46 protein-coding genes and 1 tRNA gene (1 of these 47 running past the window's edge) are annotated in these 57671 nt (G+C 67.7%); 26 read left to right on the top strand and 21 right to left on the bottom strand.

Going from position 1 to position 57671, the window contains the following annotated elements:
- Positions 1-62 precede the first annotated feature (62 nt).
- The 6 genes from NQ706_RS07520 to pglW form a co-directional block, all read right to left on the bottom strand.
- Positions 63-1136, bottom strand: a complete 1074-nt coding sequence (locus tag NQ706_RS07520) for a DEAD/DEAH box helicase (RefSeq protein ID WP_404360675.1) — start codon at positions 1134-1136, stop codon at positions 63-65.
- Positions 1133-2464 (bottom strand): BREX system ATP-binding protein BrxD, encoded by a 1332-nt coding sequence (gene brxD / locus NQ706_RS07525; protein ID WP_038566396.1) that lies wholly within the window; start codon positions 2462-2464, stop codon positions 1133-1135. The genes NQ706_RS07520 and brxD overlap by 4 nt, the downstream gene beginning before the upstream one ends.
- Positions 2461-5295 (bottom strand): BREX-2 system phosphatase PglZ, encoded by a 2835-nt coding sequence (gene pglZ, locus NQ706_RS07530; RefSeq protein WP_404360677.1) that lies wholly within the window; start codon positions 5293-5295, stop codon positions 2461-2463. The genes brxD and pglZ overlap by 4 nt, the downstream gene beginning before the upstream one ends.
- Positions 5292-9113, bottom strand: coding sequence for a DUF6079 family protein (locus tag NQ706_RS07535; RefSeq protein ID WP_038566393.1), 3822 nt, complete (start codon positions 9111-9113; stop codon positions 5292-5294). Before NQ706_RS07535 ends, pglZ begins: the two co-directional genes overlap by 4 nt.
- 82 nt (positions 9114-9195) lie before the next feature.
- Positions 9196-12837 carry a BREX-2 system adenine-specific DNA-methyltransferase PglX gene (pglX, locus tag NQ706_RS07540; RefSeq protein WP_404360679.1) on the bottom strand — a complete coding sequence of 1214 codons (3642 nt, stop codon included), beginning with the start codon at positions 12835-12837 and terminating at the stop codon, positions 9196-9198.
- 1 nt (position 12838) lies between these two features.
- Positions 12839-17170 carry a BREX system serine/threonine kinase PglW gene (gene pglW, locus NQ706_RS07545; RefSeq protein WP_081873529.1) on the bottom strand — a complete coding sequence of 1444 codons (4332 nt, stop codon included), beginning with the start codon at positions 17168-17170 and terminating at the stop codon, positions 12839-12841.
- A 333-nt stretch (positions 17171-17503) separates the two neighbouring features.
- Between pglW and NQ706_RS07550 the strand changes: the two genes are divergently transcribed.
- The 3 genes from NQ706_RS07550 to NQ706_RS07560 are packed head-to-tail and all read left to right on the top strand — an operon-like array spanning position 17504 to position 19177.
- Complete coding sequence (locus NQ706_RS07550) at positions 17504-17737, top strand: hypothetical protein (protein WP_404360681.1); 234 nt, start codon at positions 17504-17506, stop codon at positions 17735-17737.
- On the top strand, positions 17734-18189 hold the full coding sequence (locus tag NQ706_RS07555) for a very short patch repair endonuclease (protein WP_081873528.1): 456 nt from the start codon (positions 17734-17736) through the stop codon (positions 18187-18189). Before NQ706_RS07550 ends, NQ706_RS07555 begins: the two co-directional genes overlap by 4 nt.
- A 10-nt stretch (positions 18190-18199) precedes the next feature.
- Positions 18200-19177 carry a hypothetical protein gene (locus tag NQ706_RS07560; RefSeq protein WP_038566389.1) on the top strand — a complete coding sequence of 326 codons (978 nt, stop codon included), beginning with the start codon at positions 18200-18202 and terminating at the stop codon, positions 19175-19177.
- 10 nt (positions 19178-19187) lie between these two features.
- On the opposite strand, the gene NQ706_RS07565 is transcribed toward NQ706_RS07560, so the two are convergent.
- The 3 genes from NQ706_RS07565 to NQ706_RS07575 all read right to left on the bottom strand — a co-directional run bounded on the left by NQ706_RS07565 (position 19188) and on the right by NQ706_RS07575 (position 22615).
- Positions 19188-19880, bottom strand: a complete 693-nt coding sequence (locus NQ706_RS07565; RefSeq protein ID WP_150112690.1) for a hypothetical protein — start codon at positions 19878-19880, stop codon at positions 19188-19190.
- A gap of 40 nt (positions 19881-19920) precedes the next feature.
- Positions 19921-21594: a plasmid pRiA4b ORF-3 family protein gene (locus NQ706_RS07570; RefSeq protein WP_038566385.1), complete on the bottom strand. Its 1674-nt coding sequence runs from the start codon at positions 21592-21594 to the stop codon at positions 19921-19923.
- An 823-nt stretch (positions 21595-22417) separates the two neighbouring features.
- The gene (locus NQ706_RS07575) at positions 22418-22615 is read right to left on the bottom strand and encodes a hypothetical protein (protein ID WP_038566383.1); all 198 of its coding nucleotides are present in this window, start codon (positions 22613-22615) and stop codon (positions 22418-22420) included.
- A 10-nt stretch (positions 22616-22625) separates the two neighbouring features.
- Between NQ706_RS07575 and NQ706_RS07580 the strand changes: the two genes are divergently transcribed.
- Positions 22626-22799 (top strand): excalibur calcium-binding domain-containing protein, encoded by a 174-nt coding sequence (locus NQ706_RS07580; RefSeq protein WP_231729393.1) that lies wholly within the window; start codon positions 22626-22628, stop codon positions 22797-22799.
- Positions 22800-22879: 80 nt separating this feature from the next.
- Here the strand turns inward: NQ706_RS07580 and NQ706_RS07585 are convergent, their stop codons facing one another.
- Positions 22880-23155 (bottom strand): hypothetical protein, encoded by a 276-nt coding sequence (locus NQ706_RS07585; RefSeq protein WP_006944769.1) that lies wholly within the window; start codon positions 23153-23155, stop codon positions 22880-22882.
- Positions 23152-24297, bottom strand: coding sequence for a hypothetical protein (locus NQ706_RS07590; RefSeq protein WP_150112689.1), 1146 nt, complete (start codon positions 24295-24297; stop codon positions 23152-23154). The genes NQ706_RS07585 and NQ706_RS07590 overlap by 4 nt, the downstream gene beginning before the upstream one ends.
- Before the next feature lie 141 nt (positions 24298-24438).
- Here NQ706_RS07590 and NQ706_RS07595 point away from each other — a divergent pair, with 141 nt between their 5' ends.
- On the top strand, positions 24439-27507 hold the full coding sequence (locus NQ706_RS07595) for a DUF3427 domain-containing protein (RefSeq protein WP_038566378.1): 3069 nt from the start codon (positions 24439-24441) through the stop codon (positions 27505-27507).
- A gap of 19 nt (positions 27508-27526) precedes the next feature.
- On the opposite strand, the gene NQ706_RS07600 is transcribed toward NQ706_RS07595, so the two are convergent.
- Positions 27527-28153, bottom strand: coding sequence for a hypothetical protein (locus tag NQ706_RS07600; RefSeq protein WP_235181979.1), 627 nt, complete (start codon positions 28151-28153; stop codon positions 27527-27529).
- A gap of 180 nt (positions 28154-28333) precedes the next feature.
- Here NQ706_RS07600 and NQ706_RS07605 point away from each other — a divergent pair, with 180 nt between their 5' ends.
- Positions 28334-28942 (top strand): hypothetical protein, encoded by a 609-nt coding sequence (locus NQ706_RS07605; protein WP_006944651.1) that lies wholly within the window; start codon positions 28334-28336, stop codon positions 28940-28942.
- A gap of 98 nt (positions 28943-29040) precedes the next feature.
- Here the strand turns inward: NQ706_RS07605 and NQ706_RS07610 are convergent, their stop codons facing one another.
- Positions 29041-29652: a DedA family protein gene (locus NQ706_RS07610; protein WP_038569984.1), complete on the bottom strand. Its 612-nt coding sequence runs from the start codon at positions 29650-29652 to the stop codon at positions 29041-29043.
- 200 nt (positions 29653-29852) lie between these two features.
- Between NQ706_RS07610 and NQ706_RS07615 the strand changes: the two genes are divergently transcribed.
- Positions 29853-30620 (top strand): SDR family NAD(P)-dependent oxidoreductase, encoded by a 768-nt coding sequence (locus tag NQ706_RS07615; RefSeq protein ID WP_038569982.1) that lies wholly within the window; start codon positions 29853-29855, stop codon positions 30618-30620.
- A gap of 251 nt (positions 30621-30871) precedes the next feature.
- Here the strand turns inward: NQ706_RS07615 and NQ706_RS07620 are convergent, their stop codons facing one another.
- Entirely contained in the window at positions 30872-31333 is a 462-nt protein-coding gene (locus NQ706_RS07620) for a hypothetical protein (RefSeq protein WP_038566372.1), read from the bottom strand.
- On the opposite strand from NQ706_RS07620, the gene NQ706_RS07625 reads away from it, so the two are divergent.
- The 3 genes from NQ706_RS07625 to NQ706_RS07635 all read left to right on the top strand — a co-directional run bounded on the left by NQ706_RS07625 (position 31332) and on the right by NQ706_RS07635 (position 33844).
- Positions 31332-31817, top strand: a complete 486-nt coding sequence (locus tag NQ706_RS07625) for a hypothetical protein (protein ID WP_038566368.1) — start codon at positions 31332-31334, stop codon at positions 31815-31817. The genes NQ706_RS07620 and NQ706_RS07625 overlap by 2 nt on opposite strands.
- 291 nt (positions 31818-32108) lie before the next feature.
- On the top strand, positions 32109-32336 hold the full coding sequence (locus NQ706_RS07630) for a Rho termination factor N-terminal domain-containing protein (protein ID WP_050786487.1): 228 nt from the start codon (positions 32109-32111) through the stop codon (positions 32334-32336).
- A gap of 200 nt (positions 32337-32536) precedes the next feature.
- A complete protein-coding gene (locus tag NQ706_RS07635) occupies positions 32537-33844 on the top strand; it encodes a cytochrome P450 (RefSeq protein WP_038566363.1) in 1308 nt (435 codons plus the stop codon).
- Positions 33845-33959: 115 nt separating this feature from the next.
- On the opposite strand, the gene NQ706_RS07640 is transcribed toward NQ706_RS07635, so the two are convergent.
- A complete protein-coding gene (locus tag NQ706_RS07640) occupies positions 33960-34475 on the bottom strand; it encodes a hypothetical protein (RefSeq protein ID WP_038566358.1) in 516 nt (171 codons plus the stop codon).
- 154 nt (positions 34476-34629) lie between these two features.
- Between NQ706_RS07640 and NQ706_RS07645 the strand changes: the two genes are divergently transcribed.
- The 4 genes from NQ706_RS07645 (at position 34630) to NQ706_RS07660 (ending at position 38171) form a co-directional block, all read left to right on the top strand.
- Positions 34630-35544 carry a DNA-formamidopyrimidine glycosylase family protein gene (locus NQ706_RS07645; protein ID WP_038566355.1) on the top strand — a complete coding sequence of 305 codons (915 nt, stop codon included), beginning with the start codon at positions 34630-34632 and terminating at the stop codon, positions 35542-35544.
- Positions 35545-35685: 141 nt separating this feature from the next.
- The gene (locus NQ706_RS07650) at positions 35686-36591 is read left to right on the top strand and encodes a glucose 1-dehydrogenase (RefSeq protein ID WP_038566352.1); all 906 of its coding nucleotides are present in this window, start codon (positions 35686-35688) and stop codon (positions 36589-36591) included.
- Between the two features lie 187 nt (positions 36592-36778).
- The gene (locus tag NQ706_RS07655; protein ID WP_051805448.1) at positions 36779-37444 is read left to right on the top strand and encodes an exonuclease domain-containing protein; all 666 of its coding nucleotides are present in this window, start codon (positions 36779-36781) and stop codon (positions 37442-37444) included.
- A 13-nt stretch (positions 37445-37457) separates the two neighbouring features.
- The gene (locus tag NQ706_RS07660) at positions 37458-38171 is read left to right on the top strand and encodes an NUDIX domain-containing protein (RefSeq protein ID WP_051805446.1); all 714 of its coding nucleotides are present in this window, start codon (positions 37458-37460) and stop codon (positions 38169-38171) included.
- Between the two features lie 28 nt (positions 38172-38199).
- Here the strand turns inward: NQ706_RS07660 and NQ706_RS07665 are convergent, their stop codons facing one another.
- Positions 38200-38865 carry a bifunctional 2-polyprenyl-6-hydroxyphenol methylase/3-demethylubiquinol 3-O-methyltransferase UbiG gene (locus NQ706_RS07665; RefSeq protein ID WP_038566349.1) on the bottom strand — a complete coding sequence of 222 codons (666 nt, stop codon included), beginning with the start codon at positions 38863-38865 and terminating at the stop codon, positions 38200-38202.
- 194 nt (positions 38866-39059) lie between these two features.
- Here NQ706_RS07665 and NQ706_RS07670 point away from each other — a divergent pair, with 194 nt between their 5' ends.
- The 3 genes from NQ706_RS07670 (at position 39060) to NQ706_RS07680 (ending at position 42811) form a co-directional block, all read left to right on the top strand.
- Positions 39060-40385, top strand: a complete 1326-nt coding sequence (locus tag NQ706_RS07670) for a glutaminase (protein WP_081873526.1) — start codon at positions 39060-39062, stop codon at positions 40383-40385.
- 156 nt (positions 40386-40541) lie between these two features.
- Positions 40542-41030 carry a PH domain-containing protein gene (locus NQ706_RS07675; protein WP_038566346.1) on the top strand — a complete coding sequence of 163 codons (489 nt, stop codon included), beginning with the start codon at positions 40542-40544 and terminating at the stop codon, positions 41028-41030.
- A 2-nt stretch (positions 41031-41032) separates the two neighbouring features.
- Entirely contained in the window at positions 41033-42811 is a 1779-nt protein-coding gene (locus NQ706_RS07680) for a PH domain-containing protein (protein WP_051805439.1), read from the top strand.
- A 381-nt stretch (positions 42812-43192) separates the two neighbouring features.
- Here NQ706_RS07680 and NQ706_RS07685 read toward each other — a convergent pair.
- Positions 43193-43275, bottom strand: a tRNA-Leu gene (locus tag NQ706_RS07685).
- Between the two features lie 211 nt (positions 43276-43486).
- Here NQ706_RS07685 and NQ706_RS07690 point away from each other — a divergent pair.
- The 6 genes from NQ706_RS07690 (at position 43487) to pknB (ending at position 51394) form a co-directional block, all read left to right on the top strand.
- Positions 43487-44818 (top strand): DUF3662 and FHA domain-containing protein, encoded by a 1332-nt coding sequence (locus NQ706_RS07690; protein WP_338032964.1) that lies wholly within the window; start codon positions 43487-43489, stop codon positions 44816-44818.
- Positions 44815-45285, top strand: a complete 471-nt coding sequence (locus tag NQ706_RS07695) for an FHA domain-containing protein (RefSeq protein ID WP_006944783.1) — start codon at positions 44815-44817, stop codon at positions 45283-45285. Before NQ706_RS07690 ends, NQ706_RS07695 begins: the two co-directional genes overlap by 4 nt.
- Positions 45286-45287: 2 nt before the next feature.
- Positions 45288-46562: a PP2C family serine/threonine-protein phosphatase gene (locus NQ706_RS07700; RefSeq protein ID WP_038566302.1), complete on the top strand. Its 1275-nt coding sequence runs from the start codon at positions 45288-45290 to the stop codon at positions 46560-46562.
- On the top strand, positions 46559-47938 hold the full coding sequence (locus tag NQ706_RS07705; protein WP_038566299.1) for an FtsW/RodA/SpoVE family cell cycle protein: 1380 nt from the start codon (positions 46559-46561) through the stop codon (positions 47936-47938). Before NQ706_RS07700 ends, NQ706_RS07705 begins: the two co-directional genes overlap by 4 nt.
- On the top strand, positions 47935-49389 hold the full coding sequence (locus tag NQ706_RS07710; RefSeq protein ID WP_038566296.1) for a penicillin-binding protein 2: 1455 nt from the start codon (positions 47935-47937) through the stop codon (positions 49387-49389). The genes NQ706_RS07705 and NQ706_RS07710 overlap by 4 nt, the downstream gene beginning before the upstream one ends.
- Positions 49390-49489: 100 nt before the next feature.
- On the top strand, positions 49490-51394 hold the full coding sequence (pknB, locus tag NQ706_RS07715; RefSeq protein ID WP_038566293.1) for a Stk1 family PASTA domain-containing Ser/Thr kinase: 1905 nt from the start codon (positions 49490-49492) through the stop codon (positions 51392-51394).
- A gap of 90 nt (positions 51395-51484) precedes the next feature.
- Here pknB and NQ706_RS07720 read toward each other — a convergent pair whose 3' ends face one another.
- Entirely contained in the window at positions 51485-52120 is a 636-nt protein-coding gene (locus NQ706_RS07720) for an aminodeoxychorismate/anthranilate synthase component II (RefSeq protein ID WP_038566290.1), read from the bottom strand.
- Between the two features lie 149 nt (positions 52121-52269).
- Positions 52270-53121, bottom strand: coding sequence for a DUF881 domain-containing protein (locus tag NQ706_RS07725; protein ID WP_235181976.1), 852 nt, complete (start codon positions 53119-53121; stop codon positions 52270-52272).
- A gap of 92 nt (positions 53122-53213) precedes the next feature.
- Here NQ706_RS07725 and NQ706_RS07730 point away from each other — a divergent pair, with 92 nt between their 5' ends.
- A complete protein-coding gene (locus tag NQ706_RS07730; protein WP_006944615.1) occupies positions 53214-53450 on the top strand; it encodes a cell division protein CrgA in 237 nt (78 codons plus the stop codon).
- Between the two features lie 595 nt (positions 53451-54045).
- Here NQ706_RS07730 and NQ706_RS07735 read toward each other — a convergent pair.
- Together NQ706_RS07735 and NQ706_RS07740 are read right to left on the bottom strand one after the other, a co-directional pair.
- The gene (locus NQ706_RS07735) at positions 54046-54981 is read right to left on the bottom strand and encodes a rhomboid family intramembrane serine protease (protein ID WP_006944690.1); all 936 of its coding nucleotides are present in this window, start codon (positions 54979-54981) and stop codon (positions 54046-54048) included.
- Between the two features lie 143 nt (positions 54982-55124).
- Positions 55125-55643, bottom strand: a complete 519-nt coding sequence (locus NQ706_RS07740; protein ID WP_006944662.1) for a peptidylprolyl isomerase — start codon at positions 55641-55643, stop codon at positions 55125-55127.
- A gap of 171 nt (positions 55644-55814) precedes the next feature.
- On the opposite strand from NQ706_RS07740, the gene NQ706_RS07745 reads away from it, so the two are divergent.
- Both NQ706_RS07745 and NQ706_RS07750 read left to right on the top strand, forming a co-directional pair.
- Positions 55815-56972 (top strand): hypothetical protein, encoded by a 1158-nt coding sequence (locus NQ706_RS07745; RefSeq protein ID WP_404360693.1) that lies wholly within the window; start codon positions 55815-55817, stop codon positions 56970-56972.
- A 310-nt stretch (positions 56973-57282) separates the two neighbouring features.
- Positions 57283-57671 carry the 5' portion of an SDR family oxidoreductase gene (locus tag NQ706_RS07750; RefSeq protein ID WP_038566287.1) on the top strand. The gene runs 259 nt beyond the window's last position, so 389 of the gene's 648 nt are visible here — the first part of the coding sequence; the start codon lies at positions 57283-57285; its stop codon lies off the right edge, out of view.

Below are 57671 nucleotides of genomic sequence, written 5' to 3' on the forward strand. Positions count from 1 at the left end.
TCCTCAACTTAATCCGTGCTGATTTGGTTCACTTTGGATGGTGCCTGGCGGCCGCCGGGCTGTCATCCAAAGTGAACCAGGCCCCTTATTCCGCGAGTCAGTGGTTCACCTTGGATGGCGAATGACAGTCGTTGAAGAAGCGACGCGACGGTCCCCGGAGCACCAATCTGAATGACGTGATCGAGGTCTCCGACATCGATGCCCAGTTCCAGCGTGGATGTCGACACGATGACGCAGTCACGGGCCTGAGCGAATGCCTCTTCCGCCCGGCGGCGCTCATCGATCGACAGCGACGAATGCGAGACGAACGTCTGGACGTCGAGATCACGCAGGCGCACCGCGACGTCCTCCACCGTCTTCCGCGAATCGCAGAAGACAAGGCGTTTACTGCCCCGATGCAACGCCGCAATCACCTTGGCTGCGTTCATGGGCGAGCCGACATAGTCGAGCGTCAGTTCAGGCGATGACGCCGCGAGCGCCGCGGGTGCCACAACGCGGGCAGGCCGATGACCGGCACTGCGCCCCTGAAGCCAATGGAGCAGTCGCTCGGGGTTTCCGACTGTCGCACTCAAACCCACCCGTTGAAGACGGCGTCCGGCGATCTGCTCGATGCGATCGAGGAGCGCGAGCAGGTGCCAGCCGCGGTCGTCCCCCGCGAATGCGTGCACCTCGTCAATGACGACGGCACGCACATCTCGAAAGATGCTCGTGCCGGTGAGCGTCGAGGTCAGCATCGCTTCGAGCGATTCGGGCGTCGTCAGCAGGACGGCCGGCGGTTCGGCGAGTTGTCGGCGTCGCGCGCCCGCCCCGGTGTCGCCGTGGCGGGTCGCGACGCTCCGGCCGATCCACGCTGCGTACATCTCCAGCCGTGGCTGCAGGTTGTTGAGCAGCGCCTTGAGCGGGCACAGGTACAGCACCGATTGCCCATGCCACTCTTCGCTCGCGACGCGCGTCAAGAGCGGAAACGCGGCCGCCTCTGTCTTGCCCCCGGCCGTGGGGGCGAGCAAGAGAGCATCTTCGCCCGCAAGGACAGGCGCCACGGACTCATCCTGCAGGGGTCGTAGCGACGACCACCCGAGCGTGTTGACGACATGGTGCTGCACGCTCGGATGGAGTGCGTCGAACCCGCCACTCATAGGTCGAGGTCGATGTCGTCAACGGTTGTGGCGCCGGCAGCAACGCTTTCTTCAGGTGTCATCTCGCCGCTGCCTACGGTCAACGCGTAGTGAACGCGCGGGTCGAAATCATCGAATTGTTCAACACGGTCGAGGACGTCGGCGACGAGCTTCTTGAGGTACAACCGGGGCGCGATGCCTACTTTCCCCCCGAGTTGCCCGGTGACCGCGTAGGCGAGGGCGCGAAGGTAGTCGTCATCTACGGCAGCAACACGCGCGCTGCCCTGGCCGTGGAGATCTCGCACTCGGCAACCGAGTTCGACGAGTGATTCCGGGGTGAAGCCGGGCAGGCGCACCTGAATGGCCCGGGGGTTGTCGAAGCGGGCATCCGTGGAGAAGTCCGTGGCGAGTCGTCCTGCGAGCGGCGGCAGACGGGGCACTCCACTGGGCCCGTCAAAAAACGCCGGCGTACCGGTGATGACCAGATAGAGCCCGGGAAAGCGTCCCGCATCGATCTCGTCGACGAGTTGGCGCAGCGCGTTGAGGGCCTTATCGCGGACATCGCCGCGGACGCGTTGCAGCGTCTCAACCTCGTCGAGCACGAGGAGCAAGCCCGGGTGACCTGCATCACGAAGCACCACGAGTAGCCCTTCGAGGAAGGCCATCGCGCCGAAGTGATCGAGATCGCCTCGAATACCAGCTGCGCGTTTCGCTGAGGCACCGACCTGCGGTTGCCCTGCCATCCACGCTGCGAGGCCTTCAGCCGTTGCCGCATCGCCCTCCATCGTGGCCCGCTGGTACCCACGCAGTGCTTGCGCGAACAGTGGTGAGCGTTGGCTGACACCGCGCAACCGCGATTCCATCAGGATGCCTACGGCCTGCGACAGCGCGTCACCGTCCTCGGCGAGCGCCGGGTCGGCCTCGATCGCTTCCTCTTCAAGCCCGTACAGCCAACTGTCGATGATGGGGCGAAACGCGCTGGGCGTCACCGATGCCGTACGCAGAGATTCGGTGATGCGCCGGTACACCGTTTCCAGACGGTGCAGGGGCGTCTGCGTTTCGGAGATCTGCACTTCGGCCGTCGCGAATCCGCGCCTGGCTGCGCGCTCGGCGAGGTGGCGGGTGAAGAACGTCTTTCCTGCGCCGTATTCACCGCGAATGGCCTTGAACACGGCCCCGCCTGTCGCGACCGTGTCGAGCTCTTCATCGAGCGCGGCGTCAAAACGATCGAGGCCGACCGCCAGTAGATCGAGCCCGCTTTCGGGCACGGTGCCGCGTCGTAGCGCTGCGAGGACATCCCGGCGTCGGCGCGCCGATACGTCAACGGGTGGGCGCGGGGGTTCACTCATCGAGCCACCTCGAATTGTTCGGCGAGTAGGCGGGTATCGAGCTCGATGATGCCTGAGACGGGGTCCATCCGCACGATGGGATAGCCCTCGACGTTGAGCAGTCGCTGCAGCTGTGCCACGGCACCACCGAGGCGCGCAACGTGGATTCCTAGGGTGCTGGCCAGCTGTTCGCGCCGCATCCTGCCACCACGGGCGGCCGCTTCATCGATGAACCTCTCGAGTTGCTCGGCATTCAGCGCGACACGGCCCGCGCGTTCTACTTGAACGACGTAGATGGCGCTGCTTACGACGGCTGAACCCAGCGTGGGCTTGCCCCCGGGGCGTATTGCACACTCCTGCTCTTCGTCAACGGGACGCGTCAAAGGGGCCTTCGAGGCCACATCTGCCGGACGTTCCTCGGCCTGTTCCGTCGCAGTGAACAAGGTGTTCGCATCTCCCGGGATGGCGTGGTGCGTCCATTCAACCGCTGAGGGCGTTTCACGTGAAACAGCTGACGCGCCGACCCACCAGGATGGGCCTTGCGATCCTAGCTCCTGCGGGCCCGGCAGAAGTGGGCGGTTGACGGGTGCCAGCACGATGACCGGGACGATGACTTCGGCTGCACTCGCGCCCCCGTGATACCCGGCCTTGAGCGGCCCGTAGCGCAAACCCTCGTCGACGGCGAGGGTGGCTGCGGCATCTGCCCCCGTCTTGTCAACGACGCGCCTGCCCGCAACGGCGATCTCGTCTTCCGCCACCTCGCTGCTCACGCCCGAGGGAGCTGTGCGTGAACGCCCGCTCGTCATGTCGGGGTAGCTGCGCTGCTTGCCCACCCTGCGTTCGATGACGTGGCCGTGGTCAGCGGTGATGATGACGGCGCGGCCCGCGGCCCGCGCCCGTTCGAGAAGCGCTTTGAGGTGCTTCACCTCGGCGGCACCCCAGTGCGTTCCACCAGGATCACTGCGATCAAGGGCGTCATCGATGGTGTTGAGCACGATCGCGATGAGGTGGTCGTCGCCGTCGATCGCGGTTGCGACGGGCTCGGCGACCCTCGCACCGAAGGCGAGGGTGTCCACGTCCTTTTTGTGGAACAACGCTCCCGTGATGCCCTTGTGCGTGAGCAGTGCTGCGAAGTTCTTTCGTTCGCGGGTCTGATCTCCTGCCTCAAGCCGCCCGGAAAGAAGCGAGCAGCGGCTGACCTCCGTCAGCGTCGGCAACACGGCGACGGCGGCCGCACGGGCCGGCCCGCCGTCGATGGCGAGCTCAACCCATCCATCGTTGGTGACGTCGGTGATGATCTCGTTGGCGGCCGCAGCGCTCATGCCGTCGAGGACCAGCATGAGCGCCCGCGTCTCTCGTGCGAGCGGGATGACGATGTCGGGCAGGACGTGCTCGAGGAAGAAGACGCTCCCCTCCGCCGAGCTGACGCCGGTGGCTGCGTGAGCCGAAGCGCCGGCGCGCGCTGTGACGTCGGCGAGCGCGCGGGCGAACATCCGGTCGAGCACGACGCGGCGCGCGAGCGCAGTGTCGATGACGGAACCCAACGCATCGCTCAGTTGGGGGTCGGTGACGCCCACGGAGGCATCGTTGATGGCGGCGTCGGCCCAAGACCAGTCGCGCAGGTGCGCTGTGCTGTAGTGGACGAAGGCCGCGTCGCCGACCGCCGCGTCTGGTGTGGCTTCAGCGAGCCAGCGGCACAGTCGCACGCCTGCCTCGACCGGCTCGCGCACCGCGCCGAGAGCACGCCGATCACGGTGCGATTCGGTTGCCGCCCAGGCGTTTTCGACAGCGATGAGGTGGTCGGGCAGCGGATCACGGGCGTGACGCTCCATGGCGCGGGCCAGCACGGCAAGCCGTGCGTCGAGGCCGGCACGCAGCAGCGTCGAGTCGGCGGCGAGCGCCGAGGCGCCGATGTCGCGCAGGATGACGTCCGTGCGTTCGAGTGCGGCGTGGGCGCGGTCGCTGCCCCCGGCGGTGAGGTCGTCTTCGATGAGCGCGACCGCCGCCAGCCCGAGGGCGCGTGAGCCGGGATTCTGCGATCGGACAAGCCCTAGGGACGCGTCGAGTCGGCTCCTGGCAGCGTGTGTCTCCGCCTGCGCGGGCGCGTTGTCGAGGGTGTTCAGGGTGAGTGCGACGGGCACGAGGTCTCCGACACGGCCTTCACCGAGCAGGTGATTGACGAGAGGTGCGGCGGCGCCGGTGAGATCCGCCATCCATCGCAGGGTCTCGTCGGCGAGGATGTGCGCCGTCGTGTCGCGTAGTCGACGGATGCGGGCGGTCACGTCGGGCTGCATCGACCAGCGCATGAGGCCCATCGTGTCGACGATGTTCGCGTCGAAGCCGAGGTGTCGCTCGGCGACCGCGCGCATGAGGTGGTCACGCGTGAGCACACCCGCGGCGGCAACCGGCCATCCTCCGTCCTCGATGCTGGGTGTCGCGTGCAGCACGGCGGCGGCGAGTTCGCGCTGGTGCGGTGTGGTGATGAGCGCTTGGTCGAGGCCGGTCGCGCCGAAGGCGGCGCGTACGGCGTCCCACGCGTCGGGACTGCGCAGCCGCGCCCAGACGAGGTGAGCGCAGATGCCGGCACCGAGATCCTCCTCGCTCCGGTCGGTGACGATCGCTGTCCATCCCTCGGCACCCCGCGCTTCGATGATGTGTTCGCGCGCTGCGAGGGCTGAGACCGCGGGCCGGATGCGCACAGGCTCGCCGCGGTGCGTGCGTTCCTCGGTTCGAGTGAGGGTCGGGTTGCCGCGCAGCCCGATGATTCCGCGTCGATAACCCTTGGCTTTTGCCTCGTCGATGATGGCGAGCGCCATCGAGGCATCGACGCCCGCCAGCGCTGCCGAACTCATTCGTCAACCTGCCAGGTGACGGTCACGACCTTGCCGGGGTGCGCCGCAAGGAAAGCGTTGAGCTCATCGACGACGTTGCCCGCCTCGGCGCGGGTGGCCACGCGGCGGGTGATGGCCGGTGCCGCATCGTGGGGGGTGGCGTTCTCGTGCGATACGGGGCCGGGGACGGTGGGGACAGGCGAACCTGCTGCGGGGGCACCCTGGCCGGCAAGCGCGGCTGCCGATGCCACCCTCATCCACTGCCAGGAAGCCTTTTCGAGGGCCTGGAGTGCCTCGCTGAGCGAGGTGACGAACTCGTCGTCAGCCAAGATCTTCTTGAGTTCTGCCACGTGAGCAGCGGCCTGGTCTGCATGCTCCCCCTCGCCGGCGCTGGCGGCGTCAAGGGTCACGAACCTTTCCCAATCGAAGCGACCCAGGGCGCCCCCCACCTGAGCTGCTGTGGCGAAGGACTTTCCCGCGGCCGTGAGGCTGGAGGTGAATTCGGTCGACGCAAGGTGGTCGACCAACGCCACACCCTTGAGCTGCGCGGCAGCCTTGGCGAGTGCCGCCACCTCACGAGCGGTGGTCAGACGCGGCCCGTCATGCAACCCCCGCTTGAGGTACGCGCTGTCGAGAGCCTCGACCAGCTCACTCTGAGCCTCGCCTGCGTCGCGCAGCTGCCCGAGCACGTCGCCTTCGAAGATGGCCAGCGCACTCGCCGTCACGGTACGCCGGACGGGCCGTGCGCCGAAGACCTGCTGCGCCAGCGTGGTGGCCTTCGCCCAGTTGTCCTGTGACGGCAGCCGTTCCTGCCGCAGGGCGATGTGATCGCTCAGTTTTCCTGGTTCGAGGGCCTCCAGCGGCTCCCCGGAGGGCGTGCGCTGACGCAGCGCTGCCCACGCGATAACGATGAGGTCGACGGCGGCCGCGGGCAGGCCTGCACCCTGCGGCGTTGAGCCGATCCAGCCGCGCAGTTCACCGACGGTGACGGGCGCTGCGGCGTCCGTGCCGCTTGATTGGGCACGCTCTCCGAGCTTCTTCTCGATCTCGACACCCCAGGGCGTGAACTGGTGGTCGCCGAAGACGAAGTATTGGTCGTTGACGGCGCCGACGCCGAGGGGTTTGGCGATGCGCTGGATGCTGCCTGCGTTGAGGCCGGCGAGGGGGGCGCGTTTGGTGTCGTCGTCCACGGCGCGCAGCACGGCCTCCGCTACGGCTCGGAAGTCGCGCACCTTCACTTCCCCGCCTGCTGCGTCGAACCGCGGGTGCTCCGGGTAGGTGCTGCTGAACGCGCGGTCGATCAGGGTGTCGAAGGCGCCCTTGAGGTCGGTGCCGTCGAGGGCGACGAAGCCGAGGGCCGTGTCGAGGGACGTCACGGTGTCGGTATGCGATTCGTCAGGATCGATGACGCCGGGCTGCGGGTCGGTGACCCCGTACGCCTGCTTGAGGGCGGAGGTGATGGAGTCGCGCAGGTTGGTGCGTTGACCTTCGAGGATTCCGCGGGCTTGCTGGCGGTCACCTTCGCTTAGGTGTTCGGCGTTGGTGCGCCAGCGTTCCTCGCTGGCGAGCAGCCACTGGAGAATGACGTAGCGCCGCATCTTGCGCAGGGTCTCGTCGCTGACGAATCGCGGCAGCCAGACAAAGGTGCGACTCGTGAAGCGGGCGGCCTTCATGGTTTCGAGGCGGCGGCGATCCTCGCTCGAGGAGTGTCCGGCTGTGTCGAAGGGGTGGTCGATGATGACGCGCCAGGTACCGGGCGCAGCGCGGAAGTGGTCGTCGGAGAGCCACGAGTGGTCGCGCACGTTACCGAAGATGACGTCCACCCGACGACGGGTGCCGCGCCAGATGGGCTCCAGCGCATAGGCGCCTTGCATGTCCGCAGACGCTCCGTCCGTGATGCCGATGGCGCCACCGACGAAGGTGCGGATGAGTTCGCGGCGGGCTGCGTCGGTGTCGGCGTGCTTGGCGCGTTCGACGATGGATTCGTAGTCGACGTCCGCGAGCTGCACGCGGATGACGGCGTCGCGGCCCTCACCTTCGATCCGGATCTCGGGGATGACCTCCGCCCATTTGCGCACGGTGGCGAGGACGATGCTGGCTTCGCCACCGGCGAGGGGCGAGACGATGGATCCGTGGTTCAGCGCAGCGAGGCGTTGCGGCGTGAGGTTCTTGAGCGCGTGCACTTCAGGTGCGACGGCGGACATCAGCATGGTCTTGGCGAGCCGCAGGTCGTTTTCGACCGTGCGGCGTGCCATCTCGTCAGCCTCCGCGTAGGCCTGCTCGGTGGAGAACCCGCGGTGGTTCAGAATCGTGGGGTAAAGCTTTTCGGTGTAGAGCTTTTGCGCGGAGCGGAACAACGCCGCGGCCTGTACGTCGAGGGGCTGGCCGCTCTCGCTCTGCACGATGAGGTCGAAGGCGTCGCCGACGGGGATGACGTCATCGACCGTCAGTGTGTCGCGGCGATCGACGAGCATGCGCTGCATGACCTTGAGGGCCGTTCGTTCTCGTTGCATGACGCCGGCGAGGCTGCGCAGGGTCGAGATCAGGGCCGGCGAGAACGGGTAGGTGAGCTCGAACGCCTTCTCGTCGGCGCCGCGGTGGTTCTCGTCGGTGTTGATGCCGTCGAGCAGCACATCCCACACTGCGGGGCGGCGTTCGATGCCCCTGAACGCCTCGCGCAGCGTCGCGGCGGCCTTTTCGTCGTGCGGTTGGAGCAGTCGCTGGTTCGCGACGTAGGGCAGGTTGTCGTCTCCAAGGGCGATAACGCTGAAGCGCCCTTCTTGGTGCTTGAAGGCGCGGTCGAGAGCTTCTTGCTCGGAGCCGCTCGCACCAGAATCGGCGAACCAGCGGCGCAGATCCATCTGACGCGCGACGAACGACACGATGGGGATCGCCCGCCCGCCGACTGCGGATTCGACGAGTTTGGTGAGCTTCTGCGCTTCACGCTGGAAGAACGTGGTGTTCGTGACGCCGAACGCGAGCCACAGCACCAGTTCGTCGAGAAAGAGGATGACGGCGTCGTAACCAAGCTTTTTCGCGTGCGCCGAAATGGCCGCGAGGCCCGTATCGATGTCGACGTACTCGCCCTGCCGCGCGTACGAGCGGAAATATGTACGGGCCAGCGCAGCGACAAGTTCTTGGCGGCTCTCGCTGGCGGCGCTCGCCGCCCGAGCTTCGGTGTAGCGCTGCGCGTCCCACGTCGCGGTGGCGAGCACCTCGTCCCAGACGGTGTCGTCGGCCCACGGGTCGTCCGAAGCTGCCTCCCCCGCAGCCTCGGCGGCGGCCATGTCGCCGTTGAGGCCGGCGAAGAAGCGCTCGTCACCGAGGGTGCGGCGCATGGTGTCGGCGTCATCGAGCAGTGCATCGGACTTGTACAGCGCCGGCAGCGGGGCGCCAGGGTGCATTTCTTGGATCTGGCGCAGGTAGCCGTCAAAAAGCGCCTGTTCCATCGTCGTCGCACCGAGCAGGTGGAAGGCGAGCGGCAGCACCTTCGCGTCCTTCAACGCGTCCTCGTGTTTCGCGATGACGCCCTGCAACCCTGCCTTCGCGCGCGCAGCAGGCTGGTGGGTGAGCATCGCGTGCAGCACGGCCATGAAGTGCGACTTACCGGAGCCGAACGAGCCGGCGAGGAAGGCCCCGCGGCTTTCGTGTGTCTGGAGGGCATCACCGACGAGGCCGAGCGCTTGGTCGAAGGCCTGCTCCAGCGCAGGGGTGACGACGTAGTTGTCGAGCGTTCGCTGCGTCGCGTCGTCACCGACGGAGTCGGTGAGGCGCAACACGTAGTCGTTCGACGTCACGCGGTCGGGGATGTCGATGACGTCGCGCAGGTATTCGCTCATGGTGTGCCCCTTGCTGTGCCGCCCGGCGGGCGATCACGGTTGGTGCGGGTTGGCTCGGTTGGTTTCGAAGTGCAGTGCGACGTCAGGTCGTGCGTTTGCGTCGGCCCCGCGTCGCGGCGGCGGGCCGCCAAGCGCGCAGCTGATCGGGGGTGAGGCCGACCTGAGCGGTGCGCTCGCGCAGCTGCTCATCGAGGAAGTCGGCGAGGTTGACGCCGAATGTCGGATCGAGTTCGTCGTACCACTGGCGCACCCAGGGCTGAAGCTCGACGAGGCCAGCGACGAGCGGCACGAGAGCTTCGGGCTCCCACCCGTCGTCTTCACGCTCCGCAATGACGCCGGCCAGCGCCAGCGCCTGCTGGGCGTGGTTCCATCCCGCCCAGCCGAGCAGCTCGGTGGGGTCGGTCGTGCGTGAGGCGCCGGGATAGGAGATGAAACGCTCCTTCGGCACGTCGAGCTTGCCGCGGTGCGACCAGTAGGACGTCTTGCGGAAGTCCGCCGTCGTGTACTTCGGTGGCACCGGAATGGTGCCGACGTTCTCACCGGCGTCTTCGCGCCGCTGCAGATCCCACGTGTGCTCCCACGCCTCATATTTGCGCAACCCAGAATCTTTGAGCCGGTGCGCGGCGAGGTAGGGCACGCCCTCGGGCGCGAGCAGCTTGACGAGCATCTCCGTCGTGCTCGCGTCGCGGCGTTCGAACCACAGGCGCAACACATCGAGCACCTCGGCATCGCGCTCGACGCGGTCGCTGAGCTGAGCGACGGATCGCGCGACGGGCCGTCCCTGCGCATCGAACCAGTACGTGCGCGCTTCGAGCCGGTCGAGCAGCCACGTGCGCAGCGCACGTTCGACCTGCTTCTCCCACGGCTCCCTGGCCCAGCGACGCTTGTACTCCGGTTGCTCGAGGAGCCGAATGAGCGGATTGTTCTCGATGGCATCGAGCCGGCGCTGCACGAGCGCGCGGTACCCTGCGGGCCAGTGCTCGGGGATCTCGGTGATCGGTGTCGAGCCGTGACGGCGGAACCAATCCGTAGTGGCTCGCGCTCCTCCATTGGCCGGACGCATGCTGCGGCCAAGCACAATTTCAAAAGCGCGTTCGCCGAGCTTCACACGGGGTACTTCTACGCCGGCATCGGCGCACGTCAGATCGACCTCGTTCTCGTCGAGCAACCCGTAAAGGCGGTAGCACTCCCAGTCGAGTTCTTCCTGCTCCGCGATCATGCGTTCACGGACAACGCCGTAAGCAACCCGCGCGGTGTCGAGCATCCGCTGCGTCGGAGTCTCGTGCCCAATGAGGGCAGGCGGGGTCTGAGCTGCCAGCTTCTGGGCGAGGCTGTCGAGGCGACGACCCCGCTCCAACGGTAACTTCCCCGGGAGCGGAAAATCCTTCAACGTGGTGCCGGTGAACTCGTAGCTATCGAATGCGGGGTCGCCTGTTACACGAGCGCCCTTCGTGTCGGTGGAGTCTCCCTTATTGTGGCTGTTCTGCTTGAGCCAGAAACATGCGGTGGACGAGTTGAGCACGCCGAGCAGTTCGAGGTGCTGATCTTCCGTCGCACCCTCGGGCAGCTTGATCACCGGCGCCGACTGCTTGAATACCTTTCCGCCGCGATCCAGTACGAAGTGGTTGTGCGTAGCGACGAACGCGAACGTGATGGTCAAGGGCGTCTTGTAACGCCGCGCTACGAGGCGGTACCACCCCCACCAAGGCTTTCCAGACGATGCCTTCGTCTTGCCATCGAAATCAGTGGTGGAGCCCAACGGCGTACGAAGCGGCCACATCCTCCGCCCCCAGTCATCAGACTGCCCCAGTGCCAGGAGGTCATATTTATCGTCATACGGAAAGAGCGCACTGAGCCCCTCCGCGATGTCCCAGTCGCGCACTACGTCCCCGGTAACGACCGGCTTGATAAGAGATTTGGGGACAGTGCGCCGGAGCTCCGAATCACAGCTAAAAAAAGAGTCATCGGAACCGGGAAAACTGGCAAAACCGACAGGCCCATCCAGCAGGGCAGCCAGCTCTACCCCCGAATTAGCATTAAGGCGCTCGACAACGAGCGGAGCGACCCCGCCCGTGAGATTCCACGGATGTTGCTTCAGAGACGAGCGCTTTATATCGTCTACGCTCACATATTCATTCTCGAAGCCCGCGTTGCTGCTCTGATCGTGGATACTCGACCAGACCAATGCTCGCGCGGGGTCAGCGGGCTGCCCTGGCTCTCCACGCTTGCCGAGCACGGCTCGTACGGTGCCAGCGACAGGAGCGCAGTGACGGCCCACGACGATGACGGTGGGCGTACCGTGACCGGGAATATAGGCGCCCGAAGTGTCGGCAACAAGCCGCAGATCCTGACGAGGCAAGAACTCCTCGATCAGCCTGCTGCCGAACTCGCGCTTCATGAACGAGTTCGACGTGATCTGGCCAACCCAGCCGGCCGGTCGCTCCTGGGGTTCCATGGCAGCAACCCCGCCGCTATCCGGGCGCCCCGGCGATCCCGTGCGGGCCAGGTCAAAGAAGCGCTCCATGAACGGCACGCTGAGCGCGTAAGTACCCTTACACGTCGGGTAAAGCGCGCGGTAGCGTTCGTTGAGCACCTTGTCTTTGACGGTGATGTACGGCGGGTTCCCGACGACCGCGTCATAGGTGCCCGGTTCAAGCAGGCGGCGCAGCAACGCAGCGTCCTCGGCGCCCTGCTCGAAGAGGCCAACCGCGTCCGCGCCGTCGAAACCTTGCCCCGCTCCGCCAACGAGCGCGTTATCGCGGCCGTAGAGCAGCGAGTCACCTGCTGCCAGGTTGAGATCGAAGTGCAGCGCATTCTGCAGGGAGGTGAGACCACACGTCTGCAGCGCAGCGACGATGAGGCGGAAGCGCGCGATAGCGATGGCGAACGGGTTGAGGTCGACACCGACGACAGAGTCGAGCGCCTTCTGGGCACGCTGCTCCGGCGTCAGGGAGGTGTCCTCCTCGGCCCACCGCTGCTCGAGACGCGCGTACGCACCGAGGAGGAAGTGGCCTGAGCCGCACGTCGGGTCAATGAGGCGGAACCCCTCGAGCGGCCGCTCGGCGAGCGCTGGCTCCATCGTCTGGTCCAGGATGAACTCTTCGACGAATACGGGCGTCTGCAACAGCGCGAACGTCTTCTTCGCGTACTCCGAGAGGTCTTGGTACAGATCGCCGAGAAAACGCGTGTCGAGCGAGTCGTCACGAAAATCCCACACGAGTGCGCCGTCGTCGCTCTGCTCACGCCAGAACTCGATGATGCGCTTCGCCGCCTCACCGGGCAGCTGCGCGAAGTGAATCGGCGAATGCCTCTCCACGAGATCGCTCGTGGCCTTGACATCACGCAAGGCGATGCGCGCTGAGTCGAGCCACGCGAAGTCGGTCTTCATCGGGTTGGCGCGGGCGAAGTCAAGCTGGGCATCGAGTGCTTCCTGACGTCGTTCACCGTGACCGGTGAACCAGGTGTCCTCGAGCAGCTCGTTGTCTTCACAGAAGCGCACGAATACCGTCATGAGCACCCACGCGACAGCCGTCTGCGTCACCCGATCGTCACGCCACGCCTGCCACGACAAGCTCGTGCGGTTGGCACGCTGAGCCGAAGCGTAGGCCTCCCGCCACGCCGTACGCGTCGTCCCATCGGCTTCCACCCACGCACGCAGATCAGCTTCGGTCGAAAGCACGAGCTTCTTGAGGGCCGGCGTCAGCGCAGACGACGAAACGGGCACGTCAGTGCTCCTTACCTGCCGCGAGCGCCGCGGCGTGAGTGTCGATCCAATCAGAATCGAGGGGGACGAACTGGCTGGGCGCGGCGAGTGGCAGCGGCGCACCATCGAGCACCGCGCCGTGGTTGCCGCTCACCTGTGGCACGAGCAACCACACCGGCCGCGAGCGCGGCGCCGCGAGATCGCTCCAGCGCGCGAGCATATCCATGTGGCCGTATCGGGCGAGGGGTGCCGCGTCGGTGAGCAGCAGGGGGCGCTCGGCCAGCGGAGTGGCTACGTGTGCGTCCTCGCTCGCCTTCGAGCCAGACGTGCCTGTGGTGGCGACACCGTGAGCCGCATCCATGCGCTCCACCAGGTGGTTCTCGATCTGCGGCCAGGCCCGACGCACGAGCTGTCCGAGACCCTGCGCAGCCTTCGTGTGCGGCGCGGCGGCGTCGGCGGCCCGCACGTGATCCCACGTCAGGCGCCCCCCCACCGTCTGCTGCTTGAGCGCATCGACGAGGAGCTCACTGAGGTCGACCACCTCGGCGCCATAAGCACGACGTAGCGTCTCCACAGCTTCGACGAGCCGCTCAGAGCGCGCCCCCAGAGCCAGGAAAGAGCGGCTGCTCACCGAATCGTCCAGCCGCACACCGAAACGCCCCGTGATGGATACGGGCGAGCTGGCGACGTCATGCGACGTGGGGCGCCGCGATTCGAGGCCCGTCGTGTTCGACGCGACACCGCGAAGCCGGTAGCGGCGCATCTCGTCGTCGAACACTAGGCCGAGGCCGGCCTCCTCGACCAGCGCGTCGAGGCGCGGACGCTCAGGCAGCTTCTGCAACGACGGGAAGCGCGCAGCGACACGAGCGCGTACCTCGGCGGGTGACAGGGTGTTGCGCCCACCGAAGCCCGCGAGGGTCACAGCAAGAGCCGACGCACGCGTGAACTCGTCCGTGTACAACTCACCGAGCGCCGAGGCATGCGCGGCGCCCGATGCCGCCGCGGCGAGCGGCGCCAGCCGCGTAGGGTCGGCCTGCTTTCCAAGAATCGAGCGGTCGTCGTCGGCATCTTCATCGTCGGTGTCACCGGATTGTTTGCCCCGCACCGAGTCGATGATGCGAGTGAGCCGCTGTGATACACGCGCTGCGGGCACCAGCTCACGCGTCGGATCGCCCAATGCCGCGACCAGCGTGTCTGCTTGCGCACCAAGCGATTCAGCCACGTCGAAGAGAGCGGTGTCGATGGCGATGAGCGTGACGACACCGCCGCGGCGACGCATCTCCATGATGGCCTCGTCGCTCTCTGCGCGGCCCAAGACGCGGTGACGATCCACCGCGAGGCGAACCAGACCCAGCGCGCGACGCTGATCTGCGCCATCGGCCTCGGGGTACGCGCGGCGCAGAGCCTGCGCCAGTTCATTCGGCGATGCAACGCCGCCGAGGTCAGCGAGCGCTGTCACCGTCGTCTCGACCAGTGCGGTGAGCACGCCCAGCGCTGCAGGGTTCGTCGCCCAGGCTTCCTGCAACTCGCCGAAGATCTGTGCCACACGACCTGGCGTCAAGGGCTCGGCGAGCGACGCCGCGAGCGCGGATTGGGTTGCGAAGGCATCGACGTCACCGCTCAGCCCGAGCACAAGACGCAGCACCGCCCGACGGCTCTCGCCCGCGCGCCCGTCATCGCCGACGGCATCGAGGAGTGCCTGCGCCACGTCCGTGAGCGACGCCGCGTCCGAGCGCCGTACCTGCGCCGGTGCGTCCAGCGTCGCCCGCCACTGCTTGAGGCGCGCCCACACCTGGTCGCGCGTGACCGCCGACCACCCGCGAAGGCGTTGAATCGCGACGGGGTCGACAGCGAGCAACTCTCCGACAGTGGCGACGCGTAACGGTTCCAGACCCGACAGAGCACGCGCCGTCAGGCCCGAGGCCGCGAGCGGGGTCGTCAGGGTGGCTGCAGCCGCGAGGCGGTCACTCTCCTCGTCCGGCTGCGTCGTCGTGGCGGCACCCGTGAAGAGGTGCACCCACGCCTCGCGCATCGCCTTGGCCGTCTCGTGCCGTTCGAGCGGACTGCGCGCCAACGCCTTCGCGAAGAACGCCAGCAGCCCGTCAGCCAATGCCTGGTCGAACATGTGACGCTCCAGCGTCACGTCGTCGCTGATGGCGCCCGGGTCGTCCGTGCCATCGCCATAGCGCGGGGTCTCCCCGGTCGCCATCTCGAACAGCACGACGGCAGCCGAATAGCGTTCGGCCGCAGAATCGAAACTCTTGCGCTGCTCGTCGAAGAACGGGTCGAGGTACGGCGGCGTACCTGCCCCGACGGCGGACGCGGCAGCATTCGTCAGGGAGAAATCGAACAGCACGAGGTGACGCTTGCGGTCGCCGCGCCCCTCTTGCACACCGAGATTCGACGGCTTGATGTCGCGGTGATCTACACCCTTCGCATCAAGCATGACAAGAGCATCCATGAGATCGGTGCCGTACGTCTGCAGTCGGTCGATGGGCAGGCGCCCCAGCTCACGCAACTCGTCAGCGAGCGTCTCACGCCCCGCTTCGTCGAGGACGAGAGCCGGTCGCCCGCCGACCAGGATGGGGCCCTCGACGAGACGCACGATGCGTGGGCTCGACAGGTTTGCGAGTACCGCCGCCTCGTCACCCAGGCGCGCCCCTGCCTCTGTATTGAGCGCAACCTTCAGAACACGCTCGGCGCCCGCCGCCTCGTCGTGAACGAGCAATCCCACTGCTGTTGAACCCTGACCGAGTCGTCGCACCAGGCGGAAACGGCCGTCGAGCTGATCCCCGGGGGACGCATCGAGCGGATCAGCAGCCTCGTCCGGTTCGTTCGCGGTGCTTTCAGCGGCGGCGAGCGCTGCCAGGAAGGATCCGACGTCACCGAAGCGCTCCGAAGAGCGGGGGCTCGTCGCCTTGAGCACGAGATCACGCAGTTCCGCCGACACCTGCGGCACATCAACAGCGACATCGAGGCCGCCCTGCTGCGCAAGGCGGGCCTTCAACGCGACCGCCGACGTAGCCGGCGGTTTACCCGCCACGAGGTAATACGTCAGGGCGCCAAGCGCGAACACGTCGAGGCGCACGCGGTCAGCAGTGGGTGACCACGCACCCTCTGGCGCGGCAAAGACGTCATCCAAGGAACCGTCGTCGGCACTCGGTGACGGGGCTGTGGCGTGATGAAGTGGGGTGATGCCGGCCAGCGACGTACCCGCGCCGGGCGTCGTGCCGCCCGCGGCCTGCCAGCCACCCACCTTGACGATGGGTGCGCCACCGTCTGCACGGGAGCGCACCCACACCGCGCCCGGGTTGAGCGCACGATGCACGACGCGGTTGCCGTGCGCATAATGCAGAGCCTCGGCGATCTGGCGGATGATCGACAGCTGCGTCGCCAACGACACACGAGCACGATTCCCCTCCCACCACAGGTCGAGCCGCTCGCTGCCGTCGTCGTCGGCATAGGCGATGCCATCGCCCATCTCACCCGACACGTAATCGCGCGGGCGGACGATGCCGTCGTGCGACAACCGCTGCAGCATCGCGAACTCATGGCGAACCACGCGCGCCTGCTCGGCGCGGACAGCATCGCTGGCACTCGGATCGACGATGGGGAAACGCACCCGGGCTCTCTCGCCCGTGTGGATGTGCTGCGCCGCCCAATCCTGCCAATCCGGCCCCGCAGCGATCGGGTTCTCCTCAATGCGCCACGAGCCGATCTCGCGCTCGCGGCGGGCGACGAGACCGATGCGCTTCAACAGATCGACGAGCAGAAGTTCACGGATTTCGGTGATGGGCTCACGGTGCGGCGGCGCAAAGATGAGTTCACTGATGCCGGGCAGGCCGCTGAGCTCCTCCGCGCCGTCCAAACCGTACAGATCTCGACGGGACTCCTCGGGCAGCTGGCACTGGAACTGCGCGTGGTGCAGAAACACGGCCTCTTTGACGAACGGGACGATCGCTCGAACCTCGTCACGTGACGCACCCCTTTCGTCGGCCCACTGCTCGGCAGCGGCCTTGAGCTTCGACGCGAAGCGCTGCGCCTTGCGGCGCGTCAGCAGGAGCGGCGAATCCTCTCGCCGCGGCGGACGACCGTCGACGATGCGCTCCCAGACGCGGTCGCTGCCACGCACGACGCCGAAGTAATGCTTGAGCTCGACGAGGTACAGCGTCGAACGCGTGAGGAGGATGAGGTCGACCTCGTGCCACGCACCGCGCTCATCACGGAACTCGCAGTTGGCCCAGGCACGGTACGGAGACTCGTCCGGCGTCACCGCGCGGATCAAGGCCAAGCCCTGCTCTTCATGCTCGAAAGCAGACGGCGAAACAGCCACCCATCGGGCATCCGACATCATGCCGAACTCCCTTCTGCCTTGCTGCCGTCTTCCTGGCCGCCGGGCCGCGCGGACACCAGCGTGCCCAACCTACCGGAGGCCGTCACCCAGCGGCATGACTTGGCGCGCCCGAACCTCCAAGCCGCGGGCTCCCTCACCAGCTCTGGCGGAGCAGCTCGTCGCCGTGCAGAATGGCCGACGTCACATTTTTTGAGGGGGATTCAATGTCACAGACCAATCTCGCGGAGCTCACAGGCTGCTGAGCGGCGAACAGCCGTCCTTCGCACCCGCCGTGTCGTGTTTGGAGGGCGAGAGACCGAACCCACCAAGCACCTCGGCGAGGCGATGACACTCGTGCTGATCGAGACACGAGAAGAACTCAGGGGATCGTGGTGGGTCACCGACGATCGAGAAGCAGCAGAGCACGCCGATCGGAAGGGGATCACCACCCGCGACACGATGCACATCATGGGTGAGCTCGTCTCCGAGGGGACGCTCACTGCCGTGGACGCCTTCGCCCTCATGCAGACGATGCGCGATCGCGACCGTCACATGCGGATGCCTGACAGCCCCCGTGACCTGCAATGACAGCGGTGCCCTCTCACGAAGGCCCGGTGCCGTCACCGCTGGCGTCCCATCCGGGCAACGCCGACCCCGCAGCTGCAGCTCGATTGGCCAGGGCGCGTCGAGCTGACACCGCCCCCGAGCTCGCCCTCCGTCGCATCCTCCATGCGCACAGGCTGAGATATCGAGTCGGGTACCCGGTGCCGGGCGCGCCGCGGCGCAGCATCGACATCGCGTTCACCCGTGCTCGCTTGGCCATCTTCATCGATGGTTGTTACTGGCACGGATGCCCCCAGCACTCGACCGCCCCCAAGAACAACGCCGGCTGGTGGCAGGACAAGTTCGCCGCCAACGCGGCACGTGACGCCGACACGAACCGGCTTCTCGTCGAGAAAGGGTGGACGGTCATGCGCGTCTGGGAGCACGAGAACCCAGACACGGTCGCGAGCCGGGTCTTGGCGGCTCTGCACGGGTAACCTCGGGCCCATGCCCCAGTGCAAGCCTCGCAAGAAAGACCTCCCCCACGGTTTCGAGCCGGCCTCGAGCTCAGCCTGGATCCTCCGCCGTGCCAGCACCGGCGAAGGCTTCCTATGGAGGAGCCAGGCTCACGACGACCCCGAGGGGCAGCTGTGGCACTGCACGGCCGATGGGTGGGCGAGCGAGCCTCGTCCGAATGCGCTGCCCGACGAGGTGGGCGTGTTCGACGTCCCGGCAAACGTCGCGATGTGGGTGTGCGGATTCCCCGAGGACGAGGTGCTTCAGCGACTCCGCGCAACCGGCGACGGAGAGCCCGACGAGCACGACTGGGCGTTCTCCACCAAGCAGTTCGAGTCGCAGGACGACGAGTTCCCTGGCGCCTGGGAGGCGCCGGCACGCCGGTATGTGTGTGTCGACGGCAGGCGAGTCCAGTTCGCCGAACCCAGCGGGGCCCCTTTCCTCACACAGAATGACGCTCCCGTGGGCGTCACACTCGCCACGTTCCACTGGGGGAGCGAAGACGGCATGATGGGCGGCGCATCCAGCTGGACCCTCACCCAGGTCAGCCCCACCCGCGCCATCGCGAGCGCCGACGGTGATGCCACCGCCCCGCCCGTCGAGATGGCCCTCACCTCCGAGTGCCTCGCCGAAGTGGTCGCGCGCTGGCTGGCTGACGTCGAAGGTGGTGCGATCGGAGTGCCGTTGGCCGCAGCGATCGAGCTCGAACCCTTCGATGCCGCCGGGCAGTTGCCCGACGCCGAACGTCGCTCGTGGGAGAGCCTCCTGGTCGATCTGCGCTCCGGGTACGGCACCACGCTCGAGTGCACCATCGCCCTCGATGGCGACGACAGAGAACACCTACGCAACATCCTCGCCGAGGATGACGAGTACCGCGCGATTCGCGACGCCCTGGCGAACCCGGCGAAGCACGATGAATGGCTGCGGGCACAGCTTCAGCAAGACGATCCCTACGACCTGGACGACTGATCCACGGCCGTCAGCGTTGCTGCCGGCGTTCTCTCCTCGGCGCCCCTGGGCCGTAGTCGAGTTGCGGGTCGCGCCGCGCTGACTGCACGATCTCGTCGAGGTCGGCGTCGCCGGCGTCCTCCCAGTACGCCGCATGGCCCAGGGCAGCGATCGTGCCCAGCCTTTCCGCCGGGTAGAGGACGCCACCACGTTCGACGATGCGGGCCATGCCGTTGCCCAGCCCCACGACATAGCGCTCGTCGCCCATGTTCGCCGTGAGCTCGAAGGCGTAGAAGTCCCCCGCGAGCCAGAGACACCCTGCGCCACCGTCGCACTCGAGTTGCCCGCACTCTCCGCAACGGCGCACCGAGCCCGACGCGATGCGACGCGCCTCCCCTGCGTCGAACTCATCGACCCGCGTGACGGCGCGGACCCACGACACGTCGCTGTCAGAGACCACGTCAGCCGCGTGGAGTTGCACGACCTCGCCGACCGTGACGGGAGCGCCGGCGTCCGCAGTCCACGGTTCGTGACTCCACACCCAGACGGCGTCACCACTCGGCACGCGCAGTTGGAGGAAGCCGTCGATGACCGACAGCACCTCCGCCTGGGCAGAATTGCTCGACGCATGCACCGACCGCATCCGTGGCGGGCCCATCTCGTGCCCGCCCCCGACCCAGCACTCGTGGTCGGGGCCGTATCCATTGATCCTCGTGATGTCCACTCGTCGACCTCTCGTCTCTCTCGGCGCGGGGCGCCACCCGTCAGCCCGGGTTGCGCTGCGTTCCTGACGTGTCTGCCAGCTCCGCCACGGCGTCGAACGCCAGGGCGCGGGCAGCGGGCGTGTAATCCTGTCCCGATCGTCGCAAGCACCAGTCCTGTTCGACGTGCTCGAGCATGCGCATCATGGGCCACACGCACGGGCCGATGTCGCGCCAACGCGGCGGTGAGCCGTCGGGCATGCGCCATCCCACGTCCGCGATGAGTTCGCGGATCATCTCGTACGTGTGCTCCTGCGGAAAAGCTGAGGCGACGAGCAGCGCGTAGAGCGTTCGCGCGCAGGCCTCGAACTCGTCGGCTTTCGCCGGCACCAGCGCGGCAGCGAGGTCGCGCCACAACTGCTCCAACTCGCCCGCAGCAATCGCCTTCGCGACCAACTGGCCGCGCTTCGTCAGCACGAACTCACCGCGATAGTGACGCGCGTAGCCCATCGTCTTCAACGACTCACGCAGCGCCGTCACCGGCACGACATCCATCTCTCGACGGCTACTGCCGTGCGTCCAGATGCCTAGCGCGTCGACGATCCTGCCGACGGTGTCAGGCTTCAGGTAGCCCGCCTGCGTCAACGGCAACGGGCCCTCCGCGAGCATGCCGATGAGCGTCACCCACGAGCGCAACGCGTCGGCGCGCTCTGCGTCCGTCGGTTCGACATGCTCCTTGCGGGCCCGCGACACCGAACCGAGCAACACCACCTGCGCACGCGGCGACGCCCGCCGCAACGTCTGGCCGAGCATCGACGACGGATCCACCGCCCCCTCTTCGGCGATCCTCTGCAGAGCCTCGTTCTCCTTCGACAGCACGACGATCGCGGCGTTCGCCTCGTCGACCGAGAAGCGCGCCGGATCCCAGCCCGGCGGCACCCACTCGGCGTATTCCGGTGACAAGTTGCGCGCCTTGTGCCCCTGGACGAGCTCGTTGTACTGCCACGGTCCGCCCGAATCCTCCAACGGGCACGCGTTGCGACCGGCGACGCACTCCGCGAGCGGGCCGTCAGCGTCAGGTGTACCGCTCGTCGCGAGCTCGACGACCTTCTCGACCTTGATCGTGTGCACCCAGTCGTCACCGAAGTCATACACGTAGAACACGCGATCGCCCGGAGCGCGCAACACCTGATCGAGAACGACCTCGGTCTCGACGCCGGACGCCTCGTCGAGGTCATCACCCATCTCTACGTCTGCCACGCTCGCGAGGAACGGCCCACGCCAGACATCTTTCTTCGGCCCGAGCGTGAACCGGTGCAGATGCGCGTCCGCCCATCCGAGCGTCGCCTGGATGACGTCGTGGAACTGCGCCATCGTCACGTCGCTACGCACCTCGATACGGCGCCAAACAGCCGGCTTCACCTCGTCGACGTCGACGCGGACGGTGAGGAGCCGCACGCCGTCGCGTGCGGGCGGCAGCGTCACCTGCGGCCGCGGCGGCGGTGGCGTGAAGAACCGGCGCGCAACGCCTTCCGTCGAGCCTGCGGGCACGCCCGCTGCGGGAAGGCCGAACGCCGCACCGGGCGCGCTGGCAGCGCCTGACGCCGGCTGCCCGCCGTCGGCTTGCGGCGGCAACCCGAGCTCACGGGCGACGTCAGGCCAGTTCTCCTCGTCGTTCAACTGCTCACGAAACGACTGGATGAACGCCTCGACCGACGGGTCGTCAAAATCAGCCATGCCCCATCGTGTCATCGCGGCCCCGGTTCGATGGGACAGCCGTCGCGACCTTCGCCACCCCGGTCACTCTCAACGAGAACCGAGGCTCCGCGATCAGCACATGACCCGGCGCTCCGAACGGGTCAGACACCGATAAGGGCGTTCTTCCCGATAGCCCGCTCAGCAGGGAGCGACCTGGCACGATGAGGCGAATGGAATACTTCAACCCGCCTCCTGGCTGGCCCCCGACGCCCCACGCCTGGCGACCGTCCCAAGGTTGGCAGCCGGACCCTCGCTGGCCAGACGCCCCCGCAGACTGGCCCTTTTGGGTCGACGAATCCCGACGCCCTGTCGCTGGACCCGAGGGCCTGTATGGCGCGGAATCATCTCCCTCGTGGCGCGATGCCCGTGAACGAATCGGCGGCGCCCTCCGCTCCCTCGACGCCAATACGGCAGAAGCCAGACGCGCGGCGGCGAGCACGGCGGCGGAAGCCACGCGAACGGCCCGAAACACGGCCGCGAACCTGCGCCAGCGCTACGAGAACCGGGGCGCAGACGACCAGGCCCCAACTGTTCCAGAGCCAACGCAGCCCGTGACGCAAACCCGGGCTCACAACCTGCCGCAGTCGATCCCACGCTCCTGGCCCCGTCAGACACCAAGTGGGGCTACGGTGGCGGCCTCGTCGACGGCGTCAACCGCCAACCGAACGGGCCTTCTGAAAAAGGTCGGAATGGGAGGCGCTGGTCTCGTCCTTGTCTCATTGCTCGTCGCGCAGTGCAATGGCGGCTCAGGCGCCAGTTCGAATCCGTCAGTCTCCGCGTCATCGGCTACGACAACCGCCACTCAGTCGAGCGTGGCGCCATCTCGGACAACCCCCACGACGAGCACCGCCGCCAGCACGGCGAGCACGGCCGAGACCAGCCAGGAACGAGATACCTCGGACAGCACGCGTTCCCGAACAACACCCGTCACCCCGCGGGCCGCGACAACGCGATCAACAGCACCGACTCGCAACGAAACGCCCGCGACCAGCGAGCCCATTGCACCCGTGGTGCCGCAAAGGACGGACGAGCCCGACACCCCAGACGCCGAACCCACTGGCTCCGCCAGCTACAGCAACTGTAGGCAGGTCAAGGCAGCAGGGGCTGCTCCGCTCTACGCCGGCCAACCTGGGTACAGCCGCAAGCTCGATCGTGATGGAGACGGAGTCGCCTGCGAGAAGTGATCCTCATCCGAGAAATCGCAAACCCGTGAGCGTTCGCCAGACTGAGGATAGAGGTGCATGCCGTAACGCTGACGCGGGCGCTACTCGGCGAGCGAGCCGTACCTCAACACGTGATCGTCGGCGCCGCCCGAACACTCGGGCAGGTGCAGTTCGATGAGTTTCGCGAGCGTCAGCACGTAGTGGCGCGCGCAGAAGAGTTGCGCGTCGCCGCCGCCTGCGTGCTCGGCGAACACGACGTAGTGCGTCGGGGTCTCGGTGCACACGCACTCGTTCCACGTGCAGCGGGTGCTATCGCCGTCGTCGAACTCGTCGAACCCGGTGTCGCCCAAGTCGAGTTCGTGAGTCACGTTCGTCATGCCAGCTCCTTCATCGTCGCCTCGACGGCGTTGACGCCGCGCGCCAACTCGTCACGCGTCAGTTCCTCGTCGGTGTTGAACCAGCGCGCCCACTTCAACCGGAAATCCTGCTCGGCACGCCGGCGCGCGACGCTTATCTCGGCCTCTTCGGCGCGGAGGCCGAAGCTCGCTCCGTCCGCATCCGTCGACACCGTGACGAGCGAATCCTCCACGGGCACAGCGATACCCGACACCATGCCTTGTGCGCGCACGGCGATCCATCGGCGAGACGCGGGTACATCGTCGGCGAACTCATCGGTGACGAACGGCGCCACCTCACCCCATGCGAGCGCCCGCTCGACGGCGAACGCTGACACCTGACCGCCCCCTTCGGAGTAACCCCACACGTACGCCGAGCCGACACCGCCGTCCGCCGTCGTGAACCACGTCTGCGCCGACTCGACGTCGGGCTTTACCGCGAGCCACTTCACGACGATCCGCGATGGATCGTCGTCGGACGTCTCGTGGTACTGGTGCAACAGGCCGTCCTCATCCTGCGCACGCTTGGCCTCGAGCCAGCCAGCCGCGTCGAACGCGACGATCTCGAACGGCACGAGCGGCTTCGGCGAGAGCCGTGCCACCCACTCGCGAATCGCCGCAACACTGTCGAACACCGACAGCAGCGCCGTCTGCTCGCCCATCGCGACGACGTCAGCCTCCGCGCGCTCGAGTTGCGAGTCGACGTCGTCGCCCGCCCACTCATCGCTGCGCGGCTCCGACGCCATGAGCGCATCACGACGCTGCAGCCACGTGAACCATGCGACGAGAGGCTGTGCATCGTCGCCGGTCTCGAACGTCAGGTCGTCGCGGAACTTGACGACCGCCCCTGCGTCACGGCACACGAACGTCGGCTCGCCGGCCGGTCCGCCGTCGACGGATGCGAGGCACAGCTCGTACGTGACGAGCTCGCGCTCCTCGTCGTAGGCGTCGAGACGCCACAACGCCGGTAGCTCCACCGCGTCCGCGTCGTCGCCCGGGACGGCGGCGACGACGAGATCCGACGGCGTCACCCGCGCCCACTGCGGCTGCTCACCCTGCGGCCACCAAGCCTGCTGCGGCCCGGCCTCCTGCACCCGACGCGCCTCACCCCACGTCACACTCACGCCATCCACCCCTCGTCGCTCGATGACCGACTCATTCGGCCCGCTCACAACGTAGCCCCCAGCGGTGACAGCCGCGCTCATCATGCCGAATACGTCGCGAAAGAGCCGAGCGACGAACGATCTGTCAGCTAATGTCGCGATATGAATGAGGGCCTCTACGAACTTCTCGTGAGCGCAGGCGTGCGCAGTCAACTCGAGGACCTCAGGCCAGAATTGACGGCCTCCACAGCAAGGATCGACGAGGCTGACCTGCCCCGCATCCTCAGCCAGCACGTCGCCGACGCGCTCGTGCGACACATCAATCCGTCCACCGCGCTGAGGCTCGTCAACGATCTCCTGAACAGCCTCGAAGGCGAGCAGGAGAACGTCCTGCCCGACGGGGACATCTCACTCCTGCACGCCATCGAAAAGGCCACTCCCCTCGGCTCGCGCCGCCCATACGACCAACGCCCCACCACACCGCTGCGCGAGGCCGCGCTCCTCACGAATGCTCCGGACGAGCCCAGCCTCGGCCGGGAATTGCGGGCCGAACTCGTCAGCGCCGACAGCGTGGATCTCCTGTGCGCCTTCGTCATGTGGCCCGGTATCCGCCTGCTGGTAGAGGAATTGCGGCAACTGCGCGCCCACGACGTGCCGATCCGAATCATTACCTCGACTTACACGGGCTGCACCGACCGCCGAACACTCGACAGGCTCGTGCACGAGTTCGGAGCGCAGGTGAAAGTGCATTACGAGACAAAACGGACTCGTCTGCACGCGAAGGCCTGGCTCTTCAAACGCAACACCGGTTTCGACACCGGGTACGTCGGCTCCTCGAACCTGTCCTCCAGTGCTCTTCTCGACGGGGTCGAGTGGAACGTTCGCATCTCACAAACCGCCACGCCCACGTTGATGCGCAAGTTCGACGCGACTTTCGAGTCCTATTGGAATGACCCTGTTTTCGAGAGTTACGACCCGACGCGCGACGCCGTCAGGTTGGATCACGCGCTCGCGGAAGCCGCCGGTAAGGCCACAACCGAGGCACTTTCACTCTCCGGCCTCCAGGTCACCCCGTTCCCACACCAGCGCGTCATCCTCGACCAGCTCGAAGCCGAACGCGTCCTACACGACCGCCATCGCAACCTCGTCGTCGCGGCGACAGGAACCGGCAAGACGGTCGTCGCAGCCCTCGACTACGCGCGTCTGTGTAACGCCGGCGAACGACCGAGCCTGCTCTTCATCGCGCATCGGTCGGAGATCCTGCGCCAGGCTCGTCGCACCTACGCCGAGGTAATGAACGATGCGAGTTTCGGCGAGTTCCTCGTTGATGGGCAACGCCCTCGCGGCGGCAAACATCTCTTCGCGTCGATCCAATCCCTCTTGCGCACAGACCTCGACGCCGTCGACCCCGCCGCGTACGACGTCATCGTCATCGACGAATTCCACCACGCGGGAGCCGCGTCATATCGTCGCATTCTCACCCACTTCGCGCCGCGTGAACTCCTCGGTCTCACCGCAACCCCCGAACGCGGCGACGGCCTCGACGTCCGCGACTTCTTCGACGGACGCACCGCCGCCGAGGTGCGTCTCTGGGACGCCCTCGCTGCGGATCTCCTCACACCCTTCCACTACTTCGGTGTTCATGACGTCGTCGACCTGCGAGGCGTCCGCTGGATCGGCGGCCGCTACGACAGGGAGGAACTCGACTCGCGAATCAAGGAGAACGTCGACCGCGCCCGCCACGTTCTACGCCAGCTCGAGCAGAAGATCACGGACATTGGGGCGATGAAGGCCCTCGCGTTCTGCACATCGACCCACCATGCGCAGTTCATGGCCGACTACTTCACCGCGAACGGAGTACTTTCGCTCGCCGTCACTTCGGCGCCGAGCGCCCACGACCGCGTGGAAGCGGTGGAGGCTCTCCGTCGCGGCGACGTGAAGGCTCTCTTTACTGTCGACATGTTTAACGAGGGAATCGACATTCCCGAGGTCAACACGGTTCTTTTTCTGCGCCCCACCGAGAGTCCCACGATCTTCGTTCAACAACTTGGTCGAGGACTTCGTCTCGCTGCCAATAAGCCGGTGTTGACCGCACTCGACTTCGTCGGGCATCAACGTGCCGAATACCGTTGGGACCGCAAGCTACGCGCCGTTGCCAAAAACATGACGCGCCGTGAACTGATCGCTGCCGTTCACGCCGGGTTCAATTTGCCGGGCGGATCGCAGATCGTCCTCGATGAAGTGGCGCGCGAATATATCCTCGATAACGTCAAGAAAGGCATCAATTCGACGTGGCGGTCACTGGTCGCCGAGGCGCGTGACAGCGAGATCGCCTCGTTGAAGCTGTTCCTCGACGATGTTGGGGTCGAGCTTTCCGATGTATTGAAGAACGACCGATCATGGACGACACTACGGCGTGAAGCCAAGCACGAGCTACCACCCGCGGGGGCCAGGGAATCCCACCTCGTGCGACGCGTGAGGGCCGTGGCGCACGTAGATGATGCGCCACGCAACGCGGCGTATCTCGAACTGCTCACCGACCACATGACGTGGCGGAATCTCTCCGCAAACGCACGACGTCACGCAGCCATGCTGTTCTTCAGCCTATGGCCCGGCGGGGGCGGATTCACCTCAATCGAGGACGGCTTCGCGACATTAGCCCAAGAGCCGGCGGTGCGTGCCGAAATGAGGGAGGTCCTCTCCCTGACGATGGACGCCGTCCGCCACAACACACTCGGCGGGAACCGCTCCGACCTTCCCCTTCGGGTACACGCCACCTACACTCGCGAAGAACTCCTTGCCGCAATCGGATACGCCGATCTCACACGCCGACGGATGCCGGCGCAAGCCGTCGCCGGCGTCTTCCACGTACCCGAGAAACAGCTGGATGCCCTGCTCGTCACCACAGTCAAGACCGAGGCCGGCTTTTCTCCGACCACGATGTATCGCGACTACGCCATCTCCAGAAGCCTCATGCATTGGGAGTCCCAGGCTGCGGTTCGCGCTGATTCGGAAACCGGTCAGCGCTATCGGCATCACGCCGAGCGAAATCACGACATCCTGCTCTTCGCCCGTCAGCACAAGGTCAGCGCGTTCGGAGGCGGCGCACCCTTCGTGTTCCTCGGCAACGCGCACTACGTCAAGCATTCGGGCGAACGCCCCATGGGCGTGACATGGAAACTGCATGATCCGATGCCCGAGACGGTGTTCAGATGGGCCAGCGTCACCTGAGCACCTGATCGCCGATGACTCAGTGAACCTCGACGAACGTCGTCACCGTCGTGACGGCTGGTCGGCGCGGCGTCGAGCTGAATCCGAAGCCGGGCTCAGGGGTGACGTCCGCGAGCGCTCCGACGTCCTCGCCCGCCCACGCGCCGCGCACGGCCGTGACGGCGCGCAGATCCTGCGCGAGATAGAACTCGCGACGCCCGTTTCCGGCCGTCCCCGCCGTGCGAACCCCCGGCATGAGCACGCGCGCGAACGGGTCGATCGCGCGTGCCGTGCCCGGGTGAACGAGCGCCCCACGAATCGGCCACAGCGGCCACGCGAGCGCGAGACGACGACCGAACGTCAGGCTCAGATCCAACTCACCGGCCATGATGTTCCACGTGAAACCAGCGCCCGTGGCACCGTCGATCGCGACGTCCACAACCGTCACGTCGTCGAACTTATAGGTCGCACAGACGTATTCGGCCACCTCGTCGTTCGGGGCGAGCAGCTCCCGTCGCCCGTCGGGGTGCGCCACCATGACGTCCGCGAACGATCCCCACGGCGAGCGCGACCACCGTCCGACGACGAAACGTCGACCCGACGTCGTCCCCACGCCGGCGATGTGCCCGTCGAACCTGTCGCGTCGCATGCGTCCACCATCACTCATGCCCCCATCGTCCCTGTTCCGCCGCGCCACGTCACCCACCCCGACGTCGGGCACCCGTGATGTCGACGAAACGCCCAGGCAAGCGTGGGTGATCTCACGACGCTGCTGGTCGCAGCCCCCCAGCGCGCCGGGGGATAATTCGTGGGCACCCCCACCGACGAAACCGACGAAAGAGGCTTGATGTCGACGTCCCCCGCACCACGAGGTACCTACCGCGCGGAGGACGGCACGCCCGTCGAGTTCGCCGACGCCCTTAAGGTCTGGACGCGCATCGCCTACGAGCGGCTGCAGCAGGTCGCGACGCACTACAACGGCCTCATCACGTACAAGGAGCTCGCGCAGCACGTGCAGCGCGAATCGGGCATCCACACCTCGTCGACGCCGGCGAACATGGTCGGCAAGATCCTCGAACTGTGCGCCGTGCAGGCCGCCACCGCCGGCGATCCGCCGCTGACGTCGCTGTGCCTCAAGACCGACGGCACCGTCGGCACCGCTTACTGGCGCACGCCCATCGCCGAGGGCCTGACGATGCCAGAACTCGTCGGCGAACCCGACGTCGAAGCGGACGCTGCCGAACACCGCCTCATGTGCTACCGCGCCTACGCCACCGACCTGCCCGAGAGCGGCGGCGTCGCACGCATCCCCGAACAGGTCATCGTGCGCCGCGAACGCGCCGACCGCGCCGCCGAACGCACCCGCGCCGCGAAGCGCGAGGACGAACCGCAGCCCGTCTGCCCGTCATGCTTCACGCAGCTGCCCGCCAGCGGCGTGTGCTGGCAGTGCGACTGACGCGCCATCAGAACGCGTGAACGCCCCGTCGACGGATTCGGCGGGGCGTCGTCCGTCCGCCCGGGGCTGCAGGTGCCTCGGGCTCAGACGTGTGTGAGTCATGCGTGCTCGTGCTGGCCCTTGCCGCGGAAGTGCTTGACGACGAAGAAGGCGATGATGCCGACGAGCAGGGCGATGCCGATCCAGTTCGCGAAGCGCTCGACCGACTTGTACTGGCTGCCGGCGATGTAGCCGATGAGGACGAACGCCGTCGCCCAGATCGACCCGCCGAGCGCGTTCCAGAACACGAACTTCACGTACGGCAACCCGCTCATGCCCGCGGCACCGGGGATGAGGGCGCGCAGCGCGGCGGTGAAACGCCCGAAGAACACCGATTTGCCGCCGTGACGGCGCAGTGTGTCCTTCGCGTTCTCCATCTTGCGCTTGTCGAGCAGGCGGTCAGGCAGCTTGCTCAGGATCTGCTCACCCCAACGCTTGCCGACCTCGTAGCCGATCGAGTCGCCGATGACAGCCCCCGCGATCGACGCCACGAGCACCGCCCACACGGGCAACTTGCCCTGATTCGCGACGACCCCCGCGAGCACGACGCCGATCTCACCCGGCACGACCACACCGACGAACGCCGACGCCTCGAGCGCAGGAAAGAGGAACGCGCACACGAGGACGAGCCACGGCGGCAGGTTGAGGATGAACTCGAAGATGCTCGACACGAGGGCACAGCGTACGGCTCCGCACTGCAAGCCGCCCGCGAGCGCCGCGCTGCCGCATCGGCCACGCATCGTCCGCGCGGCGACGTCGCACCCGGCGCCCACCCGCCATCCGCGCCGTAGTTGCACGTGAACACCGTTGCGCGACAGGCTGGAAACAACCAGGTGGCATCAGCCACGACCCCGCGCGAAGGAGCATGGTCATGACAGCGAACACGTACGACGTCAAGGGCAAGGTCGTCATCGTGACGGGCGCCGGCACCGGCATCGGCGCCGCCATCACCGATGCGTTCCTCGACAACGGCGCCACCGTCGTCGTCGCCGGGCGCCGCAAGGAGAAGCTCGACGAGGTCATCGCCGGGCGCGACAACGCCCTCGCCGTGCAGACCGACGTGTCGAAGCACGACGACGTCGCCGCCCTCGTCAAGACGGCCGTCGACACGTACGGCCACCTCGACGTCGTCATCAACAACGCCGGCCAGCACGTCGGCGGTGACGTCACCGAGACGAGCGACGAAGACTTCGCCGCCGCCTACGGCACCAACGTCGACGGCTTCTTCTACATGCTCAAGGAAGCGCTGCCCGAACTGGCGAAGACGAACGGTTCGATCACCGTCGTCACGAGCGTCAGCGGCATCGGCGGCGACTGGGGCCAGCCCGTCTACAACTCGACGAAGTACGCGCTCAGCGGCCTCATCCAGAGCGCCGCCCTCGACTGGGGCGCCAAGGGCGTGCGCATCAACGGCATCGCGCCCGCCTTCACCAAGACGCCGATGACGGCGGACATGGCCGACAGCGACGACGACCTGCAGCCCTTCGTCGACCGCCTCGCGCTCGGCCGCGTCGGTGTGCCCGAGGACCTCGCCGGCATCGCGCTGTTCCTGTCGACCAAGGACGCTCAGTACATCACCGGCCAGATCATCCCCGTCGACGGCGGCACGACCGCCTCCAACGGCCAGCCGCGCCGCTGACGCATCGGCGGCTCTTCCCGAGCGTCGACGGGGAGAGCCGCTGCGGCGCAAAGGGTTTCGCTCGCTTGCGTGGCTGGTCTCAGCAGCTCGTCGGCTCGTCGGCGCCGGGTTCGTCGGCGTTGGTGACGACCGCGTGTGGGTACTCGTCGGAGCGCATGCCGCGCCTTCTCGAGGCGAGCCAGCACGAACGTCGCGTGCACCGTGGGTACTGCACACGCCGAACCACCACGCGGCGCTCACGTGTGATGTGCTCATGGTGAACCCACAGGCAGCACGCTGACCCCGGGAGACACCATGGCCCGTACTCGCTCACTCACCCTCGCGTCGTTCGGCGCGCTGACGCTCGCCCTGGCGGCATGCGGCGGATCCGGCGACACGACCGCCGACTCCACCCCACCCAGCGCGACGAGCACCTCGCCCTCACCGAGATCCTCGACGTCAGCCTCCTCGACGACCTCGACGTCGGCTGCTGCTACGTCGACATCGTCGTCCGCGACGCCGGCGTCCTCACCCGCTACCAGCGCGAGCGCGCCGTCAGGTCCCTCGGAACCGTCCGCGACGTCGCCCTCCCCGGCCGGTTCTTCGTCCCGAGCATCGAACACCGCGCGATCGTCGGCCCCGGCCACCGTCGCTGGTGCCTCCACCGTCAGCACGACCGTCTGGCCCGACGCATCGTGGAACGTGCCGACCCTCGACAACGACGGCTGCAGCATGGGCTTCGATTCGTCCTCACCCAGCGCCGATGTGAGCCCCTACTCCAAGACCGGCAAGTCCTTCACGTGCGGGGCGATCGCCGCCGGTCTCATCGCGTGCCAGAAGGAGAAGGCGACCGGAAACGTGCTGTGCCTGCAGAGCCTCGAACAGAGGATGGCGGTTCGGTTCCCGTCGAACGTGTCGAAGATCCGGCCGCGTGACCCCGGCGAGCGGCCGACTCCCCTGCAGGTGAAGCTCGCCAACGGGGCCACGTGTTCTGCAGCGTCGCACGACCAGACGACGCACTACCAAGACCGTCGCAGCTGGCTTTACTGCGACAGCGCCGGCGACGCAGTCCTGTTGCTGCCCAAGGATTTCGACCCTACGAAGGGTGCTGGGCAGAAATACTTCGACAAGACCAACGCGACGTGGACGGCGCAGTACAGCGTCAACAACATGGCCCCGAAGACGGTGGCCGTGACGAAGGTCGTCTACGCACCGTGACCGCGGTGCGACGTCATGGGCGGTGCTGACGCGCGCCGACCGCGGCGCCCGCGCTGCCCGGCAAGCACCGGCAGAAGACGACGAAGAAGGCGCGCACGAGAGCGTTGATTCCAATTTGCGTGGGCCCATGAGATCACTGGATCCCACCTCGCAGGGTGAGTAGAACTACTCACGGCCGAGGCATGATCTAGACGTCTGCATCACGCGCATGGAAGGACAAGTGACGTGGCGAAGAACCAGGACAAGCGTGGCTCGAACGACGACCCGGGCCCGTCGGTCAAGGACGACGAGATGTACGAGGCGCTGCGGCGCGAGGGCAACAGCAAGGAGAAGTCGGCCCGCATCGCCAACGCGGCCGCGAACTCATCACGCAGCGCCGTCGGCCGCAAGGGCGGCGAGCACGGCAGCTACGACGACTGGACCGTCGACGAACTGCGTGAGCGCGCCCGCGAGCTCGAGGTCGAAGGCCGCAGCACGATGACGAAGGACGAACTCATCGAGGCCCTGCGCGACGGGTGACGCCCGGCGCTCAGACGGCGGTTTCGATTGGACGCCCACCGTCTCGGCCGCCTCTCGGCGGATCGCGCACCTCAGGGCGCCGTGCGGGCAGCCGAGCGCGAGACCTTGCTCTCACATGTCATGAGGCACTCAGCGGGCGTTCTGGCGGCGTGCCTATGCTGGGGACAAATCCGTTGTTCTCCAAGCGAATCGGGGTCAGCATGAGCACCATCACGACGAAGATCGCCGACACGCTGGGCAAGCTGCCGGATCAGACGGCCGCCTTCCTCGCGGACGGTTACCTGTTCCAGAGCCGCGTCCGCGAGGCGCACGGGCGCGACGCCGGCGACGGGCGTCCGCTCGGTCTGCGCATGCTCGGCAAACCAGCCCTCCTCGTGCGCGGGCGCGAAGGCGTCGAGCTGTTCTACGACACGACCCGCATGAAGCGTGACGGCGCGATGCCGCTGCCCATCCGCGGCCCTCTGTTCGGCAAGGGCGCCGTCCACGGCCTCGACGACGACGAGCACCGTCACCGCAAGGCCATGTTCGTGCGCATCGCGTACGACGACGCTCAGGTGCGCCGTCTCATGCCGTACCTCGAGGACGAGATGCGCAAGACGCTGGAGCGCTGGGTCGAGGCACCCGGCACGGTGTACGACGGCAGCGTCATCACATACGGACGGGCCGCGCTGCGCTGGGCCGGCATCCCCGGTGACGACGCCGAGCTCGACGTCTGGGCCGAGCGCCTCGGGCAGATCGTCGACGGGTTCGGCAAGAAGAGCCCCGCCCACGTCGAGGCGTGGCTCAACCGCCGCCGCTGCGACGCGTGGGCCGCCGACCTCGTCGCGCGCACGCGTCGCGGTGAGATCACGCCCGCCGAGGGCACCGCGCTCGCTGAGGTCGCCAAGCAGACCCACCTCGACGGCTCCCTCCTCGACGAGCACACGGCCGGAGTCGAACTGCAGAACGCCACTCGACCGACGATTGCGGTCGCGCGTTTCGCCGCCTTCGCGGCGCGTGCGCTCGTCGAGCATCCCGAGTACCGCGAGCGCATCGCGGGCGAGGTGGTTTCACGTGGAACGTTGCTCGGGAATCCGACGGCCGTCGCGTTCGCGCAGGAGGTGCGTCGCACGTCGCCGTTCGTCCCGATGCTGCCGGCGTTCGCGCGCGACACGTTCGAATGGGGCGGGCAGAAGATCCGCAAGGGCCAGCGCGTGCTCATCGACGTGCTCGGCACGAACACCGACCCCAGCGGCTGGGAGCGCGCAGACAGCTTCGAGCCGGAGCGCTTCCTCGGGGTCGAGGACGCCGAGCAGATCGAGAACTTCATCCCGCAGGGCGGCGGCGACGTCGCGACCGGGCACCGCTGCCCCGGCGAGAAGATCGCCGTGACGGCACTGTCGGTGACGATCTCCGGTCTGTGCACGCCCGGTGTCGAGATCGACCCCAAGGGTCTCGACTTTTCCTGGACGCAGCTGCCCACGATGCCGGGCAACGGCGCCCGGGTGCGCGTCACCCGTCAGGCCTGACAGGACGAGCAGGTCTTCCGAGTCGGACGCCGGGCCGGGTCGCCGCGGCGCGACTCGGCCCAGCGTCCGGCGTCTTGCCTACGGTGGGGGTTTCGCCGACGCCGGGCGGCAGCCGTCAGCCCCTGGCCGGCTGCGGTGCGCCGGGGTAACGCCAGTTGAAGACGACGTTGCCGGAGCCGTCGACGCACTTCGCCGGCGCGGCACCCTGCGTCACCATGATGTCCGGATTGTGCGAGCACGTGTAGGCGTCGACGCGCGCCTCGCTGCCCTTGGCTGACGCGGGCGTCGCCTCGTACTTCTGCATGGCCGAGCGCGCTTCGACGCACGTCACGCCGTGCCGGTCATAGATACGTGAGGACCCCGCGTAGCAGTCCGTGGCGTCGGGCCTCGACATCTTCTCCGGCGGCAACGAGGAGGCGGAGCCGCCCAGGTCGATCGAGGCGCGGCCGATGGGCTTGTCGGCCGAACCGGATGCGGCCGACGGCGCCGACCCGCTCGGCGTCGCGTCGGCGGCGTCACTCTTCGCCGAATCGGTGGCCTTCGACACGGCGTCCTCGACGGCGCCGCACCCGGTCAGCATGACGGTGAGAGCCGCGGCCAGCGTGACGCCTCCCCTGCGCATGTGGTTCATTTTTCTTTCCCTCCCCGTGGCTTGATCGGGAGATATCGTCGCAAAGACTGGCGTACACGGCCAATGTCGCCGTCGGCGTTTCCCCTGCGTTTCACGTGAAACATCGCTCATACTTCGCTGAGAACGCCGTGCCACGACGACCGAAGGAGGCCCCGTGCCTGAGGGCGACACCGTCATGTGGGCTGCGGCGCGCCTCAACCGCGCCCTGCTCGGGCAACGCCTGACGCGCACCGATCTGCGCACGCCGCGGCTCGCGACGGTTGATCTCTCGGGGCGCGAGTGCCTGCCCGTCGTCACGCACGGCAAGCACATGCTGCATCGGCTCGAGGGTGGCGTGACGATCCACTCCCACTTCAAGATGGAGGGCCGCTGGAGCCTGCTGCCAGCCCCGTCGACCCTCCAGGGACGCGCCGCTGCCGGCGCCGAGGCCGACGTCCGACGCGCCGTCACCGCCCACACGACGCGGGCGCTGCTCTACACCCCGCGGACGCTCGCCGTCGGCTCGAAGCTCGGCGTGCTCGACGTCCTCGAGACCGCGCGCGAGGGCGACGTCGTCGGGCACCTCGGGCCCGATCTGCTCGCCGATGACTGGGATGACGGCGGGCGCGGGCGTGCGCTGGACAACCTGCGCGCACAGCCCGAACGCCCGGTCGGTGAGGCGTTGCTCGACCAGCGGCTCGTCGCCGGTCTCGGCACGTTCTGGATCAGCGAGATGCTGTGGGTGCACCGCATCCTGCCGTGGACGCAACTCGCCGCGATGCCGGACGGGGTGCTCGAGGCGGTGCTCGACGACGCGCGACGCCTCATGCTCGTCAGCGGACGCACCGGGGTCCAATCGTCGACGGGTGACGCCCGCGCGGGGCAGGACCGCTACGTCCACGCCCGGTCGGGGATGGCGTGCCTGCGCTGCAACGACACGATCCGCGTCGCGATGGCCGGCGACCCCGGGCGCGAGCGGACCCTGTTCAGCTGCCCGACGTGCCAGGGCGGTCTGGCACCGAACGACGACGGCCGGCCACAGGGCGTGCTGCGCGAGCGCAAGAAGACGGGCAAACGCTACAAGGGATGACGGTGCAACGTGGGGGTGCGGCATCCACCCTCACGGGTCATTGCCGACGGTGCTCGCACGCGGGTAGCGTCCTGAACAAGCCAGTGCTGCACCACTGTTCGCCACATTTTCCGGATCGCCCGACGTGCCAGGAGGCCCGCGATGACCGACAAGAAAACCGATCAGTACACCTTCACCAACCCCGTCACGCAGTACCCCTCGGACAACTTTCCCAAGCAGGAGCTGACGTGGCCCGGGCTCGACACGAAGCTGACGCCGAAGGCCGATCACGGCGAGGACACCTACCGCGGCACCGGCCGTCTCCAGGGGCGCAAGGCCCTCGTCACGGGGGCAGACTCCGGCATCGGGCGCGCCGTCGCCATCGCCTACGCGCGTGAGGGCGCCGACGTCGCGCTCAGCTACCACCCGCGCGAGGAGAAGGACGCCGCCGAGGTCGCGAAGCTCGTCGAGGACGCCGGGCGTCAGGCCTACTTGATGCCGGGCGATATCAGCGAGGAGGCGACCGCGCGTCAACTCGTGCGTGACGCCGTCGACAAGCTCGGTGGGCTCGACATCCTCGTCAACAATGCCGGCTTCCAGCAGGCGCAGGCCGACATCGCCGACATCACGAGCGAGCAGTTCGACCAGACGCTCAAGACGAACGTCTACGCAATGTTCTGGATCACTCAGGAGGCGCTGCCGCACATGCCGGCCGGCTCCACCATCATCAACACGACCTCGATCCAGGCCTACGGCCCGAGCGAGCACCTGCTCGACTACGCGACGACGAAAGCCGCGATCAACACGTTCAGCAAGGCTCTGGCTGCGCAGCAGGGGCCGAAGGGTATCCGCGTCAACGCCGTCGCACCGGGCCCGTTCTGGACGCCGCTGCAGGTCTCCGGCGGGCAGTTCCAGGAGAACATCCCCGAGTTCGGCCAGAACACGCCCCTCGGGCGCGCAGGCCAGCCCGCAGAGCTCGCAGGTGCGTACGTATACCTCGCGAGCGCCGAGTCGGGATACGTCTCCGGCGAGACGCTCAACGTCAACGGGGGCATGGTCAGCCCGTGACCGCGGCGGCCCTTCTCTGAGCTCGTTCGTCGCGGCGCCCCCTCACGTCAGGGGGCGCCGCGATGGCGTGAGAACCGCGTCGTTCCGGGGTTGTCGGTGCTCACTCGTACGGTGAAGTCATCGCCGCAGGAGACGGCGACGCGCCGCTCACGAGGTGGCGCGCGACCAGCAACGGGAAGTGGCTCACATGCCTGCACCGAGCGTTGTCCCCCCGCCCGCGCGGCGCGGTTTCGCCGTCGTCGACGTGGAAACGAGCGGGCTCGACCCGCTGCGGCACCGCGTCATCGAGGTGGCGGTGACGCAGCTGACGCCGTCAGGAGGCCTGGAGCGCGAGTGGAGTTCGCTCGTGCGAGCCCGCGGTGGCACCGGGCCCGTCCATATCCACGGGCTGAGCGATGACGACGTGCGCGACGCACCCGGTTTCGCCGACCTCGTCGACGAACTGAGCGAACTGCTCGATGGGCGCATCCTCGTCGCCCACAACGCGGCGTTCGACTGGGCGTTCCTCGCTGCGGAGGCGCGCCGCGCCGGGCGTGAGCTGCCCGTCAGCGAACGCCTGTGCACGTGGCATCTCGCGCGGGGGCTCGAGCTGCCGACCGACAACCTGCGTCTCGGCACGCTCGCCGAGTACTGGAGCATCCCCGTCGAGAACGCGCATCGCGCCGGTGACGACGTGCGCGTGCTCGTCGAGGTGCTGCGACGCTGTCTCGACGAGGCGGGGCGCCGCGCTGCGCCGCTGCCGCTCGAGGAGTGCGCCGCGCTGCCGCGATGGTGGCGCACGCAGATCCGGTGGCAGCGGTTGCGTCGGCGGCTGCGAAAACGGCGGGCCGGGCGGCGTCGATCGTCGCGCTGACTAGACTCGGGGCATGTCTGACGCTGATCGCGAGGTCGCCCTCGTCGCCTCCGACATGGTGGTGCTCACCCTGCGCGACGACGAACTGCACGTCGCGCTCATCCGGCGGGCCGCCGCGACGGAGCGAGGCAAGTGGGCGCTGCCGGGCGGTTTCATGCGTCGCGGCGAGTCGGCGGAGCAGGCCGCCTATCGCGAGCTGCGTGAAGAGGTCGGCATCGCGGAGCGCGACGTCGTGCTCGAGCAGTTGCGCACGTACACCGAGGTCGAGCGCGACCCGCGGCCGGAACGCGTCATCGGCGTCGCGTGGACGGTGTTCGGCGCGCGCCTTCCCGACCTCGAAGCGGCGTCCGACGCGCTCGAAGCGGTGTGGGTACCGGTCGACGAAGCGCTCGGGATGCCGCTCGCGTTCGACCACCAGCGTATCCTCGCCGACGGCGTCGAACGCGCCCGCTCCAAACTCGAATACACCTCTGTCGCAACGGCTTTCCTCGACGACGAGTTCACGATGTCGCAGCTTCGCCACGTCTACCAAGCCGTGTGGGGCGGCTCGCTCGAACCTGCGAACTTCCATCGCAAGGTGTTGAGCGTCGACGGGTTCGTCGAGGAGACGGGCGACAGCCGCGTCGGGCGCGGGCGCCCCGCCAAGCTCTACCGCCGCGGCAGCGCCCAGACGATCTACCCGCCACTGACCCGCGCGTCGGTGCGCGGGGCGCGGCCGCGCAGCTGATCATGCGCCCGGTGCGGGGCGCAGCTGATCAGTCGCTACGACGCGCGATGAGAACGATGTCGGCCTGGTGGTGGGCACCGGCACCCTCGGTGACGTGGCGCTCCGACTCGAACTGCTCGATCTGCCACCCCTCACCGAGGCGGGCTACCACGTCGGCGATCGTGACGTAGGAGTCCGGGTCGAAGCCGTGCTCGAGCGCGCGATCGCGATCGACGTGCGCGTGAGCCACGACGATCAGTGCGCCACCGGGTCGGACGAGGTCGCGAAGCGAGCGCTCGATCGCCCGATCTTCGGTGCGCAGTAGAGCGGGGTAGAAAACACTGACGAGGTCGAAGCTGTCCGGCGCCAAGGCCGCGTCGAGCAGCCCCGCACACACCCACGTGATGCGGGAGGCGACGTCATCTCCGCTTACTTCGGCTGCCGCACGCCCCCGTTCCAGCGCGGGTGCCGCGACGTCGAGGGCCGTCACCTGCCACCCTTGCTCGGCGAGGTGGATGGCGTCAGCGCCCTCACCGCAGCCGACGTCGAGCGCTCGACCCGGGGATAAGTCGGCCAACTGCTTCGTGAGCACCGCGACGAGCGCGTCGTTCGGGTTGCCGCTCCAGACCTGCTCGCCCCCGTAGACGTCGTGCCAGTTCATGTCATGCCCAGCAGGGCCGCTCGCCGTCGCGTCCGGCGTCGTTTCAGAGTGCATGTCACCATGCTCGCCGCCACTGCGTGATCGGACAATCTCGACGTGTCTATCAAATACGCTAGCCACCCTGAGACAACGTCAGCATGGCCGATGCCTCCCGACGACCTCCGTGCGTGCAAATGGACCCGCGTGCATTTGCACGCACGGAGCAACCGATTCGTCCGCGACAAGACGCAGGTCGTACGGTTTTCTCGATGATCTCGCTGATTCCTGACTACCTCGCGGCGACGCTCGAGGCCTGCCCGCCCGACGCCCATGCCCGGAATGCCGACTACATTCCGGAACTGGCCCGCGTCGACTCGTCACTGTTCGCCCTCGCAATCGCCACCGTCGACGGCATGATCTACAGCGCCGGTGACGCCGAGGCGGAGTTCACCATTCAGTCGATCAGCAAACCGTTCGTCTACGCGATGGCGATCGAGGATCGCGGCCTCGACGAGGTGCAGCGTCGCATCGGCGTCGAACCGAGCGGTGAGGCGTTCAACGAGATCAGCCTCGAGGCGGGCAGCAAGCGCCCTCTCAACCCCATGATCAACGCCGGCGCCATCACGGCGCACTCTCTCGTCGCCTCCCCCGATGACGACGAGTCGGCGCGCGTGCGACGCATCGTCGCCGGTCTGTCGGCCTTCGCCGGGCGCGAGCTGAGCATCGACAGGACCGTCGCCGAATCGGAATGGCACGACGCGCACCGCAACCTCGCCATCGGACACATGCTGCGCAGTTACGACATGCTGACGGACGACCCGGACGTCGTCGTCCACGGCTACGTCGAGCAGTGCGCCGTGCGCGTGACGACGCGTGACCTGGCCGTCATGGCGACGACGCTCGCCAACGGCGGCCTCCACCCGGTGACCGATGAGCAGGTCGTCAGCTCGCGCACGGCCCGTCAGGTGCTGTCGGTCATGCTGAGCTGCGGCATGTACAACGCGGCCGGCGACTGGCTGACGGCCGTCGGCATCCCCGCCAAGAGCGGCGTCGGGGGCGGCATCATTGGCGCGCTGCCCGGGCAGGTGGGGCTCGCGACGTTCTCGCCGCCGCTTGACGAGCACGGCCATTCCGCCCGCGGGGTGCAGGTCTTCGAGCGGCTCAGCGAAGACATGGACATGCACCTCATGGACGTCCCGCCGCCCGCCCGCTCCGTCGTCCGGCACTCCCACGTCGTTCCGCTCGGGCGAGGTTCGCGCGGCGTCGACGCGCACGTCTACGACCTGCAGGGCGACATCCGGTTCGCCGGTGCGGAGCGCGTCGTGCGGCTCATCAGCGACGAGCCGCCGACGACGAAGACCGTCGTGTTCGACCTCGTCGACGTCCACGCGCTCGACGAGACCGCGGCCCGCATGATCCTCGAGACGGTGCGGCGCCTCGCGGCTGACGGGCATGAGGTCTGGTTCGCCGGCCTCGATGACGCACCCCTCACCCATGGGAGGCTCGACGACGAAGGGTTCGACCTCGGGCGCGGGGTGCACGTGCGCATGGGCAGCGACCTCGACGATGTCGCCGAACAGATCATGAGGGCCTGAACCTCGCCGTTTCACGTGAAACAGGCACGAGGCTGTCTAGCGCTCGTCGTTCGAGGCTGTGCGCATGTTTGGTGAGGTTCTTGGTAGACCCGACAACTCCCGGCCGCGTGCATGCCGCTGCCGGGCCGTCGCGCCGTCAGACCTAGGGTGGGACGCATGTCCGAACGCGATGCACGGCCCTTGCCACCAGGCCTCACCCCGGTGAGCCCGCGACTGACGTCGGCGCGCCTGCTGACGCTCGCCATCGCGGCGGTCGTCGCCGGTGCCGGCGTCGCGGCCACGATGTTCTTCGCGCCACGCTGGGTGACGGTTACCCTCGCCGTCGTGCTGATCGTCGCCGTCGTGTGGGTGGGCCTCGTCATCGCGCGTCAGGTCAGGCACATCGGGTACGCCACGCGCGACGACGACCTGCTCATCGTCAGGGGCGTCATGTTCCGTACGACGACGGTCGTGCCGTACGGGCGCATGCAGTACGTCGAGGTCTCGAGTGGACCGATCGCGCGGATGTTCGATCTCGCCACGCTCGAACTGCACACCGCGTCCGCGTCTTCCGACGCCACCATCCCCGGCATGCCACGCCGCGACGCGGAGGCACTGCGCGATCGTCTCGCCGCGCTCGGCGAAGCGCACCTCGCGGGGTTGTGACGATGGCCGATACCCACACGCCCGACGACTCGGCCGCCACCCCCGGGCCGCCCGACGACACGCTCGCCGACGGAGCATGGCATCGCGTTCACCCGTTGACGCCAGTCATGAAGAGCGGCGCGTTTCTGCTCGTCGTCCTCGGTATCGGCATCTCCCGCGCCGAGGACATGCTGAAGGAAGCTCTCAACGGCGCGGCCGGTGGCTCCTCGTCGTCGAGCAATGCCGAGACATACGCGGCGAGCCGCTGGCTCGTCGCGCTCGCCATTCTCGTGGGCGTGCTTGCCGTGCTGCTGCTCGCCAACTGGATCATGTGGCGCAAGAACGAGTTTCGCGTCGACGCCGACAGCTTGCAGGTGCGCAAGGGCGTCGTCGGCAAGGCGCACCGCAAGGCGCGTCTCGATCGCGTGCAGGCCATCGACCTCACCCAGCCGCTACTTCCCCGACTGCTTGGCCTCGCCCAGCTCAAGTTCGACGTCGCCGGCGGCAGCGATTCCAACCTGACGATCGAGTACCTGCGGCGCGCCGACGCCGAGAAGCTACGCGCCACGATGCTCGAACGGGTGCGAGTTTCACGTGAAACCTCCCACGAGAGCGACGGTGCGTCCCGGACATCCACCAGCCTCGGCGCTGGTGACCAGGAGGCTGCCACCAACCCCGGCGATGCACCCGAGGTCGAGGCGCATACCACCCGCCAGGCCGCGCGCGTCCGGGAGGACGCCGCCACGGCGAGGGCATCGCGGCCCGGTGCATCGTTGGGTAGTCGACTCGTTCACGGTGTCATCCCGGGCGTCGTCGACGACCTGAGTGGCACGCTCACCGAAGCCCTCGCGCCGTATCGCGTACGAGTCGCAGCGGACGCGGAGGGCGCCATCGTCAGGGTGTCCCCGCACCGCGTCTTCATCGCCCAGGCGCTGACGGGTGGTGCGCTTGTCGCGGCGGCGGGTTTCGTCGTCCTGCTCGTCCTGTTCGGTGTCGGCGTGAGTACGGGGCACGCGTCGGAGGCGTTCTCGATCGCGCTGACGGTGCTCTTCGTCATGTTCGGCGCTGTGAATGCGGCCGTCCGCGCGTTCCTGCGCGACTCGAACTTCTCCGTGGCGCTCACGTCCGACGGGATCGTCGTCACGCACGGCCTCACCTCGACCACGCGTCGCGTCATTCCGGTCGACCGCATCCAGGCTGTCGAACTCACACAACCCGTGCTGTGGCGCCGGTTCGGGTGGTGGCGCGTGCGGATGAACCTCGCGAGTTCCTCCGCCCTCGGTGACGACGCCGACGCCATCCTGCTGCCGCTCGGATCCGTCGATGACGCAATGATGCTCATGGGGCTCGTCCTGCCGGAGCCGGGCACGCCGCCGGACGTGACCGGTCGCGACCTCATGCTCGAGGCGATGATGGCGGAGCGCACGACATCGACATCAGCCGTCGCAGCGATGTTCACCGGGCCCGGCCGGCGAGCGCGGCTGCTCGATCCGTTGTCGTCGCGGCGCCAGGCGTGGGCGCGCACGGCGACGATGACCGTCATCCGCGAGGGCCGCATGAAGCGCCGAGTCGTCTGCGTGCCACATGCGCGGGTGCAGTCGATGGCGCTCGCGCAGGGTCCTCTGCAGCGGTGGCTGGGCTTGGGCACCGTCGAGTTGCATTCGACGAGTGGGCCGACTCGCCCGCGGCTCGTGCATCAGAACGCTGAGGTCGCGCAGCGTTTTCTCTTCGATCACGCCGAGGTGACGCGGCGTGCGCGCGCGGCGCTCGACGCCCCCGACCCGCAGCGGGTCGGCGTCTGACGAGACTGCCCCGCCGGATGCGTCCGGCGGGGCAGTTGTCCCGGGCGAGCGTCGGGTGCGATCAACGATGATCAGGCGTTCTTGCGTAGGCGGTAGACGAGGGTAGATCCGCCGAGAGCGAGCGCGGCCCCTCCGACTGACGAGGCCGCGATGCTGGTCGTGTGGTCGTTCTTCGCGGGGGCCGCGGTCTGCGAGAACCCGCCGGCAGAGCCTGACGTGAACATCAAGGTCAGGGCTCACAGATCTACCGCCAGCGCCACAGCGCCCACCCAAGCGATTTCAAGGCCGAAAACCCCTCGGAAAACACGAATCCCGGCCTGAGATTTCTCTCAGACCGGGATTCGTGAACTGTAGCCACAGTGATTCGTGAACTACCCCGCGTGCGCGAGGGGGGATTTGAACCCCCACGCCCTTTCGGACACTGGCACCTGAAGCCAGCGCGTCTGCCGTTCCGCCACTCGCGCGAGTGCTCACCTATCATTCCCTACCTTGGGCGAGTTCACCAAATCGGCGCGGCGCCCGTGCCCCGCCACCACGCAACCGGCCGCCCTCACAGGCACGCGGACGCGCGCCGCATCCAGCGCAGGCAAGAGTGCGCCCGTTACGATCAAAACCCCGGCGAACCGTTGGGCGCACGTCCCCGCTCAGGGGTGAGGTACGAGACTGGAGGCACCCATGGGTCTGTTCGACAAGCTCGAGAGCAAACTCGAACAAGGCGTCAACGGCGCTTTCGCGCGCGCGTTCAAGAGCGAGGTCCAGCCCGTCGAGATCGCGTCCGGAATCCGCCGCGCCATGGACGACCGCGCGGCGTCCGTCGGCAAGGGCAAGCGACCCATCGTCCCCAACCTGTTCACGATCGAGTTGTCGCCGACCGACTACGACCGCCTCTCCGAGTGGGGCGACGAACTCGACGACGAACTCATCGCGAGCGCCCAGGAGCACGCCGACGAGCAGCGCTACATGCCCGGCGGCCCCCTGACGATCGTGCTCACCGAATCCGACGACCTCGAGACGGGCGTCTTCCGCCTACGCCCCGCAACGGCCAAGGCCGCGGATGCCCTCGCCCACCAGCGCAACAACCCGCGCCCGCAGCGCGAGACGCACCACGACGACACGAGCCACGACGCCGCGGCGCAGCCCACGGGCGCGATCCACGACGCCCACCTGGACACCCGCGATGCGTCCGATGCCTACGACGCTCACTCCGGCACGCACGCCGGCGTCGCGGGTGCCAGCGCCGCGAGCGCCGTCGGATCGACGACGTCACCGCACCCGACCGGCCGCACGTTCGGCACGCGCATCAAGGACTACCTGCTCGGCAGCCCGCAGCCCACCACCGACTCGTCGCGCGGCCACGCCGCCCCCGGCGCCCCGTCCGCAGCGTCCGAGTACGAGCGCAACGATGAACGCGGCTACCTCGACCGCGAGGCGCACGTCAGCGCCCCGCCAGTACAAGACTCATACGCTGCCGACGACCACCTCGTCGAAGACGAAGCCGGATACGACGACTACGACCACCACGGTTTCGACGATGCCCACGCCGACGGTCGCGTCTACTCGGGCGATGTCTACGCCGACGCCGAGAATCACGACAACCATGACGCGAACGCTCATCACGCCTGGGATGACGACAGCGACGTCGGCGACCCGACGGGCTACGAGCCTGCGCCGCGCCCGGAATCGGCGCGTCCGCGTCAGATGTCGCCGCGCGAACGCCCGTGGCTGAAGATCGACGGGCAGCGCTACCCCCTGCTCGGAGCCATCACCGTCCTCGGGCGTGACGACGACGCCGACATCGTCGTCGACGACCCGGGCGTCAGCCGCCGCCACAGCGAGATCCGCATCACGCACGACGGTCCCCACCTCGTCATGAGCGTGCGCGATCTCGGGTCGACGAACGGCACCTACGTCAACGGCGAGCACGTCGGTTCGACGCACGTGCACGACGGCGACCGGTTGACCCTCGGGCGCACCCCCATGACCATCCATCTCGGAGACCGCCCATGAACGAACTGACGATGACGGCCATCCGCTACGGCCTGCTCGCGCTGCTGTGGTTCTTCGTGTTCGCCGTCGTCGGCGTGCTCCGCTCCGACCTGTACGGCGCGAAGACGGGTGGTGGCCGTGCCTCGCGCGCTGTTTCACGTGAAACGAAGGCCAAGACACCCCGCGCCGTGCGCAAGGGCCCGACGCATCTCGCCATCATCGAAGGCGCGATGCGCGGCACCACGCTGCCGCTGTCGGAATCCGGCACCCTGCTCGGACGCAACCCCGAGTGCTCGCTCGTGCTGAGCGACGACTTCGCCTCGGGTCGCCACGCCCGCATCTACCCCGAATCCGACGGCTGGTACCTCGACGACCTGGGATCGACGAACGGCACGTACATCGGTGCTGAACGCATCGGTGAGCACGTGCGCGTCGAACCGGGCACCCGCATCCGTATCGGCCGCACCGTCCTCGAACTGAGGAAGTGACCATGCCCATCGCACTCAGATACGCCGCACGATCCGACGTCGGTCTCGGCTCGAAGAAGCGCAACGAGGACTCGGCCTACGCGAGCAGCTCGATGCTCGTGCTCGCCGACGGCATGGGCGGCCACGCCGCAGGTGACGTCGCGAGCTCCACCGTCGTCGGCGAACTCGTGCAGCTCGACGGCGACGACATCGGCGCCGACGACGCTCTCGACCAGCTCGCCGACGGCATCGCCGAGGCCAACGAGAAGTTGCGCAGCGAGATGGATGCCGATCCCACCCGCGAGGGCATGGGCACCACCCTGATCGTGCTGCTCAAGACCGGCCGTCAGCTCGCAATGGCGAACATCGGCGACAGCCGCGCCTACCAGCTGCGTGACGGCAAGTTCACGCAGATCACGAAGGACCACTCCTTCGTCCAGAGCCTGCTCGACTCCGGCCGCATCACTCCTGACGAAGCCGTCCACCACCCGCAGCGCAGCCTCGTCACGCGCGTCCTGACGGGCCGCGAGGGCGACGTGCCCGACCTCAGCCTGCGCGAGGCACGCGTCGGCGACCGCTACCTGTTGTGCTCCGACGGCCTCTCCGACTACGTCGGCGCCCGCACGATCGAGGAGATCTTCACCGAGGGCGCGTCGAAGAGCGTCGGCGAGGTCGCCGACTCCCTCATCGAGATCGCCCTCAAGGCCTCGACGCTCGACAACGTCACCGTCGTCGTCGCGGAGGTTGCGAACATCGACGACGTCGACCTCGCCGCGCGCCCCGACGTGGTCGGCGCCGCCGTCGCGCACGGCCTGACTCAGAGCCTGCCGACGCGCGAGCAGACGCCGGCGGAGAAGGCCCGCGCCCTCTCCCGCGAACTCGACGGCGACGACGAACCCGACGAGACCGACAAGGGTGCCCACCTCGCCGAGACGCGCCCGCGTCGCCGCGGACGTCTCTACGCCGCCATCGCCGCGCTCGTCCTGCTGCTCGCCCTCGCCGTCGCCGCCGTGTGGGGCTGGACGTGGTCGCAGAGTCAGTACTTCATCAAGGATTCGGGCGGCCGCGTCACCGTCTATCAAGGCGTCGACTCGAAGCTCGGCCCGATCGACCTGCGCCATCAGCAAGAGAGCACGAACATCCCGACCGCCGACCTGCCCGAGTTCTGGCGCTCCAAGGTGACGAGCGGCATCGACGCCTCCAGTGAGAAGGAGGCCGCCGCCACCGTCGAGCGTCTGCGCGCGGAGATGGTCGCGTGCCTCGCCGCGTCCGCCTCCGGAAACGAGTGCACGAAGTGAGCCCAGACCTCGCGACCATCACGGGCCGAGGCACGAAACGCGGCACCGAGCTCATGCTGCTCGCGTTCGCCGTCGGTATCGTGCTGTTCGCCTACGCGAACGTCGGGCTCGCGGTGGAGGGGTCGCTGCCGACCGACATCCTGACGCTCGGCGTCGGGATGGGCGTCATCGCCCTCGTGTTCCACCTCGTCGTGCGCGTCGTCGCCGCTTACGCCGACCCCGTGCTGCTACCGGCCGCGACGCTGCTCAACGGCCTCGGACTCGTCATGATCCGTCGTATCGACATGGCCCGCGGCAAGGGCGTCATGGAGGGCGCAGCCGTCCGACAGCTCATGTGGTCGGCCATCGCCGTCGCCGCCGCGATCGGCCTGCTCTGCCTCATCCGCGACCACCGGCGGCTGCGGCGCTACACGTTCACGTTCGCCCTCGCCGGCCTCGCGCTGCTCATGATGCCGCTGCTGCCGTTCATCGGCATGAACATCAACGGCAACCGCATCTGGATCCACGTCGGGCCGCTCAGCTTCCAGCCGAGCGAGGTCGCCAAGATCCTGCTCACGATCTTCTTCGCGAGCTATCTCGTGCAGACGCGTGACGCGCTCAGTCTCGTCGGCAAGCGTGTGCTCGGCTTCCCGCTGCCGAGAGCGCGCGACATGGGCCCCATCCTGCTGGCCTGGCTGACGTCCCTCGCCGTCCTCGTCTTCGAGAAGGACCTCGGCACGTCGCTGCTGTTCTTCGGCCTGTTCGTCGCCATGCTCTACGTGGCGACGGAGAGGCGCAGCTGGATCGCCATCGGTCTCGGGCTCTTCTTCAGCGGCTGCTACCTCGCGTACCTGCTCTTCCCCAACTTCCAGAACCGCGTCACCCTCTGGCTCGACCCGTTCGCGCCAGGCCTCTCCGACCAGGTCGCCCGCTCCCTCATGGGCCTCGCGTTCGGCGGACTCACCGGCACCGGCCTCGGACGCGGCTACCCGACGTTCAACTACGCCGAGGCGAACTCTGACTTCATCATGTCGAGCTTCGGCGAAGAACTCGGCCTCGTCGGCCTCACGGCGATGATCGCGCTGTTCGCCATCATCGTCGAACGCGGCCTGCGCATCGCCATTGCCTGCCGCGACGGCTTCGGCAAGCTCCTCGCGACAGGCCTCGCGTTCTCCATCTGCCTGCAGTGCTTCGTCGTCCTCGGCGGCATCACCCGCGTCATCCCCCTCACCGGTCTGACGACGCCGTTCCTGTCAGCCGGCGGTAGCTCGCTGCTCGCGAACTGGGCGATCATCGCGCTGCTGCTGCGCATCAGCGACCAGGCGCGACGCCCCGCCGTCACGGAGGCGAAGCCGACGCTCGGCTCCGACGACACCCAGGTGGTGAAGATCCGATGAACACGCCGATCCGCAAGCTCGGCGTCGTGGCCTCGATGCTGTTCTGTGCCGTTCTCGTTGCCGCGAGCTACATCCAGGTCGTCCAGGCGCCCTCGCTCGACGCCCGCGCCGGCAACAGCCGCGTCATCAACGACGGGTACAAGAAGGAGCGCGGCAGCATCCTCGTGGACGGCAAGGCCATCGCGACGAGCGTGAAGTCGGACGACAAGTACGTGTACCAGCGTCAGTACTCGAACGGCTCGCTCTACGCGCCCGTCACGGGCTACAACTCGATCGTCTACGGCAACGGCGGCGGCATCGAGGGTGCCTCCGACGGCGTCCTGAGCGGCACGAGCGACTCGTTGTTCTACCGCCGCCTCGCTGACGTCGTCACGGGCAAGAAGCCCGCCGGGGCCAACGTCGAGCTGACGATCAACCCCAAGATCCAGGCGGCCGCGGCGAAGGCGCTCGGCAACCGTCGCGGCGCGGCCGTCGCGCTCGACCCCAAGACGGGCGCCGTCCTCGCCATGGTGAGCTCACCGACGTACGACCCGTCGGCCCTCGCCTCGCACGACACGACGTCGGTCGTCAACATGTGGAAGCAGCTCAACGCCGACTCGACGCAGCCGATGGTCAACCGGACCATCTCGGGCAATCTGTACCCCCCGGGTTCCACGTTCAAGCTCGTCACGACGGCCGCCGCGCTCGAATCGGGCAAGTACACGCCCGAGTCGACGCTCAACGGCCCTGCCACCATCAGGCTGCCGCAGACGACGCACTCACTGCCCAACGACAACCACCTGCCCTGCGGCGACAACGACAAGACGTCACTGACGCACGCGCTCGAGATCAGCTGCAACACGGCCTACGCCGAGCTCGGCATGGATCTCGGCCAGGACAAGCTCGCCGCACAGGCCAAGAAGTTCGGCTTCGGCCAGGTCGTGCGCCTGCCGATGCGCGTCACGCCGTCGAGCTTCCCCTCCGACATGAACACGCCGCAGACGGCGATGGCCTCCATCGGCCAGTACGACGTGCGGGTCACGCCGCTGCAGATCGCGATGATCTCCGCGACGATCGCGAACGGCGGCACGCAGATGGAACCGCACCTCGTGAAGAACGTCGTCGACTCCGACCTCGACGTCATCTCCTCGACCGACCCGAAGATCATGTCCAAGCCCATCTCATCGGACACGGCCGGCAGCCTCAAGACGATGATGGAAGCGGTCGTCAACAACGGCACCGGCAAGCTCGCCGCCGTCGACGGCTACCAGGTCGCGGGCAAGACGGGCACGGCGCAGGGCGACACGAGCAAGGCCGCCGACCTGTGGTTCACCGGTTTCGCACCGGCGAACGACCCCAAGATCGCGCTCGCGCTCGTGCTCGAGAACGGCGGCGATCAGGGCGTCGAGACCCTCGCCGGCGAGGTCGCCGCACCCGCCGCGCAGCAGATCTTCGAGGCAGCCCTGCGATGACATCTGCGATTCCCGTCCGCATCTGCGATCTTCGTCCACCTCTGCGGCGCTCCACGGCCGCCGCGCACCGCCCCATCCCGACCCTCGCGAAGGACATCTCATGAGCGCGACACCACGCATCCTCGGTGGCCGCTACGAAGTCGGCGAACTCGTCGGCCGCGGTGGCATGGCCGACGTCCACGCCGGCCACGACACGCGCCTCGGACGCCCCGTCGCCATCAAGATCCTGCGATCGGACCTGGCGCGCGACCCCAGCTTCCTGCAACGCTTCCGCCGCGAGGCGCAGGCGTCCGCCGGGCTCAACCACGCCAACATCGTCGCCGTCTACGACTCGGGTGAGGACACCTTCGTCGAAGCGGCGGGCGGCACCGTCGACATCCCCTACATCGTCATGGAGTTCGTCGACGGGCAGACGCTGCGCGAGATCCTCAACGAGGAGAAGAAGGTCAGCGCCGACGAGGCCTGCCGCATCATGATGGGCGTCCTGTCAGCCCTCGAGTACAGCCACTCGAAGGGCATCGTGCACCGCGACATCAAGCCCGGCAACATCATGGTGACGCGTGGCGGTTCCGTCAAGGTCATGGACTTCGGCATCGCCCGCGCCCTCGCCGACGTCGGCGCGACGATGACGAGCGCCCAGGCCGTCGTCGGCACCGCCCGGTACCTGTCGCCCGAGCAGGCGCAGGGCCAGAGCGTCGACGCGCGCACCGACCTGTACTCCGCCGGATGCGTCCTGTTCGAGCTGCTGACGGGGCGCGCACCGTTCGTCGGCGAGCCCGTCAGCCTCGTCTATCAGCACATCGGCGAACAGCCGCAACCCCCGTCGCTCTACGAGTCGTCGGTGTCGCCGGCGCTCGACGCGGTCGTGCTGCACTCGCTCGCGAAGGGGCGCGACGATCGCTACCAGAGCGCCGCCGACTTCCGCGCCGACGTCCTCGCCGCCCGCTCCGGCCAGCCGATCTCCGCTGCCGCGCAGGCGAGCACGGTGACGTCCGCCGACCACACGGAGGTCGTCGACTACCCGACGCGCCGCGCCGCGGCGACGGCGGCGGCCGCTGACTCGACGGCCGAACTCGACTCGCGCGAACCCAGCCGATCCCATGCCGGATGGTGGGCCCTCGCGGCCGTCGCAGCCCTCGCGGCCATCCTCGGCATCGGCTACTTGTTCATGCACTCGCCCAGCTCGCCGGAGAAGGTCACCGTCGCGAGCGTGCGCGGCATGACGTACGAGCAGGCCGCGAAGACGCTGTCGCCCGACTTCACCGTCACGAAGCGAGAGGTAGCCGACAACGCCGCGGAGAACACCGTCATCGACCAAGATCCGGCGGGCGGGACGGAGGCATCCCGACGTTCCGACGTGACACTCACCGTCTCCACGGGCCCCGACTCGGTCAAGGTGCCGAACGTCGTCGGTGACGCCGTCAACGAGGCGAAGGCGGCCCTTCTCGCCGCCGGCGTCGACGAGAACCACATCAAGATCTCGCCGACGAAGAAGGACGACACCGGCCTCGACGCCGGCATCATCGCCGAGAGCAACCCGAAGGCAGGCGCATCACTCGGCACGTCGAGCGACATCACGCTCTACGAGAGCAGCGGCAAGGCCACCGTGCCTGACCTGGCGGGCAAGACGGCGTCGGAGGCGGCGCAGGCGCTGTACAAGGCGCACCTGTCGATCGACTCCAAGGACCAGGTCACCGACAGGCCCGACGAGGTCGGCAAGGTCGTCTACGTGCCCGACGCCGGCAAGAAGGTCAACAACGGCTCGTCCGTCACCGTCTACATCGGCAAGTCACCCGAGAAGACCGCGACGGCCACCGTGACGCAGCCGCCCTCGTCGTCAGCGGCCCCGTCGTCCAGTTCCGCGCCCGCGACGTCGCAGTCCCCCTCGTCGTCGACACAGTCGCCGTCGCCGTCGCCGTCGACGAGTCCGTCGTCGACGAGTCCGTCGTCGACATCGGACGGTAGCGCGATGACGCCGTCGCCGTCGCAGTCGTCGAGCAAGTGAGCTGACGAAGGAAGCCCCCGGCCCTGTGGATCGGGGGCTTTCCTCGTTCGAGAGCCGCTGGTGGGGCGCGGCGTTCGGGCTGTGTGCCGCTCAGGCGGTGCGCACGAGCGGTGCCATGCCGGCGCTGGCGGCGACGGCCGTCGTCGAACCGCACATCGCGAGCCAGTTGGCGAGCATGCGGTGGCCGCCGACCGTCATGACGGATTCGGGGTGGAACTGCACGCCGTGCAACGGCAGGTCGCGGTGGTGGGCGGCCATGATGATGCCCGATTCGGTGCGGCCGTTGACGACGAGTTCGTCGGTGACGGTGGCCGGGTCGATCGTCAGCGAGTGGTAGCGCGTCGCGGTGAACGGATCGTCGAGCCCCTCGAGGACGCCCGTGCCGTCGTGGTGCACCTGCGAGGTCTTGCCGTGGAGCAGTTCGGGCGCCCGACCGACGGTGCAGCCCGTCACGACGCCGAGCGCCTGGTGGCCGAGGCACACCCCCAGCATCGGCTGGTTGCGCTCACCGCACGCCTCGATCATCGCCATGCTGACGCCGGCGTCCTCGGGCGTGCCGGGACCGGGCGAGACGAGGACGCCGTCGAAGTGGGCGCCGTCCTTCGCGCTGATCGCGTCGTTGCGCACGACGGTCGTCACGGCACCGAGCTGCTGGAGGTAGCCGACGATCGTGAAGACGAAGCTGTCGTAGTTGTCGACGACGAGGATGCGCGGCGAATCGGTCATGCGCGCCAGTCTAGGTGGGAGCGCCGACACCGCCGTCAGGATGGCTCAGGATGGCAGGTAACTCACGGGTCGGCGGGCAGTTACGCGCCTACCCGTGAGTCAGCCGCCATCCTGCTCGGGGTCAGGCTTCCGGCGCAGCGACACAGGCGTCACGGCTGGACGTGCGCGTGCTTCATCGTCACCGAGCCCGTGAAGGCGGGCAGCGTCGTGTTCTGGATGGCCTTGACCTCGTAGCCGAGCCCAACGAGGTCGACGTACTGCTTGTAGATCTTGACGGACTCGTCGGCCTCGAGCGCGGCCTTCAGCTTCACCGGGTCCCCGACGGCGGTGATCGTGAACGGCGGTGAGTACACGCGGCCCTGGAGGATGAGCGTGTTGCCGACGCAGCGCACGGCGCTTGTCGAGACGATGCGCTGATCCATGAGCTGGATGCCGCGAGCGCCGCCCTCCCACAGGGCGTTGACGACGGCCTGGACGTCCTGCTGGTGCACGACGAGCCAGTCCGGCGAACCGTCCTTCGGCAACTCCTCGACCTTCTTCTTGCTGTCGTCGAGCGTCACGCTGATGGCCTGCCCGCTCAACGGTGCGAGACCTGCCGGATCCTGCGCCTTGTCGGCCTGCTTCGTCAGCGCCAACGCACGCGCCGCACCCGAATCCTTCTTCGCCGCAGCGAGCTGCGCCGCCTCGACGTCGGCGCGCAACGTCGCGACGTCCTCCTGCTTGGTCTTGACGCGCTGATCCGCGCGCCGCACGACATCAGCGAGATTGGTGGTGTCGGAGCGCAGATCCGTGCCGTTCGCCGCACGGGAACTGACCCCGAACATCGCCCCCGCGACGAGCAGCACGATCGGGACGGCGGCCTTCCACGCCAACGAGCCGCGACGGCGCGCGGGCGGCATCTCGTCGATCGGCAACGCGTCGCGCGCAGCGTCGTCGGTGGCGCGTTCGACGTGTGCGGGCGGCGTCGCAGACGGGTCGCGCTCGGAGTCGCGTTCGCTCATGGGGTCGGCCTCCTTCACTCGACGCATCGCCCGGCCGGATCAACTAGGCTCTCACCCTAGTTGACGCACCGAACTCAGATGGGAGCCATGCCGTGGCCCGCAAGACCACTGACGCCACTCAGCGCGCCGCCGCCGGAGACGGCCTCAACCCCCGCTGGTGGCTGCCGGTCGCCCTCGGCCTCATGCTCGCCGGGCTCGCCTGGGTGATGGTCTACTACATCGCCAGCGGCACGACGAGCTACCCGATCCCCGGCATCGACGCCGGCAACATCGTCATCGGCTTCGCGGCCATCATGGTCGGCTTCGTCATGTTGACGCGCTGGAAGTGACGCCACCTTCTGTCCGCTGCTGACGCGCCGCCGAACCGAACGCCCGTTCCCTCGTGGGAACGGGCGTTCGACTGTCTCTGCTCACTCGGGTTCGCTGCATCGTGGCCCCACGAGGTCACCGGGCGCCGCGCCGCAAGGCCTGACGGTGCGGGCGTCGCCCTGCGGCCTGCAACCCACGACGTTGTCCCCAGACTTGTCCACAGCCTGTGTGTAGTTACACGCGTGTGGTTTTCCACACCTGGGGACAAACCTGTGGAAAACAGTGGACGGCCGGTGGACGAGCCGCTGTCTACGGTGGAAAACATGCCGCTGACGGTGGACGAACCACCCCACGGCTGGGGATGACGCTGCCCATCGCCCCCACCCCTTGGCATAGATCAGCGCCGTTCCGCGGGTTTTTCCCCACCCCAGCCTGTGGAAACTGTGGACAACCATGTGGGTGACGGCTCGTCCTCACCGTCCCCAGGTGGTGCACCGCGTCATCCACAGCTAACGGCACACCATCCACAGGCAACTCATCCACACGCATCGTGGGGTGCCACCCGACGGCAGCACCCCACGAACGACGAGGGCCTCGTTCAGCCCACGGCGACGATCATCCGACGATGTGCGGCCAGCTGACACCCACGACCGAGAAGTCGACGTACGCAGCGGCGATGAGCGCCACCGCCAACGCGCCCAGCGCCGAGGCCTGCATCGCGACCGGGCGGCGCCGCAGCGCATACAGGACGAGCGCGCCGACGGCGCCGGCCACCGCACCGCCGAGGTGCGCCTGCCACGCCACGTTGGACGCCGTGAAACCGATGACGACGTTGATCGCGATCATCGTCATCATCGGCCCGATCTCCCGGCCGAGTCGGCGGTTGAACACGACGACTGCGAGGAAGAGCCCGAACACACCGCCGGAGGCGCCGACCAGCGGCGTCACCCACCCTGACGTCAGCAGATCGAGCTGTGACGACGGCGCCGTCATGATCTGGTAGACGACGGAGCCACCGAGCACGGAGAGCAGGTACAGCGCCCCGAAGCGCACACGACCGATGAGTGGTTCGAGGTACTGCCCCATGAAGTACAGCGCCATCATGTTGAACAGCAGGTGCATCGGGGTGCCCGTGTCGTGGGCGAACCCGCTCGTCAGGTAGCGCCACGGCTCGTCCCTCGCGAACACCGCGACGAACGACACGTCGCGGTACAGCGCGTCACTCGCCAGCTGCCCCAGCCACACGAGACAGCAGATCGCGATGATCCCGATCGTGACGACGGGTCGACCCTGCGCCGCGGCGCCCGTCGTCATGCCCAGGGACGAGCGGGTCGGCAACGTCGGGTTCGTCTTCCGTTCGGCCGCGACGCAGTCGACGCACTGGAACCCCACCGACGCGGGGATCTGGCAGCGCGGGCACGCCGGGCGACCGCAGCGTTGACAGCGCGTGTAGGCAGCGGTGTTGGGGTGGCGCGGGCAGACGGGTACCGCGTCCGGCGCCTCGGAGGCGCCGAAGGCACCCGAGCCGGATCCGGCGGGCGGCTGCGTCATGTCGTCTCGTTTCGTCGGAGGCGTGCGGGAAGAAGGCGTGAGACCAAGGATGGCCCCGTCATGCTCGACGGGGCCATCTCGGCTGCGCTGGCTGACGAGGAGTCGTCAGCGGAACCTCCCGACTACCGGCGGGAGGCGAGGTGTCACTCGGAGATCGTCACGCTCTCGATGACGACGGGCTCGAGCGGCTTGTCCTGAGCGCCGGTGGAGACGGCGGCGATCTCGTCGACGACCTTCTTCGACGCGTCGTCGGCGACCTCACCGAAGATCGTGTGCTTGCCCTGCAGCCAGGACGTGTCGGCGACGGTGATGAAGAACTGCGAGCCGTTCGTGCCCTTGCCCATGCGGGTACCCGCGTTGGCCATGGCCAGCATGTACGGCGAGTTGAAGTTGAGCTCCGGCGAGATCTCATCGTCGAAGTTGTACCCCGGGCCGCCCATGCCGACGCCGAGCGGGCAGCCACCCTGGATCATGAAGCCGGGGATGATGCGGTGGAACGTCAGACCGTCATAGTACGGCTGCGGGTTGGTGCGGCCCGCGTCGTCCTTGTACTCCTTGGTGCCCTTCGCCAGGCCGACGAAGTTGTCGACCGTCTTCGGCGCCTGGTTGGGGAACAGGTTGATGTTGATGTCACCGTGGTTGGTGTGCAGAGTCGCGATCATGCCTCCAGTGTTTCACGTGGAACACGACAGGTCATGATGAGGTCTCGGGCGTTCGCGCTCAGCGAAACGACCTCCCACAGCGTCCAATACCTCACAACCGGTTGGTAAGCCCCGCCCGAACAAGGCAGGATGAAGTCAAGAACTGCTGCCGACTGGAGAGGAAGACCAGCCATGCTGTGCAAGTCCGAACCCACCAAGTCCGAGAAGGCCAAGGGCGCCGCCCTCGCCGTCGCCGGTCTCGCTGCCGAGAAGGCCGTCGAGGCCAAGGTCAAGACGGAGAAGGACGTCGTGCCGACCCTCGTTGAGAAGGCCGAGGAAGCCCGCGACGTGATCGTCGAGAAGCTCGAAGAGGCCCGCGACGCTGCTGCGCCGCACGTCGAGGCAGCGACGGAGAAGGTCGCCGACAAGACCGCCGACCAGCGCGAAGTCGTCGCCGAGAAGGCCGGCGCTGCGAAGGCCGCCACCGTCGCCTCGCTCGCCGCCGTCGCCGACTCCGCCAAGGACGCTCGTGACGACGCACAGCAGAAGGGGAAGAAGGCTGCCAAGAAGGCAGACAAGAACTCCTCGCGCTTCATGAAGAAGGCTGACAAGAAGACGTCCAAGGCGTCGAAGAAGGCCGACAAGAAGGCCGGGGCCCTTGCTGCGCTCCTGGCCGCCAAGGCCGCCAAGGGCGAGAAGAAGGCCGTCAGCGCCTTCGGCCCGGGCGCCCGCGAGGACGTCGCGTACAAGGCCGCCGCCCTGCGGGGCCGCGCCGAGGCCGTCGCCGAGGACAAGGGCATCGCAGCCGACAACGCGCGCGACTTCTACAAGGACGAGCTGCTGCCGCACCTCAAGGAGATCCTCGCGACCGCTGCTGCCGCCGGCACCGCCGCGTCGCACAACGTCGTCGGCCAGCTGCCCGAGGGCGCACAGAAGCAGGTCGCGCAGTACGCGCCGGCCCTCGCGCCCAAGAAGAAGAAGGGCGGCTTCCTCATCACGCTCGGTGTCGCCGCTCTCGCGGGCGCCGGCTACCTCGTGTACGCCGACCAGCAGAAGAAGCGTGCGGCGGACGCTCGCCTCTCGGAGGCCGCCATCGCAGACTCCAAGACGGCTCGCGGTGACGAGATGACGATCAACAACCCCGTGACGAACTTCGCGAAGGCCGACGACACGACGATGGTGCGCCCGGCCGGTGTCGACACGCCGACTGCCGAGCCCGCCGGCGCCCCCGGCACGGCTGCGTCGTGGACCGACGCCGAGGCTTCGGGCCACATGACGACGGAAGGTCTCGAGGACCCGAGCGCGGGCGAGACGCGCAGCTCGCGTCGCGCGGCTCGCGACGACCACTGAGTTCGACGCTCCACCCCGACGCCAGGCCCCGCTGAGGGCCTCGCGATCGGGCACGACGAGGCGGCCATCCCGTACGGGATGGCCGCCTCGTCGTCGGCATGGCTGTCGCGCGTGTCGATCGTTCCCCAAACCGACAAGGCTCCCGTCGGGCCTCTCGTGCTGGTCGGGGCCGTACGCGTCGCTATTCGTGACGACGTCACGAGCACCATGTCAGCGCTTGCTACCTCGCTGTACTCGATCTATTAGATACGCGTAGATGAAACCATCGAGACGGATCGACGCTTGATGCCCACAGGAGTAGTGTCGAGGCATGCGTATTGCTATTGCAGGAGGACATGGCCAGATCGCCCGGTTGCTCGGGCAGCGGTTGAGCGGCGAGGGCCACGACGTCGTCGGCCTCATCCGTACACCGGAGCAGGCGGACGACCTGCGCGCCGCGGGAATGGAGCCCACCGTCATCTCACTCGAGGACGCCTCGGTCGACGACGTCGCCGAGGTCATCAACGGCTGCGACGCCGTCGTCTTCGCCGCGGGTGGCGGCCCGGAATCGGGTCGGGCGCGCAAGTGGAGCGTCGACCTCATGGGAGCGGTGCTGCTCGCCGACGCCGCGGAGCAGGCGGGCGTGAGACGCTACGTCATGGTGTCGTCGATCGGCTCCGACGCGCCGGAGAACGTCGACGCCGGTGTCTTCCAGGTCTA

The sequence above is a fragment of the Dermacoccus sp. BD5 genome (genome assembly GCF_044878485.1).
GTDB lineage: Bacteria > Actinomycetota > Actinomycetes > Actinomycetales > Dermatophilaceae > Dermacoccus > Dermacoccus nishinomiyaensis.

Bases quoted from the DNA above. Each gene is read 5' to 3' on its own strand.
- NQ706_RS07520 (WP_404360675.1), bottom strand. From the start codon at position 1,136: ATGAGTGGCGGGTTCGACGCACTCCATCCGAGCGTGCAGCACCATGTC.
- brxD (WP_038566396.1), bottom strand. From the start codon at position 2,464: ATGAGTGAACCCCCGCGCCCACCCGTTGACGTATCGGCGCGCCGACGC.
- pglZ (WP_404360677.1), bottom strand. From the start codon at position 5,295: ATGAGTTCGGCAGCGCTGGCGGGCGTCGATGCCTCGATGGCGCTCGCC.
- NQ706_RS07535 (WP_038566393.1), bottom strand. From the start codon at position 9,113: ATGAGCGAATACCTGCGCGACGTCATCGACATCCCCGACCGCGTGACG.
- pglW (WP_081873529.1), bottom strand. From the start codon at position 17,170: ATGATGTCGGATGCCCGATGGGTGGCTGTTTCGCCGTCTGCTTTCGAG.
- NQ706_RS07555 (WP_081873528.1), top strand. From the start codon at position 17,734: ATGACAGCGGTGCCCTCTCACGAAGGCCCGGTGCCGTCACCGCTGGCG.
- NQ706_RS07560 (WP_038566389.1), top strand. From the start codon at position 18,200: ATGCCCCAGTGCAAGCCTCGCAAGAAAGACCTCCCCCACGGTTTCGAG.
- NQ706_RS07570 (WP_038566385.1), bottom strand. From the start codon at position 21,594: ATGGCTGATTTTGACGACCCGTCGGTCGAGGCGTTCATCCAGTCGTTT.
- NQ706_RS07575 (WP_038566383.1), bottom strand. From the start codon at position 22,615: ATGGGCTCGCTGGTCGCGGGCGTTTCGTTGCGAGTCGGTGCTGTTGAT.
- NQ706_RS07585 (WP_006944769.1), bottom strand. From the start codon at position 23,155: ATGACGAACGTGACTCACGAACTCGACTTGGGCGACACCGGGTTCGAC.
- NQ706_RS07595 (WP_038566378.1), top strand. From the start codon at position 24,439: ATGAATGAGGGCCTCTACGAACTTCTCGTGAGCGCAGGCGTGCGCAGT.
- NQ706_RS07600 (WP_235181979.1), bottom strand. From the start codon at position 28,153: ATGAGTGATGGTGGACGCATGCGACGCGACAGGTTCGACGGGCACATC.
- NQ706_RS07605 (WP_006944651.1), top strand. From the start codon at position 28,334: ATGTCGACGTCCCCCGCACCACGAGGTACCTACCGCGCGGAGGACGGC.
- NQ706_RS07615 (WP_038569982.1), top strand. From the start codon at position 29,853: ATGACAGCGAACACGTACGACGTCAAGGGCAAGGTCGTCATCGTGACG.
- NQ706_RS07625 (WP_038566368.1), top strand. From the start codon at position 31,332: ATGGGCTTCGATTCGTCCTCACCCAGCGCCGATGTGAGCCCCTACTCC.
- NQ706_RS07620 (WP_038566372.1), bottom strand. From the start codon at position 31,333: ATGCTGCAGCCGTCGTTGTCGAGGGTCGGCACGTTCCACGATGCGTCG.
- NQ706_RS07630 (WP_050786487.1), top strand. From the start codon at position 32,109: ATGTACGAGGCGCTGCGGCGCGAGGGCAACAGCAAGGAGAAGTCGGCC.
- NQ706_RS07635 (WP_038566363.1), top strand. From the start codon at position 32,537: ATGAGCACCATCACGACGAAGATCGCCGACACGCTGGGCAAGCTGCCG.
- NQ706_RS07640 (WP_038566358.1), bottom strand. From the start codon at position 34,475: ATGAACCACATGCGCAGGGGAGGCGTCACGCTGGCCGCGGCTCTCACC.
- NQ706_RS07650 (WP_038566352.1), top strand. From the start codon at position 35,686: ATGACCGACAAGAAAACCGATCAGTACACCTTCACCAACCCCGTCACG.
- NQ706_RS07655 (WP_051805448.1), top strand. From the start codon at position 36,779: ATGCCTGCACCGAGCGTTGTCCCCCCGCCCGCGCGGCGCGGTTTCGCC.
- NQ706_RS07660 (WP_051805446.1), top strand. From the start codon at position 37,458: ATGTCTGACGCTGATCGCGAGGTCGCCCTCGTCGCCTCCGACATGGTG.
- NQ706_RS07665 (WP_038566349.1), bottom strand. From the start codon at position 38,865: ATGCACTCTGAAACGACGCCGGACGCGACGGCGAGCGGCCCTGCTGGG.
- NQ706_RS07670 (WP_081873526.1), top strand. From the start codon at position 39,060: ATGATCTCGCTGATTCCTGACTACCTCGCGGCGACGCTCGAGGCCTGC.
- NQ706_RS07675 (WP_038566346.1), top strand. From the start codon at position 40,542: ATGTCCGAACGCGATGCACGGCCCTTGCCACCAGGCCTCACCCCGGTG.
- NQ706_RS07680 (WP_051805439.1), top strand. From the start codon at position 41,033: ATGGCCGATACCCACACGCCCGACGACTCGGCCGCCACCCCCGGGCCG.
- NQ706_RS07690 (WP_338032964.1), top strand. From the start codon at position 43,487: ATGGGTCTGTTCGACAAGCTCGAGAGCAAACTCGAACAAGGCGTCAAC.
- NQ706_RS07695 (WP_006944783.1), top strand. From the start codon at position 44,815: ATGAACGAACTGACGATGACGGCCATCCGCTACGGCCTGCTCGCGCTG.
- NQ706_RS07700 (WP_038566302.1), top strand. From the start codon at position 45,288: ATGCCCATCGCACTCAGATACGCCGCACGATCCGACGTCGGTCTCGGC.
- NQ706_RS07710 (WP_038566296.1), top strand. From the start codon at position 47,935: ATGAACACGCCGATCCGCAAGCTCGGCGTCGTGGCCTCGATGCTGTTC.
- pknB (WP_038566293.1), top strand. From the start codon at position 49,490: ATGAGCGCGACACCACGCATCCTCGGTGGCCGCTACGAAGTCGGCGAA.
- NQ706_RS07720 (WP_038566290.1), bottom strand. From the start codon at position 52,120: ATGACCGATTCGCCGCGCATCCTCGTCGTCGACAACTACGACAGCTTC.
- NQ706_RS07725 (WP_235181976.1), bottom strand. From the start codon at position 53,121: ATGAGCGAACGCGACTCCGAGCGCGACCCGTCTGCGACGCCGCCCGCA.
- NQ706_RS07735 (WP_006944690.1), bottom strand. From the start codon at position 54,981: ATGACGCAGCCGCCCGCCGGATCCGGCTCGGGTGCCTTCGGCGCCTCC.
- NQ706_RS07740 (WP_006944662.1), bottom strand. From the start codon at position 55,643: ATGATCGCGACTCTGCACACCAACCACGGTGACATCAACATCAACCTG.
- NQ706_RS07745 (WP_404360693.1), top strand. From the start codon at position 55,815: ATGCTGTGCAAGTCCGAACCCACCAAGTCCGAGAAGGCCAAGGGCGCC.